The 57,671-nt window shown below is 48.7% G+C and carries 43 protein-coding genes and 1 tRNA gene (1 of these 44 running past the window's edge); 18 read left to right on the top strand and 26 right to left on the bottom strand.

Annotated elements, in window-relative coordinates:
• Both TW77_RS11035 and TW77_RS11030 read left to right on the top strand, forming a co-directional pair.
• Positions 1–2,364: the 3' portion of an amino acid adenylation domain-containing protein gene (locus TW77_RS11035; protein ID WP_046005033.1), read on the top strand. It extends 1,200 nt beyond the left edge of the window; 2,364 of the gene's 3,564 nt are visible here — the last part of the coding sequence; its start codon lies off the left edge, out of view; the stop codon is at positions 2,362–2,364.
• Between the two features lie 65 nt (positions 2,365–2,429).
• Complete coding sequence (locus TW77_RS11030) at positions 2,430–2,921, top strand: hypothetical protein (protein ID WP_046005032.1); 492 nt, start codon at positions 2,430–2,432, stop codon at positions 2,919–2,921.
• Positions 2,922–3,154: 233 nt separating this feature from the next.
• On the opposite strand, the gene TW77_RS11025 is transcribed toward TW77_RS11030, so the two are convergent.
• The 3 genes from TW77_RS11025 to TW77_RS11015 all read right to left on the bottom strand — a co-directional run bounded on the left by TW77_RS11025 (position 3,155) and on the right by TW77_RS11015 (position 7,041).
• Positions 3,155–4,579 (bottom strand): hypothetical protein, encoded by a 1,425-nt coding sequence (locus tag TW77_RS11025; protein ID WP_046005031.1) that lies wholly within the window; start codon positions 4,577–4,579, stop codon positions 3,155–3,157.
• A gap of 220 nt (positions 4,580–4,799) precedes the next feature.
• Complete coding sequence (gene folE2, locus TW77_RS11020) at positions 4,800–5,693, bottom strand: GTP cyclohydrolase FolE2 (protein WP_046005030.1); 894 nt, start codon at positions 5,691–5,693, stop codon at positions 4,800–4,802.
• A 16-nt stretch (positions 5,694–5,709) separates the two neighbouring features.
• Positions 5,710–7,041, bottom strand: a complete 1,332-nt coding sequence (locus tag TW77_RS11015) for a dihydroorotase (RefSeq protein ID WP_046005029.1) — start codon at positions 7,039–7,041, stop codon at positions 5,710–5,712.
• Between the two features lie 199 nt (positions 7,042–7,240).
• Here TW77_RS11015 and TW77_RS11010 point away from each other — a divergent pair, with 199 nt between their 5' ends.
• The 3 genes from TW77_RS11010 to TW77_RS11000 all read left to right on the top strand — a co-directional run bounded on the left by TW77_RS11010 (position 7,241) and on the right by TW77_RS11000 (position 11,192).
• Complete coding sequence (locus TW77_RS11010; protein ID WP_046005028.1) at positions 7,241–9,394, top strand: M3 family metallopeptidase; 2,154 nt, start codon at positions 7,241–7,243, stop codon at positions 9,392–9,394.
• A 120-nt stretch (positions 9,395–9,514) separates the two neighbouring features.
• Positions 9,515–10,189: a DUF1826 domain-containing protein gene (locus TW77_RS11005; protein WP_046005027.1), complete on the top strand. Its 675-nt coding sequence runs from the start codon at positions 9,515–9,517 to the stop codon at positions 10,187–10,189.
• Positions 10,190–10,289: 100 nt separating this feature from the next.
• Positions 10,290–11,192, top strand: a complete 903-nt coding sequence (locus TW77_RS11000) for a GTP-binding protein (protein ID WP_046005026.1) — start codon at positions 10,290–10,292, stop codon at positions 11,190–11,192.
• Between the two features lie 27 nt (positions 11,193–11,219).
• Here the strand turns inward: TW77_RS11000 and TW77_RS10995 are convergent, their stop codons facing one another.
• The 5 genes from TW77_RS10995 to TW77_RS10975 all read right to left on the bottom strand — a co-directional run bounded on the left by TW77_RS10995 (position 11,220) and on the right by TW77_RS10975 (position 16,303).
• Positions 11,220–11,609 carry a MerC domain-containing protein gene (locus TW77_RS10995; protein WP_046005025.1) on the bottom strand — a complete coding sequence of 130 codons (390 nt, stop codon included), beginning with the start codon at positions 11,607–11,609 and terminating at the stop codon, positions 11,220–11,222.
• A 201-nt stretch (positions 11,610–11,810) separates the two neighbouring features.
• Positions 11,811–12,545, bottom strand: a complete 735-nt coding sequence (locus tag TW77_RS10990) for a hypothetical protein (protein ID WP_046005024.1) — start codon at positions 12,543–12,545, stop codon at positions 11,811–11,813.
• 33 nt (positions 12,546–12,578) lie between these two features.
• Complete coding sequence (locus TW77_RS10985) at positions 12,579–14,174, bottom strand: motility associated factor glycosyltransferase family protein (protein ID WP_342626730.1); 1,596 nt, start codon at positions 14,172–14,174, stop codon at positions 12,579–12,581.
• A 130-nt stretch (positions 14,175–14,304) separates the two neighbouring features.
• Complete coding sequence (locus tag TW77_RS10980) at positions 14,305–14,679, bottom strand: hypothetical protein (RefSeq protein WP_046005022.1); 375 nt, start codon at positions 14,677–14,679, stop codon at positions 14,305–14,307.
• A 124-nt stretch (positions 14,680–14,803) separates the two neighbouring features.
• Positions 14,804–16,303 (bottom strand): calcium-binding protein, encoded by a 1,500-nt coding sequence (locus TW77_RS10975; RefSeq protein ID WP_046005021.1) that lies wholly within the window; start codon positions 16,301–16,303, stop codon positions 14,804–14,806.
• A 212-nt stretch (positions 16,304–16,515) separates the two neighbouring features.
• Between TW77_RS10975 and TW77_RS10970 the strand changes: the two genes are divergently transcribed.
• Together TW77_RS10970 and TW77_RS10965 are read left to right on the top strand one after the other, a co-directional pair.
• Positions 16,516–17,805, top strand: a complete 1,290-nt coding sequence (locus tag TW77_RS10970; RefSeq protein WP_052713148.1) for an FG-GAP repeat protein — start codon at positions 16,516–16,518, stop codon at positions 17,803–17,805.
• Positions 17,806–18,017: 212 nt separating this feature from the next.
• Positions 18,018–18,482: a DUF4760 domain-containing protein gene (locus tag TW77_RS10965; protein WP_046005019.1), complete on the top strand. Its 465-nt coding sequence runs from the start codon at positions 18,018–18,020 to the stop codon at positions 18,480–18,482.
• Between the two features lie 194 nt (positions 18,483–18,676).
• Here the strand turns inward: TW77_RS10965 and TW77_RS10960 are convergent, their stop codons facing one another.
• The 11 genes from TW77_RS10960 to TW77_RS25160 all read right to left on the bottom strand — a co-directional run bounded on the left by TW77_RS10960 (position 18,677) and on the right by TW77_RS25160 (position 31,131).
• On the bottom strand, positions 18,677–21,733 hold the full coding sequence (locus TW77_RS10960) for an efflux RND transporter permease subunit (RefSeq protein ID WP_082078906.1): 3,057 nt from the start codon (positions 21,731–21,733) through the stop codon (positions 18,677–18,679).
• 68 nt (positions 21,734–21,801) lie between these two features.
• Positions 21,802–22,425 (bottom strand): HlyD family secretion protein, encoded by a 624-nt coding sequence (locus TW77_RS10955; RefSeq protein WP_046005017.1) that lies wholly within the window; start codon positions 22,423–22,425, stop codon positions 21,802–21,804.
• Positions 22,426–22,445: 20 nt separating this feature from the next.
• Positions 22,446–23,105, bottom strand: coding sequence for a fumarylacetoacetate hydrolase family protein (locus TW77_RS10950; protein WP_046005016.1), 660 nt, complete (start codon positions 23,103–23,105; stop codon positions 22,446–22,448).
• Positions 23,106–23,150: 45 nt separating this feature from the next.
• Positions 23,151–24,134, bottom strand: coding sequence for a C-terminal binding protein (locus TW77_RS10945; protein WP_052713147.1), 984 nt, complete (start codon positions 24,132–24,134; stop codon positions 23,151–23,153).
• Positions 24,135–24,155: 21 nt separating this feature from the next.
• Positions 24,156–24,944, bottom strand: coding sequence for a 2OG-Fe dioxygenase family protein (locus TW77_RS10940; protein WP_046005015.1), 789 nt, complete (start codon positions 24,942–24,944; stop codon positions 24,156–24,158).
• A 28-nt stretch (positions 24,945–24,972) separates the two neighbouring features.
• Positions 24,973–26,196 carry an ATP-grasp domain-containing protein gene (locus tag TW77_RS10935; RefSeq protein ID WP_156158650.1) on the bottom strand — a complete coding sequence of 408 codons (1,224 nt, stop codon included), beginning with the start codon at positions 26,194–26,196 and terminating at the stop codon, positions 24,973–24,975.
• A 52-nt stretch (positions 26,197–26,248) separates the two neighbouring features.
• Complete coding sequence (locus TW77_RS10930) at positions 26,249–27,457, bottom strand: MFS transporter (RefSeq protein WP_046005013.1); 1,209 nt, start codon at positions 27,455–27,457, stop codon at positions 26,249–26,251.
• Positions 27,454–28,692, bottom strand: coding sequence for an ATP-grasp domain-containing protein (locus tag TW77_RS24250; RefSeq protein ID WP_082078905.1), 1,239 nt, complete (start codon positions 28,690–28,692; stop codon positions 27,454–27,456). Before TW77_RS24250 ends, TW77_RS10930 begins: the two co-directional genes overlap by 4 nt.
• An 82-nt stretch (positions 28,693–28,774) precedes the next feature.
• Positions 28,775–29,953, bottom strand: a complete 1,179-nt coding sequence (locus TW77_RS10920; protein WP_046005012.1) for an ATP-grasp domain-containing protein — start codon at positions 29,951–29,953, stop codon at positions 28,775–28,777.
• A 148-nt stretch (positions 29,954–30,101) separates the two neighbouring features.
• A complete protein-coding gene (locus TW77_RS10915; RefSeq protein ID WP_046005011.1) occupies positions 30,102–30,923 on the bottom strand; it encodes a hypothetical protein in 822 nt (273 codons plus the stop codon).
• A 46-nt stretch (positions 30,924–30,969) separates the two neighbouring features.
• On the bottom strand, positions 30,970–31,131 hold the full coding sequence (locus TW77_RS25160; RefSeq protein WP_156158649.1) for a hypothetical protein: 162 nt from the start codon (positions 31,129–31,131) through the stop codon (positions 30,970–30,972).
• Between the two features lie 203 nt (positions 31,132–31,334).
• On the opposite strand from TW77_RS25160, the gene TW77_RS10910 reads away from it, so the two are divergent.
• Positions 31,335–33,341, top strand: coding sequence for a winged helix-turn-helix domain-containing protein (locus tag TW77_RS10910; protein WP_046005010.1), 2,007 nt, complete (start codon positions 31,335–31,337; stop codon positions 33,339–33,341).
• Positions 33,342–33,649: 308 nt separating this feature from the next.
• On the opposite strand, the gene gorA is transcribed toward TW77_RS10910, so the two are convergent.
• Positions 33,650–35,008, bottom strand: coding sequence for a glutathione-disulfide reductase (gene gorA, locus TW77_RS10905; RefSeq protein WP_046005009.1), 1,359 nt, complete (start codon positions 35,006–35,008; stop codon positions 33,650–33,652).
• A gap of 253 nt (positions 35,009–35,261) precedes the next feature.
• On the opposite strand from gorA, the gene prlC reads away from it, so the two are divergent.
• The 6 genes from prlC (at position 35,262) to TW77_RS10875 (ending at position 44,292) form a co-directional block, all read left to right on the top strand.
• Positions 35,262–37,307 carry an oligopeptidase A gene (gene prlC / locus TW77_RS10900; RefSeq protein ID WP_046005008.1) on the top strand — a complete coding sequence of 682 codons (2,046 nt, stop codon included), beginning with the start codon at positions 35,262–35,264 and terminating at the stop codon, positions 37,305–37,307.
• A gap of 158 nt (positions 37,308–37,465) precedes the next feature.
• On the top strand, positions 37,466–38,605 hold the full coding sequence (locus tag TW77_RS10895; protein ID WP_046005007.1) for a response regulator transcription factor: 1,140 nt from the start codon (positions 37,466–37,468) through the stop codon (positions 38,603–38,605).
• Between the two features lie 86 nt (positions 38,606–38,691).
• Complete coding sequence (locus TW77_RS10890) at positions 38,692–39,447, top strand: class I SAM-dependent methyltransferase (protein WP_046005006.1); 756 nt, start codon at positions 38,692–38,694, stop codon at positions 39,445–39,447.
• 144 nt (positions 39,448–39,591) lie between these two features.
• A complete protein-coding gene (locus TW77_RS10885; RefSeq protein ID WP_046005005.1) occupies positions 39,592–41,517 on the top strand; it encodes a methyl-accepting chemotaxis protein in 1,926 nt (641 codons plus the stop codon).
• A gap of 123 nt (positions 41,518–41,640) precedes the next feature.
• Positions 41,641–42,639 (top strand): DUF4350 domain-containing protein, encoded by a 999-nt coding sequence (locus TW77_RS10880; RefSeq protein WP_046005004.1) that lies wholly within the window; start codon positions 41,641–41,643, stop codon positions 42,637–42,639.
• A gap of 90 nt (positions 42,640–42,729) precedes the next feature.
• Positions 42,730–44,292: a bifunctional GNAT family N-acetyltransferase/carbon-nitrogen hydrolase family protein gene (locus TW77_RS10875; protein ID WP_046005003.1), complete on the top strand. Its 1,563-nt coding sequence runs from the start codon at positions 42,730–42,732 to the stop codon at positions 44,290–44,292.
• Positions 44,293–44,333: 41 nt separating this feature from the next.
• Here the strand turns inward: TW77_RS10875 and TW77_RS10870 are convergent, their stop codons facing one another.
• Positions 44,334–44,759, bottom strand: coding sequence for a hypothetical protein (locus TW77_RS10870; RefSeq protein WP_046005002.1), 426 nt, complete (start codon positions 44,757–44,759; stop codon positions 44,334–44,336).
• Positions 44,760–44,770: 11 nt separating this feature from the next.
• A complete protein-coding gene (locus tag TW77_RS10865) occupies positions 44,771–46,579 on the bottom strand; it encodes a S8 family peptidase (protein WP_046005001.1) in 1,809 nt (602 codons plus the stop codon).
• Between the two features lie 277 nt (positions 46,580–46,856).
• Here TW77_RS10865 and TW77_RS10860 point away from each other — a divergent pair, with 277 nt between their 5' ends.
• Positions 46,857–49,271: a PAS domain-containing hybrid sensor histidine kinase/response regulator gene (locus TW77_RS10860; RefSeq protein WP_082078904.1), complete on the top strand. Its 2,415-nt coding sequence runs from the start codon at positions 46,857–46,859 to the stop codon at positions 49,269–49,271.
• A 103-nt stretch (positions 49,272–49,374) separates the two neighbouring features.
• Here the strand turns inward: TW77_RS10860 and TW77_RS10855 are convergent, their stop codons facing one another.
• The 3 genes from TW77_RS10855 to pepA all read right to left on the bottom strand — a co-directional run bounded on the left by TW77_RS10855 (position 49,375) and on the right by pepA (position 54,350).
• Entirely contained in the window at positions 49,375–52,221 is a 2,847-nt protein-coding gene (locus tag TW77_RS10855; protein ID WP_046005000.1) for a valine--tRNA ligase, read from the bottom strand.
• A gap of 23 nt (positions 52,222–52,244) precedes the next feature.
• The gene (locus TW77_RS10850) at positions 52,245–52,691 is read right to left on the bottom strand and encodes a DNA polymerase III subunit chi (RefSeq protein ID WP_046004999.1); all 447 of its coding nucleotides are present in this window, start codon (positions 52,689–52,691) and stop codon (positions 52,245–52,247) included.
• A gap of 147 nt (positions 52,692–52,838) precedes the next feature.
• On the bottom strand, positions 52,839–54,350 hold the full coding sequence (gene pepA / locus TW77_RS10845; RefSeq protein ID WP_046004998.1) for a leucyl aminopeptidase: 1,512 nt from the start codon (positions 54,348–54,350) through the stop codon (positions 52,839–52,841).
• A 231-nt stretch (positions 54,351–54,581) separates the two neighbouring features.
• Between pepA and lptF the strand changes: the two genes are divergently transcribed.
• Positions 54,582–55,694, top strand: a complete 1,113-nt coding sequence (gene lptF, locus TW77_RS10840; RefSeq protein WP_046004997.1) for an LPS export ABC transporter permease LptF — start codon at positions 54,582–54,584, stop codon at positions 55,692–55,694.
• Positions 55,691–56,761, top strand: a complete 1,071-nt coding sequence (lptG, locus tag TW77_RS10835) for an LPS export ABC transporter permease LptG (protein ID WP_046004996.1) — start codon at positions 55,691–55,693, stop codon at positions 56,759–56,761. The genes lptF and lptG overlap by 4 nt, the downstream gene beginning before the upstream one ends.
• Positions 56,762–56,829: 68 nt before the next feature.
• Here the strand turns inward: lptG and TW77_RS10830 are convergent, their stop codons facing one another.
• Positions 56,830–57,327: an RDD family protein gene (locus TW77_RS10830; RefSeq protein ID WP_046004995.1), complete on the bottom strand. Its 498-nt coding sequence runs from the start codon at positions 57,325–57,327 to the stop codon at positions 56,830–56,832.
• A 250-nt stretch (positions 57,328–57,577) separates the two neighbouring features.
• Here TW77_RS10830 and TW77_RS10825 point away from each other — a divergent pair.
• Positions 57,578–57,662: transfer RNA gene (locus tag TW77_RS10825), tRNA-Leu, on the top strand.
• Positions 57,663–57,671: the final 9 nt, after the last annotated feature.

Genomic DNA, 57,671 nt, shown 5'->3' with positions numbered 1-57,671 from the left:
GATGTGTGTCAGTGGACCAAACATGGCGAATTGCGCTTTATATCCCGGGTGGATCAGCAGGTTAAAATCCGTGGCTTTCGCATTGAGCTGGAAGAAATCGAAACGGTGCTGTGTACTATGCCGGGGATCGCAGCGGCCGCTGTGAAGGTGTTGGAGGGAGAAAGCCGGCAGGCCAGATTACATGCTTGTGTTGTCTTTCAGCAGGGGGAAGTGCTCAGCCCGGATGTGATTTTATCCTTTGTGGCCCGTCATCTGCCAAATCATATGGTTCCAAGTAATGTTTGCTTTGTTGATGCATTACCTTATCTGCCCAATGGCAAGCTGGATCGCAGTCGTTTACCTGATATATCGCAGGTTCGAGAACCACGGGAGTCATGCAACACTGGCGATTCTGAACAGGCAGCAATAGAGATGATCTGTGATGAGCTAAGTACTTTGCTTGGCTATGACGCTGATGCTGTGTTGTCGCAAACCTTTGAGCAGGCAGGGCTGGACTCATTAACGACGCTGGAGTTGAGTAATCGTCTGAGCAATGTACTGAATGTGGCTTGCTCCGTGCAGGCTATTTATGAGTTTAATACGCCTCAGTGTCTGGCTCAGCATCTGCTGAGTTTAAACGCTGGTGGCTCATTAACGGCCCAGCAGAGCCCGCTTCGCGATACGCTTGAAGAGCTGCAATTTCAATTGCGCGCCAGTCATCCCCCTTTTGCTTTGGCCAAGGCCGCGTCGTGGTCAACCGCGGATAAAAGCAAGCTAGTTCAGGCCGCCACTCAGATGGTGAGTAAGCGTCGCGCTAATCCTTATAGTAAGGTGCTGCGTACTGGAAGTGGTACGCGCGGTACGGTCGCCGATGCCCGGCACAGCGATACCCGTGAGGCGATTATCTGGACCACCAACTTATACCTGGGACTAAATCGGGATGCTGCGGTCATTGACGCTGCGCGTCAGGCCGTGACTGAGTTTGGCACTGGCATGGGCACTTCTGCGGCGGCGTCTGGGTTAACGGATCTGCATGTGGCGTTTGAACAAGAGTTTGCCAGCCTGGTGGGAAAGCCCGCCGCCTGTTTATTTCCAACGGGCTATACCGCCAATGTCGGTGCGGTAGCGGGATTACTGGGTGAAAACGATGTGGTGGTCATCGATCAGCTATGCCATGCCTCCATCGTTGATGGCGCACGGTTATGCGGTGCTAAAGTACGCACCTTTAAACACAATGACGTTAACGATCTGGCCTCGGTGCTTGAGACTGAGGCCTCTCCCTATCGCACCGTATTGGTGGTTATCGAAGGCGTGTACAGCATGGGAGAGGGCGCCGCGCCTGTGGCCGAGATCGTTCGCACGGCTAAACGTTATCAGGCACTGGTACTGGTTGATGAAGCGCACTCCTTTGGGTTTTATGGTGAGTGTGGCGCCGGGATCTGCGCTGAGCAGGGGGTAAGCGACGAGGTTGACTTTATCATGACCACACTGAGCAAATCGCTCGGTAGTCTGGGTGGTGTGATTGCGACCAGTGCGGAGTATGTTGAGCTGTTAAAGGCCTCGTCCAGGGCCTATATCTTTCAGGCTTCAGTGAGTCCGGCAGACATTGCCGCGGCGCTTGCGGCACTGCAGCGGCTCCGTGAGGATGACTCACTGCGTGAACGGTTGTGGGACACCGCCCGTTATATGCGGACCCAATTCAGTGCTGCCGGGTTTGATTTGGGCAGTGGGGATGGGCCAATAGTGACCCCACATTTTGGCGACAAAGACAGGCTGTATGCAATCGTGCAGCGTTTGTTTGAAAAGGGTATTCAGGCCTCAGCCGTGACTTATCCGATAGTCGAAACCGGCCGCGGGCGGTTGCGTTTTATCTGCTCTGCTGCGCACACCAAAATTGATGTGGATGCGACGCTGGTGGCGCTGCAAGACGCCGTACAAGAGGTAGATGCCGTGTTAAGCAGGCCCTCAACACCTGAATCAAAGCATTCGGTTGAGGCAACTAAACTGGATAACTGGTGGGCTACATTTTTGGCCTATCTGCAACGTTGGCAAAAGGCGCAGCCCGGCAAAGCGCCTGACTTACAATTGGAGATCAGCACACCGGGCAGCAGACATACGCTGGCTTTGTTGCAGGGCACTGTTAGCACGGACAGTAAAATCATGGCGCAGTTACCCATATGCCGCATACATTTCTTGACGTCAGAGGCTGTTGTTGCACTGACAGACACGAATGTTCAGCGGCTGTTGCAGAGTGTATGTGACGGTGAATGCGAGCTAAGTGGTCAGAGCGAAGTATTCAGCTGGCTAATAGGCCGTTTACTGGCATTTGCCGCCGAGCCTAAATCAGTCACTGTGATGTCTGAAAATGTCGAGATTTCGTTATAAATACACTGTTTACTTATACAGCACCACTGCTAGAGTAGTGTGCAATTAAGATAATGAAATAAGGGATGATGATGCTTCAAACCAACGCACCAGGCGCACCCGGCGACTTCGATTTTATGATTGGCCAGTGGTCGGTACAGCACCGCCGCCTGAAGGACATACTCAATGGCGGCGATGAGTGGATAGAGTTCAAAGGGGAGTCATCAACGCTCAACACGCTCGGCGGATTAGGCAATGTGGAAGACAACCACCTGCATTTTCCAGAGGGCTCTGTACGGGCAAAGGCGATTCGTTCATATAACGAGCGTACCGGCCAGTGGTCAATCTGGTGGCTGGACGGGCGCAACCCAGGGGTGATGGATACGCCTGTGGTGGGGGAGTTTCAAGATGGCGTAGGGCGCTTTTATGCCGACGAGGAATATCACGGCGAAGCCATTAAAGTGCGCTTTATCTGGGATGCCACTAATCCGGAACAACCGACCTGGGCACAGGCTTTTTCCAAAGATGGCGGTGAAAGCTGGGAAACCAACTGGGAGATGAGATTTACCCGCCTCTAACCGTTAAATGTACTAGCTCAGACTGACCTGACAGTTACCCGTTTTTCAATCGGTGACTGTCAGCCTGGATTTGACTTTGGTTTTTTCATTGCCATGTAAATGCACTTGCGCACCGTCTGGCAGAGCACTGCATCGTTGTGGCAAAAACTACTCACCGACATCACCGGTCAGCTCAGTGCGCATACAAAAGCGCTCACCTGCTTTATCTACAAACTCATTGTTGCGCACCATGTTCATTTAGCTGGTAGATTGTCGGGAGTGTGCTCTGCAACCGCTTGCTCGTACCGTGAAGGATAGCCACGGCGTTCAATCAGCGCCTGCAATGCTTCTGGTGATGCTGGCTGGTGCTTTTTTGGTGTTTCAATTTCACTGTAGTGAAACACCCTGAACTGGCTGGTGTCGAAGGTGTCAAAATGCGGTTCAAAATTATCCCGGATCTGTGCCCATTGGGCAGCCTGTCGCTCAGCGGTTCTTGTCTTACCTTCCTCAAGTTTGTCGACCAAGTCATCCAGCATACTTGCTTTATTATTGCTCCGTTCCTTATCCCACTCAAGCCACAACGCCGTACGTTCTTGTGCAGGCTGTTGCCGCAACAGGTCAGCCGCCTGATTGAGCTGTTTGGCACCGTGTTGATTGTAAAACGACAACATGCTGCTGAGTAAATTAGTGCGACTGGCTTCGCTGTCAACTTTGGCAGTATAAAAGTAATAGAGTTCGTTGTCGCTGCGCTCATCATGTGAATAAAACTCGGTAAACTGATATAAATCTGACTGCTCACCAAACAATGAAAAAACCGCCTGGGTATCTTCGGCTTGTTGTGTTAGCAATGACATCAGCGACTCGCGCTGATTATCTTCGACCAGCGCCGCCATATCGACCATACCACGTGTTGTGGCATAGTCACTGGTGGCTATTCTCTCCTGCAATACCTTAAGTTCATCTGCCGACAATGTTTGCGCTGCTTTGCCCAGTTGCGTGACCATCTGACCACCCAGGCGTTGGTGATGCAGGTAGGCTTCGTGTGCATTGTAAGACCCCGGTTTCTGACGCCGTGGCTCATCCGCGCTATAACCTGCCTTTGATGCCAATGAATAGCGCCCATCCTGCCATCTTGCCCAGGTTTCCTGAGCACCTTTGTCAATTAACTGGGCATTGATCTCAAGGGTCGTAATGCGTTTTTCTTCCGACAGAGTCGACAAATCATGAAGGTAGTCTGAGACCACACCATAATCGGTCTGGTACTGACCCCTTTGTTGTTCGCTGAGTTCAAAAGCACTGTCTACCAGCATTTCAACATGCGCCGTATCCAGCGACTGTGTCATCGTTAAAAAGGACTCATCTACCGCAATAAAACGCAGTTTTTCCTGATGGTGGGTGGACAATTGGTTAAACACCGCCATAAATTGCTCTACCTGCTCCGGCGAGTTCAATTCACTGTATGCTATCACTTCGCCCTGCTCGTTGAGTTGTGCCTTCTGCAACAAGCTTGTATCTAACAAGACCTGCTGCGGCTTTTGCATTAAAGGGTGTGCATTGCCCGTGATGTTTGCATGCCAGTCATGCGTAGATGAAGGGTCTGAGGGCGTTAATGTATCGGCTTGTGGCTGCACTGGGGTGGGCGACAGCACAGGCTGAGCGCCATAGTTGGTCACTTTCATATCATTCCTTGTTTATGACATTACGCCTATAATAACGGCAGCATGCAGCATTTTATAAGCCCAAAGTGCTATTTTTAATGTTATTAAGTGAGCTGAGCTCGAAACGGGAGCAGATATCTAGTCTGAATAGCGGTACAGGGTTCAGAAGGGGATAGGTGAACACGCTCTGTAGCATTGGAAAAACACCCAGGCAGCCCGCAGCCTGGGTGTGTCGCTTTTCTTAAGATTTTCGGTCGTAAACGACCGCATTGTGGGCATGTAAACTTTCCTGATGCTCCACTTTAAACTGGTAGTCCGCCACCTCTGAAATGGACTCCAGCGTTGCTTTAATACGCCTTGCCGCGTCTTCACAAAACATCAGGTTTTGTGCGTTCAGTGCTGCAAATGCCTGCTCATCTTCGCGTTTCACCGCCGTTTGTACTGGTGTTGCCAGCGTTTCTTCAAACAGTGCAAGCCAGTGCGCCAGATCCGGCAAGTGACCGCCAGCCAGGTCGGCTTCGATATAGGCATAAGAGCGCTGGCTGTGTGGTGTTGCGACAGAGCCGTGCGGTCCTTTCAGCCATTCCAGCAGCTGAGCTTTATCTATGTTGTCATGACCGGCAAATTGCTGTGCCACTGTCTCGCTTAGTAACTGGCGAGACAAAGCCGCTGAGCACGGGCAAGTACTGCTGTAGGTAATGGTACTGATGAGCTTGCAGTGGGTTTTACCTGCAAGGTGCTCACAGTGCAACTCTATCGGATAAGCATTGTAGCCGCTGTAGCTGCTTTTCAGAGCCGGTCTGTTCAATGGCAGCTCAAACTTCAGTACTAACTTGGCAGACTGACTGAGACCCTGTTGAGACGCGACTATCTCTTTGAGTACCTTGTCGAGCTGTGCGAAAGTGAGTTCTGTCCCCACCAATGCTTGGTTGGCAAGCAGGTATAGACGTGACATATGGATACCTTTTGCACCTGTATCCAGGCTGACAAAAACGTCCATAAGCGTGTTGATGTTGACGCTGATCTGATCGCAGCGCACCTGCATGGGTAGGGCAATTTTTTCCATCCCAACCCACTTTAATGGGCTCTGGCTGTCTGGCTCAAAATGGCTCGCAATATCGGGGAGTTGCATCATGGTTTATGACTCTCACTTAACGGTTAAAACGTAATGCCTGTGCGGCATTGTGACGTGTGTTGACCTTGTCACCATCAAATACCAGTTCGCCATTTACAAAGGTGGCGCAGATCTGATGAGAGAAAGTGGTGTTATGAAACGGACTCCACTTACACAGGTAGCGGGTTTGTTCGTGATGTACGTAGGTTGAGCGAGTTGGATCAATTAAAACCAGATCGGCAAAATACCCTTCCTTGAGGAAACCCCGCTTGTTGATGGCAAAGCGGGTTGCAACATTATGTGCGGTTTTCTCGACCACCTGTTCAAGTGTCATTGCGCCGCGTTTAACCTGCTCCAAAAGGGTTAGCAAGGCATGTTCAACCAGTGGCAGGCCTGCCGGGGCTTGCGGGTAGGGCACGTTTTTTTCTTGCCAGGTATGCGGGGCATGATCGGTGGCAATGATATCAATGCGTCCGTCATGCAAAGCTTTTAGCAAAGCAAGCCGGTCGGATTCGGCTTTAATGGCCGGGTTACATTTGATCAGATTGCCAAGCGCTGGATAATCTTGTTCGTTAAACCATAAATGATGAACACAGGCCTCGGCCGTGATGTGCTTTTCTGCCAAAGGGGCGCTGCTGAATAAGCTCAGCTCTTTTGCCGTGGTTAAGTGCAACACATGCAGCTGGGTATGGTATTTTTTAGCAAGCGCCACGGCATAAGAAGACGACTGATAGCAGGCTTCGTCATCGCGGATCATCGGGTGATGGATGATTTGCGGTGTGCCGTATTGTTGCTCAATGCGTGCATTATTTTGCTGGATCACTGAACCTTGCTCACAGTGCGTCGCAATCAGTGTGGGACACTCTCTGAAAATTGCATCCAGGGCTGCGGGGTGCTCCACCAGCAAATCGCCGGTTGAGGCACCCATAAACACTTTAACCCCGCACACGGATTGTGGGTCAACGGCTTTGATCTCATCTAAGTTATCGGGCGTAGCGCCCAGGTAAAAGGCATAGTTTGCGACTGAATCTCGCTGTGCAATGGCTTGTTTGTCTGCGAGGGCCTGGCGGGTCGTTGTGGAAGGGGAGACATTGGGCATTTCCATAAAACTGGTGATCCCGCCGGCAACGGCGGCCGCTGATTCGCTGGCAATGGAGCCTTTATGCGTAAGGCCCGGTTCTCTGAAATGTACCTGATCGTCTATCATGCCGGGCAGTAGCCACATGCCCTGAGCATCAATGACTTCTTCACTGGGTTTGGCGGATAAATCCGGGCCAATTTCAGCAATAACCTGGTTTTCAATTCTGAGATCTGAAATGTAAAGCTTACCTTCATTCACTAAGGTGGCGTGTTTTATTAAGCGTGCCATTGGTATCCTGATTAATTATACAGATAAACAAAAACTTAAGGCTGCTGCGCTGGGCCACGACGCAGGCCCAATTGATATTTCGCGCGCTTTTTATTGCGTACCCAACTCACATATGGGCCTGTTTAGCGCAACAAAGATTGTTGATTGTTTTGTTATATTATAACATATTCGTTCTATTTTACAGATGAGAGAAACAACGATGAAAAAGTTGCTAGCACTGGCGGTGAGTTCCGCCTTACTTGTAACGGCCTGCACGGGCGGGGATCGTACTTCAGGCTTGCAAAAAGGCGCAGCCTCTGCGACGGTAACTGAAGGCAACCCACTACTGGTATCGAGCACATTGCAATATCAATCACCGGATTTTAATACCATCAGCGACGCACACTTCGCGCCGGCATTTGAGCAGGGCATGGCTGAGCAAATGACTGAAGTGAATGCGATTATCAGCCAAACTGATCCTGCCAGTTTTAGTAATACCATTGTTGCGCTGGAGCGAAGTGGTGAATTACTAAAGCGGACCCAGGCGATATTCTTTAACCTGTCAGGCACCGACTCTAATCCAGAGCGCCGGGCACTGCAGTCTGAACTGGCGCCCAAACTGGCCGGTCACTACGACAACATCTACCTGAATAAAGCTTTGTACGAGCGCGTGGCCCAGGTTTACGGGCAGCGTAATGCGCTTAATCTCAGCGCAGAAGAAAAACGCCTGACAGAAGTCTATTACAAGCAATTTGTTAGGGCGGGTGCCAAGCTGACGGACGCGCAACAAACAGAGATCCGTGAGATCAATGCGGCTTTGTCGTCGTTGACCACGCAGTTCTCGCAGCACCTGCTGGCACTGTCTAAGAGCAATGTGGTACTGGTTGAAGACAAAGCTAAACTGGCAGGCCTGACAGATGCACACATCGCGCAGCTGGCACAAGCGGCTGAACAAGCCGGGCATCCGGGACAGTATCTGATCAAAATTACCAATACCACTCGACAGCCTATTCTGGCTAAGCTCGAAGACCGTCAGTTACGTGAGCAAGTATGGCGCGCATCTGCTTATCGTGGTTTAAAAGGTGAAAACAACAATCGTGAAATTGTCGCTCAGCTGGCACAGCTCAGAGCAAAAAAGGCGGCGCTACTAGGCTATGAGAGCTGGGCGCATTATGGCCTGGATGAGCAAATGGCCAAAACACCCACGGCAGTGTATGACATGTTTGCCAGCATGGTGCCTGCGCTGTTGAAAAACGTGGAAGCCGAAGCACAGGCCATCAAAGATAAAATTCGCGCTACGGGCGGCGACTTTGAGCTACAGGCCTGGGACTGGTTGTACTATGCCGACAAGGTTCGTCAGGATAAGTTCGACCTGGATGAGTCTGAGGTTAAAGCCTACTTTGAATTTAATCGCGTACTGGAAGATGGCCTGTTTTTTACCATGGAGCGTTTGTATGGCGTAACCTTCAAGCCACGCAATGACATTCCGGTTTACCACCCGGATGTGAAAGCCTATGAAGTCTTTGATGCCGATGGCACCAGCCTGGCACTGTTTATGGCCGACTACTTTGCTCGCGACGGTAAACGCGGTGGCGCCTGGATGAGCTCGTTTGTACAACAATCCGGTCTGGACAAACAACGCCCGGTTGTTATCAATGTGATGAACATCGAAAAAGCGCCAGAAGGGCAGCCAACATTACTGAGTTACTCCGAAGCGACTACCATGTTCCACGAATTGGGCCATGGTCTGCACGGCATGCTGTCTCAGGTAACTTACCGCAGCTTAGCGGGGACGTCTGTATCCCGGGATTTTGTGGAGTTCCCGTCAACGTTTGAAGAAGACTGGGCAATTCACCCGGAAGTCATTCAGAACTATGCCAAACATTATCAAACCGGAGAAGCGATCCCACAGGCCCTGCTGAGCAAAGTCATTGCCAGCCGCAGTTTCAATATGGGCTTTGATACACTGGAATATGTAGCGGCAGCGCTGCTGGATATGGAGTGGCACGCACTGGCGGCGGACGCGCCTTTGCAGGATCTGGTAGAGTTCGAACAAGCTGCACTGAGCAAGCATGGCGTGAACATCGATTATGTACCACCCAGATATAAGTCTGCGTACTTTGCGCACTCAATGGGAGGCGGCTACTCCGCGGGTTACTATGCCTACATGTGGAGTGAGATCCTGGCGGCCGATGCCTTTGCCTATGTGCAGTCACAGGGTGGACTCAATCGCAAGATTGGTACGCACTATCGTAAGAATATTCTTGAAGTGGGTAACTCCCGCGACCTGATGGAATCTTACAAAGCCTTCCGTGGCGCAGAGCCAACCACCGAAGCGCTGCTTAAGCGCCGCGGACTGAACGTCGCGCCTTAACTCCAACGCCTAAAGGACTACCACCAGGTAGTCCTTGTCCAGCTTACAATCTTTAGATATGTTATACTGTAACCTTTGTTGTGAGTAGCGACCAATCAGGCGCAGATGTAGGAGAAGACCATGACTAATGCTTTAGCCGCCAATGACAATCCAGCAATCCCGGCCAATCGGTTTGCAGCCATATCCTCTGAGCCGAACATACTGACGGATATCTATCGCGAAGAAATCAACCTGAGCGTCTGGCAATGTACGCTGAGCCAAGCACTTAATTCAGAAGTGGCGGATCTATTGAATACTGCCAGCGAGTTGCAGCTGTCGATTGCCCTGACGCCCGAGCAAACAATAGACGAGCTGCGCGGCGCATCAGCTTTGTTCGCCGATAAGCCAGCGCTGAGCGCTCACCTGGCAATGCTGGTGGATATGTTCTGTACGTTGTTTGAGCTCAAGCGCGCCGGGCTCAGGCTCACTCTGCTCAATAAAGCCATGTGTCCTAAATTCCATGTTGATCACATCCCTTGTCGGCTGGTGAGTACGCTCGGTGGCGTGGCCTCTCAGTGGCTACCCCACGACAAAGTGGATCGCAGCAAACTGGGGTTGGGAAGCAAAGGCAAAAAGGACCACGAATCGGGTATTTACAGCTGTGGTTCGGACATTCAGCAACTCAATACCGGCGATGTTGCCCTGTTAAAAGGCTCCGGCTGGCTTGGCAATGAACAAGGCGCACTGGTACACCGTTCTCCGGCACCCGCAGCGGGTGAAACACGCCTGTTGCTTACCCTGGACTTTATTGACTGAAGAGCTAATCAGGGGGTGTGACAGTTTTAACGTACTGGATTATAGTCGAGCGTATGTCAGGCAATGACTGCCTTGTAGGTGGCTGGAGAGTAAAATAAGTATGGAACCTGTCCTTGTATTGGTGGGATTTTTGGGCGCAGGCAAAACCACGTTGTTAAAACGCCTGCTACTTGAGGCTCAGCAAGCCGACTGGGACCCCTATGTGATCCTCAATGATTATGAGCATGCCGAACTGGATGCAAGGCAGCTGGCCGGACAGTTGAGTGAGGGGGCGCTAAAACCGCTTGATGGCAGCTGCATTTGTTGCAGCGGTATCACGGCATTGCGCGACAGTATTAATCGCATTCCACAGCGCAAACAGGGGATCACCCTGATTGAAGCGAATGGCACATCCGATGCCTGCCGTTTAATGGGGTTTTTGGGTGTGGGGCTGGATACTCGTTTTAAACCACCGGTACAAATTGCGGTGGTCGATGCCAAAAACTGGCAACGTCGAGGTGAACATAATTTACTGGAAGCCAACCAGGTTCAGGTTTCTTCGCTTATTGTGCTCACACATACCAAAGACTTATCGGAAGCGCGCATACAGACTGTTAAGGATGAACTGCACCAGGTGAATCCGCACGCAACAATTCTGCGCGTCAATGAACTTGCACTTTGGCAGCTGCCAGAGCTGTCGCCGGTATCGGGCAGTTTTGATGCATTTGAGCATCAAAAATCTCACTGGTCGTCTTGCTCTGTGGCGTTACCTGCTTTGCCAGACGAGGCCAGTATTAAGGCTTTGTGTGAGCGCATTCCCAAGACCATTCTGCGCGTTAAAGGCTGCACACAAATTGGTACAAGTTCTGATTACACCTACTTTGAGCGGTGTCCGGATGGTGCCGTGTCGATAAGGCCCTTTAAAGGGGAGCCGGTTACGGGAAGTAAATTGCTGGTCGTTGGCCCGGGGAGTGATCCTGGCAAATTGAATGAGATTGTTACTCAGGTTTTGGCCGCACAATGAGTGCACTGTGCGGCTATGCAGACGGTGTTAGTGGCACCGCCCAGTTTGGCACAAGTTAAAGTTTTTATAGTGGCTTATCACCAGCAACACGCTGCCCAAAATGGTCAACAGCTTTTCCCCTTCCTCAGCCATTAAGTCATGGGCAAAAAATGCAGCGAAGAATAACACGCCGATACCTGCGGTGCCGTAGCCTAGAATGCGCCACTGATTGTGCTTTTTACACCCCAAAAATAACGCGCTACTGCTGGTCACCAGCACACCGACAAGTAGCCAGCGATGAAATGCCTCATCCGACAGGAAGGTCGCACCAAATGCCGGAAGCAGAGCAACCAACAGAGGTACAAACAAGCAATGCATAACACACATTGCAGATAAGCCAATGGCATATTTGTCCAGCCTTTCAGACAGGTTTCGCATGGTTTCTTTACCTTGATTATTGACGCAAGTGCTTGCGCTGAGTGAGCAAACAATCAGTCTCGCATTTGGTTTGTTATATTATATCATTTTAAAGGGGTTGAATAGTTTAACCGGGATGAAAACATGACAGGACGAATGGCTTGAAGGTGATAACAAGCCTGGGCAGGGTTGCCCAGGCTGAGATAAGGTCGACAGAGCTATTTAGTAGTCGTAACCTAAGGAGTCTGCACAGTACTCACTGTAGTAGGCGCTGTCTCCTTTATAGTAGGCGCGGATCTCACCCTGATATTGTTTTCTAAGTGAGGTTGTACCGTAAAACTCGTACTCTCCTGCACTGGCATCTGTTTTTAACAGTCTGATCCGCTCTTGTTTATTGCTCTGATAATCATTCAGGTTCAGCCTTAACGCCTGGAACTTTTCACCATGCGTGTCTTTGCCGTAGTGACCTTTCATAATGTATCTGCGCGAATATTGGTTTGAATCGAATGCTGAGTTAGCACCGATGATCATGTGTCTGCTTGATTTGACACACACTCGCAGGTACTCCTCGAAGTCGCCCAATGGATCGCGTTTGATCTCCATGTAGAGTACACCCAGGTGGATAAAGTCACCACTCATAGGGTTTGTGTCGTTGGTTGGGAATGGCGTAAAGTCATCAGGGCGAGTGCCTGCACCAGATGAATCACCCGCACCAACTGAATCGCTGCCGCCGAAAGAATCATTTGCGCCAAATGAGTCGTTTGCACCAAAAGAGTCGTTGGCGGCGAATGAATCATTCGCCATCAGCGTGTCATCAAATGCTTGCTGCTCAAACCCTGTTTCGTGATAAGGGGCCTGCTGACCATCAATAATCGCATCTACCGTATTTGCGATAGATTTGCCTGCGGTGGTGGCAGCAAGTGCAACAGGTAGCACAGTCATAATATTGAATTTCATTTTCTATCCTTATGGTTACTTTGGAGGTTATTGTCACAGAGACAATTTTGTTAAAACGCTTGTACAAAATGCATCCAGGCAGGATTGCAATTCAGTGTAATAGGCCTGGTTTTTTTCTGCTGGTAAGTGGTTGATGTGGCTTGCTACTTGGCAATTCAGGTACTTGATTGAGCCACTGAGTACAACATGGCTTACCGCCAGCTCAGGGTGACTGCTTAATTGCTGAAGCACTGCTGTCAGGGCACTTTGTATCTCAGGTATTGAACGAGAATGCTTGAGTGTGTGTTGCAGGTGTTTGAGCAGCGCAGCGCCGGCTTTTAACATAGTCGTCGCGTCGACAGAGCCTGGCTTGTGAGCACTGGCATAGGCATGCAGCGTATCCCTGAGGGCGTCCAAATTTTGTTGAGTGAGGGGGATGTCTCGCAATGCGATACTCTGCGCCCCCTGAATATAGGCGCCATGACTGGCGTTATCTACACGCAGCTGCGGCTGAGTGCGAATAAGCGCTTCCTGGGCTAATCTGGACTCATTGTAAATTCTTGAGGTGTAGACCGAATCACAGAAATTGCCGCGAACACTAAACTCAGCAGCAAAACTGGCCAGAGACAGCGCGCTGTCGGGGTTAAAGTAACCTGAGTGCTGGCTGTGATGTTGTTGCGGTGTTTCATAGCCATAATCACAGCCGAGCAAGATCAAATGATGAAAACCGAGTCGACACAAGGCGGATGTGGCCATATTGGTTACTGTGGGGTTGCAATGAAATAAAGGCTGCAACGCCGGATCCCTGGTAGCAAGCACAGAGGCACCCAGATCGTTACCTTTGGCAAACAGCAGACGATAGGCAAACTGATCAACAAAGGTTGGGTAGAGGGTGTTTAAACCGACCAAGACAACATTGTTAAGCCTTGGATCGGTCAGTTGCGCCTGCTTGAGGTAAAACGTGGCTGGCGTGCGCTCCATCTCGATTTGCAGATCAGGTACTATCTCGTTGTGCAGTAATGCGTTTAAGGCCGTACCGCAGGATGCGATCAGCACTCGCTCACGCACTGATTTCAAATAGTCTATGTCTTTATCGAGTGACGGACCGTTACCAACCACCACAACCGGGACGTCTTTATAGGCTGCCAGCACATTACTATGACTATCAATACTGTGTTTCTGGCTATTGCTTTGGGTATGCGTCAGACCCATCAATTCGTCTTCTACATAACCCCACATACTCAGAGCACTGTTTCGCCAGGCTTTAAACTCAGACAGGATCTGATCAAATAACGGATGTGAATAGTGCCTAAATACACTGACATCAGCCACTATTTGTGGACCGTGTTGTTTTATCAGTTGCTGGAAAGCCTGTTCAAAGTGTGCAAATTCATTGCAATTTAGTACAGAGAAAGTGCCATTACGTTGTTGGCAGAGGTGCTCTATTTCATACAAGTTACTGTGCATGCAGGTCATCGCCCATTGCTCAGCATGCGGTTCGATCACTATCACATCGCTATAATGAATGTGCTGCAGCAACTCACTAATGTGATAGCCTGCGCCACTTCCCAATACGATTAACGTGCCGCGCTGTGGTTTGGAGTTTGGCCGCCACCCCAGTTTAGTCGCATGTTCATTGAGCCTGTTTATGGCTTGTTGTCATTGTTTATTCAGACTGTTGACTAATCCTATAGTATTGGAAGGTGATTCTGTACGTTTTAGGCAGTTGTACGTGTACTATATGTAGAGCACCATCAAGAGGTGCTTTTTATGGCACGGATTAACGAATTGCGGTCATTACCAGCAGCCCACTCACCACAGCAAACAATAACCACGACCAGTGCTTTCCTCTTGATAAAATCAGCGCCAGTAAAGCGTGTAACGCGAATGTCGCCGCAATGATTTGCAACAGCATAGCGGGTGTGAATTCGGGTGATGCCAGTGCCAGCAAAAGTGCAGCAAACCCCAGCCAGGCAATGGAAGTCAGGTGCCAGGCAAAACGCAGCGTGCGAATGGTAAAATCGCTGCTGCCAAACAGCTGTGGCAGGTTATCGCGCTTAAACAGCCGGATGAGGATAAAGCGCTCACCCAGATAGGAATGAACCAGTGAGACCAAAATGAGTAGTGCAGCGGCGAGGTAAAGCAGGAAAGTCATAACACGTCCCGGTGTTGGCAAGTCAGAGTATGACTCTATTTGTACCCTAAATGTCTGGTGATCACCAGTGACTGAGCGCTGCGTTGTTTATGCCCAACCTCCCTGTCAGGCTGAGTATATGAAGTTAACTACAGCTAATGGAGTCACCACTGCTGTTATAGCAGGTCTCAGTTTGCTGAATAATGTGGCGGCACATATAGGCCACATTGTTTTCCATACAGTTAAAGTAAGTGCCATAAATGCCTGAGCTTCCGACATTATAATCAACCCGCCACTCATAGTAAGAGTATGGCAGCGTAGACTGATCGCTCAGCCAGCGGCCAAAGACAGCACTGGATACAATGTCATATAACGGCGTTGGGCGTACACCCAGACTACGCCAGCCATTGTTGTAGCCCGAATATTCACCAGACATTTCAACTACGGCATTGGCGGCGTCATAATAGGGGTTATTGAAGTTGCTTCTTTTATCTACCTTAGACAGCAAGCCCTGATAGTCTTTCACCCAGGTGGTGCCTTCACAGCTGTTCAGGAACACCATGCCCTTATCTTTGCCTTTACCACAGGTGCCCTGAGGCGCAGCGTCGGCACTCCAGATGTAATCGGCACTTTTTCCGCCGTGAATTTTGGCCTCAAAGCCACTAGAAGAAGTGATGATCACATCATTGTCTTTACCGCCTTCCTGATTGGAGTTTTCGCTATTGGTAAAGAGGATGTCATCGCCATTGTTCCCCCAGGCTTTGTGCCAGCGCAGGCCGTTGGGGTTGCTTTCACCATTTTCGAACAAGGCATCATTACCATTGCCCCCGTGCAGGCGATCTTCACGGCCACCATTGCCGGTCAGATAGTCGTTGCCATCCTCGCCATACAAAGTGTCGTTGCCTTTGTCGCCACTGAGCACATCATGGCCTGCGCCGCCGTAGAGTTTATCGCTGCCATCACGATTGCTGTTACAGCTACTTTGCTCATAAATATAGCCATTGTTGGCATTGGCCAGGCGACAGCCGCCACCCAGGTAGTCATTGTCGTTGCCACCGTAAAGCACATCCGAACCCTGACCACCCATCAGCAAGTCGCCACCATCATCGCCCCACAGGGTGTCGTTGTTGTAATCGCCAAACAGTTTGTCATGGTGATTGCCGCCCTTGAGCTGGTCGTTACCCCAGCCGCCGTAGAGCGTGTCGCTGCCGTCTTCACCAAACAATTGGTCGTTACCACTGTTGCCCTTAAGCGTATCGTTACCCCGACCACCGTAGAGACGATCGTTCTGATTGCCTGAGATCAGGGTGTCGTTGCCATATTGTCCGTACAAGGTTTGCGACACCGAAATACTGCTGGCATTGAACGAATCGGCGCCATTGCCCAGGCGTGCTTCAAGCGCACTGATCTGGCTCATAAAAAAGGTTTCACAGCTACTGCTGCTGCCCACTTTGCGGGTCACAGTCAGGGTATCGCCCGATTTACTGAGCGTGAACTGTTCGCTGTGGCGTGAACCTGCAACTTTCAGTGTCTCGCCGTCCAGATAAGCCGAGGCACCACCGGCAAGGCCGCTACAGGCCGCCATCGCCTGGCCCGAAGCCGCCAGGATAACCGCCAGACAGAGCGCATTTAACTTGGTATTCATTGTGAAATCCTTAGATTTTATAGTTTTGGGTTGTTCCTGCCTTAGGGTAGCGGACAAATTTGCACGCAATATGGAGCTGGTGGCTCAGTATAAGGGGATGGATCTGCATGTCGGCGTTTGGAAAAGCCTCAGGGAGCCATGTACAGACTATTGAAAAATAATCAAAAATCAGACAAGTTATGCAAGAATAAATCATAAGAAAAGGAAGGAACGTGACATTAAGACTAATGATAAGGCTGAGCGCCTGCGCCATACTGACGGCACTTGCAGGCCACTGCTTTGCCCAAGACAGGTTGCTGGCCAATGATGGCAGGGCGCAAGATTATTTTGGCTACGGCGCGGCAATTGATGGTAATACCGTGCTGGTGGGCGCACATCAGGCCGATGTAAATGACATCAAAGACGGCGGTGTCGGGTATGTGTATGTGCTCGGTGATAAAGGCTGGCAGCAACAAGCTAAGCTGGTTGCAAAGCCACTGTCTGCCGATGACACGCTCGGTGGCAAGGTGGTCCTGAATAACAATATTGCCATGCTCGGTGGTATGAGGCGCGATGACAAAGGTAAAGACGCCGGCGCGGTGGTGGCCTTTGAGCGCAATGCTGGTGCATGGACACAGGCTCAGATAGTGACCGCGCCCGATGCCAAACCCGGTGATGCCTTTGGCCAGAGCCTGGCATTGACAGACACGACACTGGTCATTGGCGCACCACGCAACGATACAAAAGCGAATGACGCAGGCGCGGCCTATATTTTTCAGCGCACCGGGGATAGCTGGCGCTACCACAGCAAAATCATGGCCAGCGATGGCGCTGCGGGCGACTTATTTGGTATCGACGTCGCGATAGATGGTAACACCATTGCAGTTGGCGCTGACTTACATGATAAAACCGCAGAAAACGCCGGTGCCGTGTACGTGTATGTGCTCGAGGAGAATCAATGGCAGCAGCAAGCCAAGCTGATGGCCGCCGATGGTGGAGACACCGATATCTTTGGCGTCAGGGTCGCAATTTCCGGAGACACGGCACTCATCTCTGCGAGGCGGGATGATGTAGAGGGCCTGGGCGTGGATGCAGGCTCTGCTTATATTTTTGAGCGAACAGGCACGCGCTGGACGCAGTCTCAAAAGCTCACATCACCGGATGGCGCAGCCGATGACCGCTTTGGCCGCGGTGTGGCACTGAGCGGCGATACCGCGATCATCAGCGCCATGAATCATGATGCACAAGGCAAAGACACCGGTGCGTTATATGTCTATAAAAAACATGCCAATGGTTGGCACTACTCATCCAAAGTGGCCGCGAAAAATGCGCAGGCAGGCGACCAGTTCGGCTGGAATGTCGGCCTCTCCGGCGGCAAGGCCGTGATAGCCACCCCGCATCATGACGCCAACGGCAAAGAGTCCGGTGCGGTCTATGTGCAAGATCTAAATCAGTACGGTGCGTTTCATATTGAAAACCGTATTTCTTTTGCGGAGAAAGGGAAAATGAAGTCTTCGCGGTAGTGCCATTTGTAAGCTCCTTTAGATAAAGGAGCTGAATTCATTAAATAGTTATGAGGATCAAGCTATCCAAGTTTAAAAATAAATCAGCTGAAAAAATAACTGTCACAAGTTAGTGTTTAACTTTAGCGATGAAAATACGCACTTTCATCACCACCTCAGAAAAGCGTAGTTTTCGTTGGTAGTTTGAATTTGCATAATATCGTGGGGGTAAGATGGAAGACGTTGTCACTTATAGCAAAGTAGCGTCCTCAGTAATTACTGCTTTGTCTTTTATGTTCGGCGCTTACGTTTATTTTTCCAATACTAGGCGAGAGCGTATTAAGAATACTTTAAGTTATTACGAGTCATTCTCAGATAGTGTATTCCCCGACATATTGAAGTTGAGTAAAAGCTATCCAGGTGTTTTATCAGAAGAAACTGTCAGTGAGATTTTTGTTGATGCTGAAAGATTGCAAGAGGTTGTTTTGATTTTGAACCGCTTCGAACGGCTTTCGTTAGGAATTAATCTGACAGCCTATGATTTTAAGACAATAAGTAAAGTAGGTGGTAAAACAATCATATCAAGCTTTGATAAATTTCACTTGTTCATACAAAAGCGTAGGGAGTCAAACGAGTCAGCATGGTGTGAATCTGAAGCTCTGTATAAAAAGTTGAAAAAGTATCGTAGTGTGAATTAGCTTGTAATTGACTACTCTCAGGTCATACTTTGCTTATCAAAAACGCGCAGGCAAAACTAACTCGCTTTTTTAGTTTTTTGATTACGCAGAAATTTATCTTATCGTAACAATCTCCTAAGGCCGAGTCGGTCATATAGCCAAAACCAAAGCGCCTTCAATCAGTCTAAGCCAATTGAAGGCGCTTAGAAGCCATACTAAGCCGGCTTACTGGATGGCAGGTCGACCGTTAGCTCTTCTTGTTTATCCCAGCTTTTTAAGCTAATCAGTGCCGGGACAACTAACAAGGTCAGCAATGTCGCAATGGCTAAGCCCAGGACGACACTAATGCCCAAAGGCTTTAAGATATCTTGTCCTGCTCCAAAGCCAATTGCTAACGGTACCATTGCAACAACGGTCGTAAGGTTGGTGACAATAAGCGAGCGCATACGGCGTTTCAGGGCCTCACATAGTGCATCCATTACCGTTTTACCTGCCAGTTTTTCCCGTAAAAAGAAGTCTAACAGCAGTATTGAATTGTTCACGGTCAACCCCACCAAAATCAACATCCCCAACATTGAATTCAAAGAAAGTGTGCTGTTGAAAATGTATAAGGCATGAAAGGCACCACTTAACCCCAGCACGATAACGCTGCAGATAATCAAGGCATTAGTGAGCGTTCTGAATTGGTACAGGGCAACTAAGAACACAATGGCAACCGACAGGAACAGGGCGTTTTTAATCGATGCCACACCCTGACGCACTTCTTGCTGCATGTCTTTAACGACGATAGGCAGGCTCTCTTCAGAATACGCCTTTAGTAAATGTGCTTTTAAATCAGCCATTAAATCGGCATTTATTTGTTGGTCATTGACTGCCATCCAAACCTGCAACCTAAACAAAGGTTTCGAGTTTCGAGAATAAAACTCTCGCCAGCTCGCTACTTCCTCAAACTTGATGAGATCTTGTAAGAACAGGTTATGCCCGGCAAAATGCAGAGGCGTTTGCTCAATGTCTTGGGTGCTGTATTTATGGTTGGAGATCTTGAGCTCCAGCGGAAAATAACCCTCATCGGTTTTGACCTGAAAAACTTCCTGAGGCGAGGCGGTGTAATTGACAAATCTGGTCAAGCTATCAACGCTCTGGCTGTAATCATGTTCAACCAACAACTGATTCAAAAAATCTTCTCTGACGATAAGCTCTTGATTCGAGATTTTGGAAGCCTTTGGCGCGGCCTTACTTTTATACACTCGTTCATCTGTTTTTATAAACTGGTAAGCAGACGCGAGTAATTGGCGGTTTACCTCTTCATTTTCGTGAGTGAAAAGAATACTGAAGCTTGGATGATCTTTAATTTTTAATGCTGAGGTAATCCAGGGTGAGTAGCTGGTTTCTTCTTTTACATCAGCCAGTGACTTTGGCAGAGCGGAAAAGACTTGGTCAAAATCCTTGTATGACTTTAAATGAACAGACAAATACGCGCTGTTGGCCCGAATATCACTGTATACGTATTTGACTGAGTCCTTAAAGTCATCCTGAATTTTCTGCCTGATTGGGGCAAGAATTTTTACCTTTTCGTCACTGCCAAGGCCTTGCTTAGCGAAAGAGACGCCAACGTCGATAATTTCAGCTTTGGGCTGAGCAATGATCTCAGCTTTGAGCTTTGGGGGTAATTCTACCAGTACAAAGCCTACATATAGCGCAACAGCAGCAATAATAGAGACGCGTTTCCAGTTATTAGAAAACAGCCAGCGCACCAGGCTGTCAAATCCAGACGCCTTTTCGATGTTTTTGGGTTGCGCCGCTGATTTGGCATGAATGACCTTGCCACCGAACACCAGTAAGTACAAGGAGGGTAAAAAGTAAGCACTGATAAAGAAGGACGAAATTAACACCGCAACTATCACCAGCGCCAAGTCATTGAGGATTGCCGCCGTCATCGGCGACGTAAACGCCAGTGGAAAAAACACAAAGACACTGGTCAATGTAGATGTTATCAGGGAGCTTCTGACATCGCGCACTGCACCAAAGACGAGACGATGGGTCACAGTTCGATTTTGGCATTTAACCTGGATGCTATCCAATACAACAACCGCGCCATCAACGACCATGCCAATACTGATGCTCATTGCCCCGAGCGACAAAATATTAATGCCAACCCCGGCAACGGACATAGATATAATGGATGTCGCTAAGGCGATAGGCATGCTGATGCTGATTAGCATTACCGTCGAGAATTTACGATAAACCATCAAGACAACGATGGCCGCCGACAACATGCCGACCAAAAGCGCGATGAGTATATTGACAATGGCGTCATCAATAAATTTTTTCGGATCATTCAGGACGAAGACGTGTCCTAAGGAGTGTGTTTCCTTGGCAACAAGTCGCTGAAACTCAGTCGCAACTTTGTATTGATTGGCATCGGGGTCTGGCCAAATAGCAATGACCACAACGTCGTCTTCATTGTACTGGAAAAAACGCGCATTCTCCTTTTGATTGATGCTGACATCAGCCAAGTCAGCAAGGCGGAGCGTCACACCGGGTTTGGCGTGAACGCGAAGGTTGCGCAGTCGCTCCAGATTAGTCACACCCGAGCGAAAGTGAATGCTCATATCACCTTCGTGTCGTGTTTCAAGTGTCCCAATGCGCTTATCAAATTCATTTCGATGCAGCGTATTCATAATGTCATCGAGGTCCACGTTATGCTCTAACATCGCGTAGGGGTCCAACTTGACGCTGACAACTTTCTCATACTTTTGCGAAATTAACGTGCGACTGACGCTTTCAATCTCTTTTAACTGTGGCTCCAGTGTTCTGGCCAGTAGCTCGCTGAGTTCACCTGCGCCGTAAATGTCTGACTTGATAGCCACATAGTTCTCGGAGCCCGGGTCATAAAAGCCCAGTTTTAACGGTGGTAAGTTTTTCGGCAATTGTGCCTGGTATGAAGCCCCTATGGCTGCAACATCTCGCTTCGCTTGTTCAGGAGAAATATTCCAGTCAAAAGAAACAATGAATTTTGTACTGCCTTGTTGATACTTACCCTCAACTTCATCGACGCCTTCAATCGCCTTGAGCGAGTCTTCTATTTTTACCCCCCAATTGCGATAGAAGCTCTGAACCTCTTGGTGATAATAGAACGTCAGCTGAATACTTGGTTTGTTTACCGACGGATAGAGTGATACCGGCAGTTTGAAAATTAACATCGATCCTATGATGACCAATGCAACGGTCAAGCAAATGTATAGCTTGGAATGGTTATTATTATTTCTCATAACTTGCGCTGCGTGTGTAACATAAAAAGACCTCTTAGCCCTGTATTCAGGGCTAAGAAAATAAAGGGTTAACCTTGTATGATGACTTTGCTCAACATTCTTGGCTTAAGGTAGCGGCGGCAACTGACCTGAGATTCACAAGACCCTAAGTCTAAGCGGATCTCCACTTTTGCGTGCGAGCTGTCTTTTGCCAAGTGATGTATGCCCGAGACCTGACCATCTATGGTCAGCGCCGCATTATCGGGGTCGAATACCACTTTTGCACTTTGACCAATGCTGACATTGCTTGCTTGCGGATAAAAAGCAGGAGCAACAACATGTAAATGTTCAGTATCAGCCAGACGCATGATTGGCTGAAATTTTTCCACTTTGTCGCCTTCTTGCAGGTAGATTTCAGCCACCCTCAACGCGCTTTCCCCGTTGAAAAATTGCTGCTCTTTGACGCCATATTCCAAGCTGGTGACATTGGCGAGCAATTGCTGCTTATCCACGTCTTGTCCCCCACGAATATGAAGTCGACTCAATACGCCTTCAACATTCGACACGACAAGTTGATAGCGTTCATATTCGAGTTCACCAATGAGCAGAAGTGGAGACGCTTTTAACTCGGTAGCCGCAGCCGCTTGAAATGCGCCTTGCAACAGCAATAAAGAGCTGACCACCAATAATCTGGCAAATAATAGCGGTTTCATATCATTCAGCTCCCAATTCCTTATACAACCTGGGTACTCGTGGAGATGACGTCATCTAGTGATGCAACCAGCGCATCTCCAGATTTCAATACGCCGACTCCTGCAGGGGTTCCGGTTAGCAAAATATCGCCAGGGACCAAAGAGAAATGCGTGCTGGCATATTGCAGCAAAGAAACGATATCGACGATCATTTCCGACGCGCTCGCTGACTGCCTCACCTCGCCATTAATTTCCAGTTTTAAAGCAAGGCTATCCAGATCGATATTTGGGTTGATGACAAATTCACTGGTTGGACAGCTGTCATCAAATGCTTTCGCTTTTTCCCAGGGGTGCCCCTTTTCCTTGAGCTTGCTTTGTACACAACGATAGGTCAGATCGAGTGCCAGACCGACACCGCCGACGGCGGCCTTAGCCTCCTCTGCGGTAGCGTTCTTGAGCGTGTCCTTGATCAGGATCGCAATCTCTAACTCATAGTGAAGCGGATAAGGCGCGCCTTGCGCATCTATGGGGGTCGAGAAAGGTACTAACGTTGTGGCTGGCTTAATGAAAAGAATAGGCTCACTGGGTACCGGGTTATTAAGCTCCCTGGCGTGCTCTACGTAATTACGGCCAACACAAACCACTTTTCCCAGTGGTAAATCCAGCTGCTGTCCGTTTATGTTTCTGTGATGATAGTTCATAGTGTGCTCCAAAATTTTTATAAAAGTAGTGAAGGGCACGTCAAACTACGTGCCGTATCGTGGAAAATAGCCATCAATTAACTCTTGGTTAACGACGTGCTGTGCCTTTCCACCACCAATAACCCCCAACGCGTTCAACGCTGCTTTTGTTCGCATTTCAATGCCAGCAGCCTGAGAGTAGTAAGACGAATGAGGGTTAATAAATAGTCGTTCTGAGACGCCAATTTCGTTCGCTTTCCATTTCTCGATCAAGGGGTGTGCTGTCGGCGGCTCTTCAGGAAGAACATCAAGGAAAACATTAGCTAACTTATTATTCTCAAGGCCGTATTCAATGGCGTCATAGCTTTCTAATACAGCGCCTCTTGCGGTATTAACAAGGACGCTTGCGTCTTTCATTGATTCAATAAACGTCTTGTTGATCATGCCCCGGGTTTCGTCTGTCAAAGGGACATGTACAGAGATAACATCACAACTTGCCAGCAGCTGCTGCAGAGAGTCACAACGCGTTGCATTAAGTACTTTTTCGTAACCTGCCGTTGCATATGGGTCGTAGAAGCTGGTTTTGAATCCGAGCGCTTTTGCTTTGAGCAATACGTTACTGCCGATGCGCCCGGCACCGACAATACCGACCGTTAAATTCGAGTCACGTTCGATGGTTTTGATGACATTCTCTTGCCAACCTTGTGGATAGTCTTTTGCCTCGTAGTTATATTGTGAAATTCGACGAGTGCCATTTAAGATCATGCCTACTGCTGTATTACTCACTTCTTCCGTGCAGTAATCTGGACTATTACTGACGGTGATGCCTTTTGAGGCAGCATAATCGATATCAACTTTATCAAAGCCCACACCATAGCGAATAATCGCTTTGAGATTCTTGAATTGATCGATATATGCTTTATCAACGATCTGATGCCAAACCAGTAATACCTCAGCATTCAAATCTTTTTCTAAGGTCACTTGGTTGCCCAGAATTTCAGTCTCAACGGTGAGCGCTTTAATGCGGTCCGTAATAAATACCTTTGCCATTTTTGTTATCCTTATGTTTTGTTAGGCGTGGTTATAATCAATGACTAACATGTCTCTATACCCGGTATAGCGGTCGTCTGCACAGTACACTTCTGATACGTCGTGCATTACTTTTTCGTCGTTCACCACAATGCTGTCTAACGGTGCCATTAAAGTGGTCTTAAATAACGATTTCTTTTCAGGTGTGTAGATCCCCGATATGCCACCAGACACATTCTCTCGGTGGATCAAGTGCTGGCCCACGTATAAATGGCCATCCCGATGAATGCCTTCTGGTGTAGCCTGACCGACTTCATCAGGCCTGGAAAGCACCCGGAATAAGTGAAATGAAACATTAACGCGTTTCAGGCCAACATCACTTATTACTCTCAAATTACCCAGCAATAACTTCTGAAATGCCGGTTCATGATAAAAAGCACTTGGTACCGTATCGAAAAAACGCTTTATCCCCCCGTTCGCGGAATTAATCGACTTTGATTGGTAGAACATTTGATTATCGGATACTGAAAATCGATTGTTCTCTAGATCAATATGAACATGGCCAATCTTTCTCCTTCTATAACGCCCCTGGTCATGAAGGTAGTCATCCATAGGTAAATCATTCCAATACTTGGCCAGGCTAGCTAATTCTGCTTCTGATATATCAAAAGCTTCACTGATAGTATCGCTCGCTATATTGGCGTACCCTTCTTTAGCTATCAGGTCAGTCGCTTTTTCCAAAGCGTGTTGAATTTGGCAAAAAGGGTTATTTTCTGGTTTAAGATATTTCGCGTAATTGAATATCTCACGCGGTTTATTTTTTACAGTCACAGTGAAAGCATCTCTTTAATGTGCGTCGTTAGGCGCAGTTAACGGCATGAAAATCGATGAGTTTGCGAAAGTCTTCACGCAGCGTATCGAAGCATTGATTCGTCGCCTGAATTGAGCCTGCGATATCTCTTAAACTGTCCGCTGAGTCAAATTTCTGCCCTTGCTTGATATTCCAGTTCATGTCGAAACCTGACTGCAACTGTGGTTCTACAAGCTCAATGGCTGTTCCGGGCTGTACAGGGAAAATCCCAGAGAAACAATACACTTTTGCAGATTTTGAGAGTTCAGGCACTAGGCCAAGCTCCATCTCAAGGTTGGTATTTAGAAAATTAAACCCGAACTGACGCTCGTACATAGGAACAACCACCGCCCCTGGCGCTCGGCAAGCGACTTCAAGAAAAACAAGTTCGTCACCTTTTTTGAATACTTCTAAATGATTAGCTCCCTGCTCCATGCCTAATTCGTTAAGCACGGCTTTATTGAATGCGAGAATTTCCTGGGAGATAGCCAAATCGTCTGGCAGAGGCATGCTGATAACCGATTTCCCTTTCTGAAAATGCATATTTTCATTGGTGTATTCGCACGCAGAAGAAAAAATAACTTCACCGTTACTGACGATGCTATCGCAATGATAAAGTTTGCCGGAAATGAACTCTTCGTAGCCATATTCTATATTGGGTTGAGCGTCATCCAGATACTCAACAAAGGCGTCAAAGCTTTCTATTTTCGATACGCCATTAGAGCAAGCCATCATGGTTGGCTTAATAATGAAAGGTAAGCCGACTTCTGCAACAATCTCCTCAAAGTAAGCCTTGTGTTCTGATTTTGATAGGTCTAACTTTCCGAAGTAAGGAACGCGGATGTTCGCTTTTTGCAGGATTTTCTTCATCTCGCCTTTATTGCGAAAGCGATACGTTTGCTCGAAGTTCATCCCTGTTAAGTTGAATGCCTCGCGTAACTTTGCCGCCACTAATAAAAGATCTTCAGCCATAGTCACAATATAAAAGGACTCGCCTTCTTTTTGAGTCATGAGCTCAGAGATATAAGACTTGGATTGCTGGAAAAACTCTTCCTCAGAAGTGCCCTGGATACCGAATACATTGGGAAACGTCGCCCCGAAGTCGCGTTCTACCGCAAGTCGTTCTGACTCTCGCACAATAACAAAGAAGTTAACACCTTGCATTTGCGCAAGTTGCTCATGATTGTAATGCGATAACTTTGTATATGTTGATGTAATAACTACGTTTTTCAATTTTTTTACCTGTCTAAAGTAGAGAGTTAATATAATGTTTTGATATTGCGAATTATGAATTTGAGCTATTGTTTTTGATTGTTGTCTCTCGGGCCTGCCAGGTGCAGTAAACACAAGCTAAAAACAGCAAAAGTGTTGTTACTACAGACAGAGCTGCCGCATGACTAAATCCGCTATCGTAGAATGCTGAAACCAGAATCACTGCCACAACGGCAAGGGTTGAGTTAAACATCAACCTAAGTGAAGAGAGCTTTCCTCGAATGTCTGGCGGAGATAGCTTTTGTAGCGTAGAGCTCCAGGACACAGCGGAAACTGTGGTCATAAAGCCCACAGAAAAAATAGCGAATAAGGTGATATAGCTTGGCAATGCCAGCCAGTAGCTGATGAAAACAATGGTTGCGCACAGACAAGATAACGCGGTGTAGATAAGTCGGTTATCACTGTTTAAGTTTGCTTTTGCGACGATTGCTCCAGCGCAGATAGCACCGATAGCAAATGCTAAATCAAGGAATAGCAACCAACGTGCGGCGCCGTCATAATTGTAGTTAACGACCGGTGCCAGCAGCAGGTTGAAAAGCGCGACGATAATAAAATCAAACGTTGTAAAAATCAGCACAACTAAGACCTGAGGAGCCTCTTGCAGCAGCTTGAAAGTTGCAAGCCAACCCGTTGTTGAAACACTGGCTTCCTGGTGTGTTGATTCCTTCACTGTGCTGATTGAAAACATCATAGTCAACGCGCACGATGCGATTAGAAAGCAACAGGTAACGGTAGGTAAAATGAGGTATTCCAGTGAAAACTCGAGTAGCAGGCCGCCAATAGCCAGACCGATGATCTGCCCTGACTGTACAGCCGCGGCAAGTATGCCATTGAGCTTCTCAATGTCTGCGCCAGCAACCACTTTTGGCACTAGCGTGAATACACCATTACGGATGAACGGCTTTGAAGCAGTCAGTGCCGCCGAGACGCAAAAGAGTATGGTTAAGTTTAAAGGGAGAAAGTACTCGGTAATCGACAGTGCCAAAAGGGCAGCAGACATCAGCCCCATACTGATCAAGAGTACACGCTTTGAGCCCAACTGATCGGTTATGCTGCCAGCGACTCCTTGTAACAGTAGCGAAAGCAAAAACTCGAGAACAAACACGCCAGCAAACGCCCACAACTGGCCCGTCATATCATAAAGCAGTTTACCTATGGCTAAGGTAAAGATACCACGAGCTATGTTGATGCTTAATTCACTGGTGGCAAACAGCTGTTTCATGATGCTTCCACCTCTTTTGGCGACCAACAAGTATGAAACTCTAGCTGTTCCAGGCCTGTTGCAGCATTTGCCAAAGCATCGCTCAAAGACTCACCTTTACTAATGACAGAAGCAGCCCGGTCGAAGCTATGCAATAGAGGTCCTATTTCGGCCCCGATGTTCTTCAGAATATTGACATCAACGACACCGGTTTTGCTCCGTGCCTCGGCAACACCCTCGACCCGGGTTAATTTCGCGCCGTGCCCAAAAGAGGGGGCTGCATAGCGAATAGCAGCAAAGCTCTGCTTAGGTAAGTCATGTGGGATTTCGTTGAGAATACGCTCACCAAGCATCTGGCGAACAGACAAATTCATCAGATCTACGCCGGTCGCAATTTTCATCAAGTCCCAGATATTGTCACCGCCCGGTCGCGTATGTGTTTCAATAAGCCTTGGGCCATTGGCAGTAAAGATCACCTCGCTATGTGACGGGCCATCTGTGACCCCGACAGAATCCAGAACCTCTTTGACATAGCCAACGATTAACTGTTCTTCGACGCCAGATAAGTCGGCAGGAATGGCGTGCCCCAGTTCAATGAAGGTCGTTGGGTCTTTAAGTTTATGGGTGATAGCGATAATTCGATGCTCACCATTTTCTGACAGAGCTTCAACACTAAATTCAGGACCTTCCAGATATTCTTCGATGATCGCAGGAAATACATCTTCAACTTTCAGACCCAGACTTAAAATCTTCGACAATGCGTTATCGCCGGATTCCAGCTTTACAATGCCTTTGCTGCCGGTGCCATTTACGGGTTTTAGAATATGGGCGGTGCTTGCCTGCTCACAGAAGTCATGTACTGCATCAATATTGCTTACTAAAGCAAATCGGGTGTCATCAGTACCTGAAGCCGTTAATTGGTTACGTGTTCTATCTTTTGAAATCGTCAACTCCAAAGAGTCAAGAGAAATGGGAAAGCTTAGCCCTAGCGCCTGGCTTACTGTAATCGCTTGTTTCTGGCAATTATCATTTAGGCAAGATACGGCATCAAAAGGCTGATTAGCGTGTAGTACCGTCGCTAAATCGGCATAGTCTTGTTCTGTCGCGAACTCTTCAAACATATGGACTTGTTTGTATGGGAAATCCAAGTCAGCAGGTAAAACAGCCTTTTTATTGATAAAAAGAACGACGTCATGACCTAATTCAACAAGCGCGCGATGGGCAGCACGAACTGTCCCTATGATTAATACTCTCATAATGTGTTACTTCGCTATCGTAGTTTTTGTATTGCAGCCCTGTCTGACTTAAAACAGTGATCAAGACGGCAACTGGGATTCGTTAACTAATGGCTATTGCCCCTAGGGCATTCTCGGCGGTGGCTATCGCATGACTGGCCGTGTCACCTGTTGTGACGACAAATCCTGCTCTATCAAATGACGAGGTGACGGGTTTTACATATTCCCCTTCAGTTAAATTGATATGAAGGTTCGCGACACCTGGCAACTGTGCTACTGAATCAATGTTTTCGATCCGACTGACTTTCTCCACAGAGGTGGTAAGGTAACGTACAGCGGCTGCTTTGGCCTTGGCTTCTCTCACTGGGGCATCTAGCTTTAAGAGGCTGGCGACGGTCTCTTTAAAAATATCAACACCCTTCGTCAGCATATTCATATGCCAGATGTTGTCTCCTCCTTGACGTGTTTGTGTTTCAATCACAAATACGTTGCCATCTTCAACTTTTACCTCAGTGTGTGCAGGTCCAGTCAGATGCTTAATTGCGTCAAGTAAGCGAAGCACTTTGTCATGTATTATTGTCTCAATGTCTGCATCCAGACGGGCAGGTTGCGAGTGCCCCAGCTCCACGAAGTAGGGCGCACCTGTTGTCAGTTTCTCCGTGATAGCAAGGACTTCGTGCTTGCCATTTTTTGACAGGCTTTCGATACTGTATTCTGTTCCACCTACGTAGCTTTCTGCGATGATTTCGCCCATATTGCTTTGCTTAGCGTGTAACAGCGCCCGTTCAGCTTCTTCAAGGGACTCGACTAAGAAAACCCCTGAGCTTCCGGCACCTTGGCTCGGTTTAATAATTGCTTTGCCCGTCGTATTGTTAAAAAAGTGCCTGATGTCTTCGACACTGTTCACTTTTGCATAGGCTAGATTATCGAGATGCTCTTCTTTTAGTCGTTCGCGCATAGCGAATTTATCGCGTGTTACTTCAATCGTTTCTAAATTGCAGTTGGTTGGAATATTCAGCGCTTTGGCAATCAATGCGGCTGTTTCCATACCAAACTCTGCAAATGAAATGACGGCAGCAAATGATTTGTCACTATGTAATGACTCAGCAAGCGCGAGCGCTTCAGCACTGTTTGTATAATCCATTTCTACCAACTGAGAAGCGTTCGCTTGTTGGAATTCCGTTACGCCATTTGCTTTTTGGATCATGGTGTAATCTATGGCCAGGTCTGAAAGGCAGCGAATCGAAAAATCCATGCCTCCGATAACGAGAATATGCGACATCGGTTTGTTCCTTCGTATTACTTCAGCTCTAAAGGGCTGATTTCGACAACAAGTGTCCGTTGAATTAATCGGGCACTAAAATTAAGTTGATGTGATGGCCTCAGCTATTTTGAAATCGCAAGCGGTAACAGAGAGGCCAAAAGCGTGCTTATGTCTCTAACGTGAAGAAACCATTTTCAAGACTTGCGCTCATGCCAACCATGGTTCTTTGGTAAGGCGTGATTTCGCGTGTTGAAACCCCATGAAGTGCCAGCGGGTTGATTGGATACATTACAAGCACATTCTGGTCGTATTTAACGGTATCGACTTTTTCGACGTACTTGTCTTCAATGTCGTAGCGAATGCCTCTCAGTTCAGGATGGTTTTCGGCAAAGTGAAACTTGTGATCACTTCCTTTATATTTGTAGATATCCAGGTCTCCACCTTTTGAGCGGTCTTCTGGATCTCGCATGTAAAGCAGGCCACCAAAGATAAAGTGCGGTTTATCAATGTGCGGGCCTCTGAATGAGGAGGGCTTGCCAAATACAGGAGAATAGATATTCAAGCTGCAGTCTAATAAGATGTCTTTTGCATCGAAACTGTCGAGGCGATGGCGACCAATATTAGCGTCGCGCAAGCTATCTACCTTGTCACGGATCCCGGGCGTGATGTCGAGGATATATTCTTCAAATAAATCTAAAAATTCATAAAAGAATTCAGGTGAGCTGTGATAACTGACAAACTCACGCCAAAGGTTATCAACCTCTTCATCTTGCTTAAAATCTTGAGGCGAATAAATGTATCGCTCATTAGATTCAAGCTCCTGCCCTTTGCTCACTTTTGTTAGTGACGGCATGGTTGAATATAGCTTTTCAAAGAGTTCTTTTGGTAAAGCATCTTTAATCACGATATGTGGAAAAGGCTCTAACCTCACATCCGCTTTAGTTACGTTTTGCAGTACGCTCAAGTTGCTTTGGGTATTTTGTGTCATCTTTTGACCTTTGTATTTGTATTTATATTATCTAGCCGGTGACTTTCTATGTACGGTCTTTGCAGTAGGGGAAAGGTGAGCAAAGAATAACGACAACACCTGTCTCTTCAGCTTTATTCTTTTCACCTAAGTTTTGTGTATTTGCTTGTGATGTAGTTGCAAAGAAACACAGCGTAATCAATAAACTTAAAATCTTTTTATTTAACATTTTGGTTACTCTCTCAAAAAATCTGAGAGCATCTTAAGTTGAGAAAATGACAATTTCATCACTAAATTAATCAAAGTAAATCAAATGTTTACATCTTCTGAAAATCAAGAATCAAAAAAAATCAAATCATTGATTTATATAAATTATTTTTCGTGTAGAATGAGTTTTCAAACAGAGTCAGAGTAGTAGTAAAGCCATTTGTAATGTTTTATTGTTTTAAAGAATGGAAGCTTGACGCTAAAAATCATGAACTCATTCATGATAAGAGTGGAACCAGAAAGTTAAGAGAGCAGACAGTAAGGCTTTTTGTTTATTTATTAGACAAAAATCATGAGGTATGTACCTACGATGAGCTGCTGGAAAACTTGTGGGAAGGTAAAATTGTAAAAAAAGAAAGCGTAATTAATGAAATATACGAGTTACGCAAAATCCTCGGTGCTGATAAACACCTCGTAAAAACGCATCGACTAAAAGGTTTTTCGTTCTCTGCTGTGGATTTGGAGATAACCGAACACCAAATAGACCCTCCGTTAAGTAACTTTGAAAAAATAAAGAAGACAAAAGTCTATCTCTACGCCTTTACTGTGCTGACGATATTTGTCGCAGCATCACTATTAGGTATTCACGATGGAGTAAAGCCGTATCCTCTGGACTCAGATGTAGTCAATATCACTTACCATAAGGGAGAAGAGCTTTATCCAACCACTAATCCCTCAGAAGAGCTCATGGCGTATGTCAGTTATATAGATAACACTTTTACCGTAACAATACGGGATATCAAAACCAGTCGCTCGGTCTCATTGCCTGGCAACACTAGCTCACCTTATTGGCACCCAGACAAAAACAGGCTGTTTTTTCAGTCTTTTGAAAACGGTCAGTGTTTCTTAAAATATATCGATATAAATCAAGAGTTAATGCTATCAAATATGTCCGAGATAGTTTCTTGTGGCAGTGAGCTGAGCCTTAGCCCGATCGCACTGGCCCCCGAAGGAAAGTGGCTATACTTTTCCTTTAAAGAAGATAAGCAAGTGCCTTATAAAATTAACAGCGTGCACTTAGACACCAAGATAGTCAAAACACTCACCACACCGACAGAGAATACTTATGGTGACTACAGTTTAAGCCTAAGCCCTGACGGACAAAGGTTAGCGATTTTAAGCAGCGATCAACACAAAAAAGTAAACCTCAGGATTTTAGACGTTCAAAAAAAGGACTACTTTTCTGTACAGACATTTCCGTTCTACATCTACAATGTGGCCTGGCATGAAAGTGGTGACAAGCTCTTCTATATTGACGACAGAAGGCAAATTAACGAACTTGATTTAGAGTCGGGGCAAACCAGTCTCGTTTACGCTTCTGAAGAAGATCTCAGAACGCTCTACTACAAAAAGGATTATGGGTTTTTAACGTCAAAAGGCAATTATCAGCAAAGTGACTTAAGTGTGTTAACTATCGAGAATAAAAACATTAATGTCCTGCAAGGAAGTGATGCGAACGAAGTGCAATATACAGCACGGCAATCACATCAAGATTATTTCTTTGTCTCTGACAGAACGGGTTTTCCTCAGGTCTGGCAACAGGCCCCCGATAGTCTCAAACAAGTAACAAACTACGGCGAATATAAAGATATTCAATATTTAGATACGCAAATAAGTTCTGGTAAATTGCTCCTGTCAATCGACCAAAAAGCGAGTTTGAAGATGGGCGATGCTGTCACTAGCATTGACTGGTTAAGTGAGAAACTCGTCAGGAACCTAAAGTGGTCCTGTTGGGATCAAAACGAAGTCTTTGCAACTACGCTGTCTAATCAAATATGGTCACTGGTTAAATTTAACCTCAAAGAGCAAACCGAAACCCCACTGTTGGGCGCGGTCAGCAGCTTTAAGTTAGACTGTGAGAATCAACAATTGTACTTTACAAAACTAGACGAAAAAGGGGTCTTTAAAGCGCCTCTTCACAACCTCGCTCTAGCCTCAGTCATCGCCAAGGACCTTTATTTCGAAGATAATAATGAGTGGTTATTGCGCGACAATACCCTTTACTTTACTGAACAAGGCAAATTACACGCATTCGATACAAGTACATCTGAACTTAATTTTATCGAAATCGATGGGCCTGTTTGGGCGGTGTATGACGGTAGTGATAAAAGCCAGTTGATATACGAATCCAGGACCTCTCACGGAATAAATATTGCCCGTATCCCTCTGTAACATCTTACTGTGAAGCTTGATCAGTGAGCACTTAGCTGAGCAAGCTTCCTAAATGCTGCGAACTACTGTATGACAGGGTATTTGACCTGGCCTGTTTTTCGACAATACGCCGATAAGCCCATTAATGGGTGGCGGTCTATTAAAAGTAAATTATTCAACTGGTTGGGTATACTAATTCGGGTGGTAATCGCTGAGATTAATAAACTTAAAAGGCAAGTCGTAATAATAAGTGGGTGCTTATACGCGCCAAACTAAAACGCGAGCTGTGTTAACAAGCTCGCGCATGTATCGGATTAAATGAGTGAGATTTACCTCATGGTCACAAACTCTTCAGATCCCGTCGGGTGGATAGCCACAACCGAGTCAAAGTCGGCTTTGGTGGCGCCCATCTTCATAGCCACGGCAAAGCCCTGGATCATTTCATCAACCGCAAAGCCGATGCCGTGCAGGCCAACGATTTTTTCGTCTTCACCGGCACAAACCAGCTTCATTTTACAGGGCTGACGGTGCTGGGTTACTGCTGTGTACATGGCCGCAAAGGAGGACGTGTAGACTTTGATGTTGTCTTCACCGTACTGCTCGATGGCTTCTGGTTCGGTCAGGCCGATGGTGCCGATGGGCGGGTGGCTGAAGACCACGGTTGGGACCAGGTTATAGTCCATTTTGGCGTTGGGCATCTCCGGGTTAAACAGGCGCTCTGCCAGCATACGGCCAGCTTTAACTGCCACTGGTGTCAGCTCAATGCCGCCATCCATAATGTCGCCCAAAGCATAAATGCCAGACACTGAGGTGTTCTGATATTCGTCTACTTTGACGTAGCCGCCGTCTGTGATGGCGACATCGGTGGCAGAGAGGTTGATTTTATCTGTCACTGGCTCACGACCAATCGCCCAGATCACTTGCTCGACCGTGTGTGACTTGCCGTTTTCCAGGTGCAAAGTGACACTGCCGTCGTCGTTTTTGCTCAGTGATTTAGGTACGCTGTGAGTGTGTAGTGTTGGCCCTTCTTTATCCATGACTTCGGTCAGGGTGTCGACCAGGATAGGGTCAAAGTTACGCAGCGGTGCATGTTTACGTACAAACAGGTGCGTTTCTGTGCCCAGGCTATGTAGTACGCCCGCCAGCTCAACGGCAATGTAGCCCGCGCCAATCACAGCCACGCTCTTAGGTTGCGCCTTGAGCTCAAAGAAGTCATTAGAGTCAATACCCAGCTCAGCGCCCGGGATATTAGGAATCGACGGGCGACCACCCACGGCAATACAGATATGGTCGGCAGTGTAGTGCTCGCCGTTGACTTCTACCGTGTTGTTATCAACAAATTTAGCAAAGCCGTTGATCACGGTTACGCCATTGCTTGCCAGGTACTTGTTGTAGCCCTGGTGGATACGACCAATGTAGGCTTCGCGGCTTTCAACCAGTTTGCCCCAGTCGAAGTCTTTTACTTCAACATCAAAGCCATAATCCGGTGCGTAAAGCTTAATGGCTTCGGCAACCTGTGCGCCGTGCCACATTACCTTTTTAGGCACGCAGCCCACGTTTACACAGGTGCCGCCCATATGTTTGGCTTCGATAAGGGCGACTTTAGCGCCACGCATTGCCGCGCGGTTAGCCGAGGCAATACCGCCGCTGCCGCCACCAATGGCGATATAATCAAAATGTTGTGCCATGCTTTAATCTCTATAAATGCTGATAAATGGCCCTAGCTTAACACTATATCTGCCGGGGCAAAGTCTGGCGGGATGAATTTTTCCGATAGCGGTCATCGCTTTTTTCGATGAACGGGTGGGGCTGCGAGTGAACTGCGCATGTATCGCCATACGGCGGCCCTGATTAATTCACCCGGATTGGCCGGGCGGCCTTGTTTTTTGACAGAAAACCCCCCAAATACATGAGATAAACAAAGATCAACAGAGAGACGCTATGACTAACCCGTTAATTGGCATGGAAGGCTTGCCACCGTTTTCAAAAATCAAACCAGAACACGTTGTAGAGGCACTTAAACAGGCCATCGAGCAATGCCGTAACACCATAGATGAAGTATTAAAAAACGATTCATACAGCTGGGAAAACCTGGTCCTTCCGCTTGAAGAAGCCGATGACAAGCTGTCTCGCATGTGGTCGCCGGTGTCGCATATGCATTCGGTCGTCAATAGCGACGCACTGCGCCAGGCCTATGATGCGTGCCTGCCTTTGATCTCAGAATATAGTACCTATGTTGGTCAGCATCAGGGTCTGTACGAGGCCTATAAATCGCTCAAAGAGTCCGATGCTTTTGCGGCGCTCAACACGGCGCAGCAAAAATCCATTAATAATGCACTGCGAGATTTCCAGTTGTCGGGCATTGCACTGGCACCAGAACAACAGAAGCGCTACGGCGAGATCAGCGCGCGTTTGTCTGAGCTGGCTGCCAAATTTGGCAATAACGTGATGGATGCGACACAGGCCTGGACTAAGCATATCACCGACGAAGCTCAGTTATCTGGATTACCTGAGTCCGCACTGGCGCTGGCAGCGCATACGGCGCAAAGTAAAGAATTAGAAGGCTGGGTGTTTACTTTAGACATTCCGTCTTATCTGCCGGTGATGACCTATGCGGATAACCGAGAACTGCGCGAAGAAATGTACCGCGCCTTTGTAACGCGTGCATCAGATCAGGGGCCTAACGCCAACGAATTTGATAACTCAGCACTGATGAGCGAGGAGCTGGCACTGCGTCACGAACTGGCACAATTGCTGGGCTTTGACAGCTACGCAGATAAATCGCTGGCGACCAAAATGGCGCAGTCGCCGGAGCAGGTGTTTACTTTCTTAAATGACCTGGCCTTGCATGCTAAGCCACAGGCCGAAAAAGAGGTGGCTGAGATCAAAGCATTTGCGGAAAAAGAACATGGCGCGACTGAGCTGGCAGCATGGGACTACGGTTACTATGGCGAAAAGCTTAAGCAGGCGAAATACGCAATCTCCGATGAGCTACTGCGTCCTTATTTCCCGGCCGATACTGTGCTGAAGGGGTTATTTGAAACCGTACATCGCCTGTTTGGTATCAAAGTCACTGAAATTAAAGACTTCGATAGTTATCACCCGGATGTGCGTTTCTTTGCTATTCATGATGCGCAGGGTACCTTGCGTGGTCACTTCTATCTGGACCTGTATGCCCGCGAGCACAAACGTGGCGGCGCCTGGATGGACGACTGCATGGGCCGTAAAGTACGTGCCAGTGGCGAGCTACAAACGCCGGTGGCATACCTGGTATGTAACTTCAATAAAGCAGTTGGCGATAAGCCTGCGCTGTTTACCCATAACGAAGTAACCACCTTATTCCACGAGTTTGGCCATGGTATTCACCATATGCTGACTCAGGTTGATGCCGCACCGGTTGCGGGGATCAATGGCGTTGCCTGGGATGCCGTGGAGCTGCCCAGCCAGTTCCTGGAGAACTGGTGCTACGAAGAAGAAGCACTGGCCTTTATCTCTGGTCATTATGAAACGGGTGAGCCTTTACCAAAAGAGCTACTCGACAAACTGCTGGCGGCGAAAAACTTCCAGTCGGCGATGCAGATGCTCCGCCAGCTGGAGTTTTCCTTGTTTGATTTCCATATTCATGCCGATTACGATCCGGCCAAACCGTGCCAGATCCAGCAAACACTGAATGCCGTACGAGAACAAACCGCCGTGGTCAAAGCGCCTGAGTTCAATCGCTTCCAGCACAGCTTTAGCCATATTTTTGCCGGTGGCTACAGCGCGGGTTATTACTCGTACAAGTGGGCCGAAGTATTGTCTGCGGATGCCTTTTCACGGTTTGAAGAAGAGGGGATTTTCAATCGCCAGACGGGGGCTGATTTTATGCAGCATATCCTGGAGAAGGGCGGTTCAGAAGAGCCTATGGCTCTGTTTACCCGCTTCCGTGGTCGCGAGCCAAGTGTAGATGCATTGCTGCGCCACAGTGGTATCGAAAAAGCAGCGTAAGCGCTGCATTTTGGTGGCGTTTTGAACATCTGTTCCCCGCATGCCACCAGAGCCGACTTAAAAACACCACATAAGCACTTTGTGTGGTGTTTTCCATTCGCAAATTAGACAGTTCACGCTATGCTGTTTTAAAGAACCAACCTTGTAGGGACCGCTGCATGAGCAATTTAGTACTGGCCATTGATGACGATAAACTGGTACACCACATTGTTGAACAATCCTTATTGCACAGTTGCAAAGTCATTCACGCTTACAGTGGCGAAGAAGGGCTAAAAATGGCGGCGCAGCAGCGTCCGGATATCATCCTGCTCGATATTGAAATGCCTGGCCCTTCCGGCTTTGAGGTGTGTGAGCGGTTGAAAGCCAATCCGCAGTTGTGTGATATTCCGGTGATGTTTTTGTCGTCTAAAAGCGCCATCTCAGAGCGGATGCGTGGTTACAACGCCGGTGGGGCCGACTATATTGTTAAACCGTTCGACAGCGATGAAATGCTGGCACGGATCAAAGTGCTGGACGAGTATCGCCGCCAGTCACTCAAATTAAAGCAGGATGTGCAAAAAGCCCAGATCACGGCTGAAATTGCCATGTCGGATTCGGGCGATATGGGTCGTATTATGCGCTATGTCGGCCAGTCGTATCATGCCCATGATTTGAATACGCTGTCGGAGTACTTTTTTGAGTTTTTCGTGCCCTTGCAGCTTCAGGTGGCGGTGGCATTTTGGTATCACGACAGCGAAGTGTTTTACTCGCAGGAAGGCGCAATTCAGCCGCTGGAGCAAGAGCTGCTGGAAAAACACCGCAATGGCGACCGTTTTGTCGATTTTGGTCGCCGCACTATCATTAACTACCCCAAAGTGTCTTTGCTGATTAAAAACATGCCAACGGATGATGCGGGGTTATACGGGCGCTATAAAGATCTGCTGCCGCACATTCTGGAAGCCACCAACGCCAAAATCAAAGATATGGAAGTCAGTGAAGTGGCACTGACAAAAGTGGAGCAAATCGGCCTGGCTTTTGAGGAGCTGAGCGACCAGCTGGGAGAGGTAGCAAGCGCATACAACGACAAACTGGCGCAGTTTTCAGCGTATGTCAGCAGCGATCAGGCCAATGGCAAGCAGGCAGAGGCAAAGCAGCTATTTGAGCACTTTTCGCTGATCAACGATGATTTTTCGATAATCCGCTACAAGCTGGGCGAGATCACCGAAGTACGCCATGAGCTGATCCAGAGCTTAAATCAGATGGCCAAGCCCTGGGGTGAAGAAGACGTACCGGCACAGACCGACATAGAGCTGTTTTAAACGGGCATAACGCCTAGCACTACAAAGTTTTCATAACTGTGATGATCCAGATATAATCTCCGTGTTTAAACTTGCGGAGCCTGCTGTTGATCATCCATACCCCTTTTGCTGAAAACCGACCTTATCTTGAGCGTATAGAGAAACAGTTTGCACTGCAAAGCTGGCAGCAGGCCAATCCTAACTTTCGGTTGACCTATGATGAGGCCGGTTTGCAGTTATTAAAACTGGATGAACCTAAATTAGGCGGTATCCGGGTCGATTTTGTGACCGGCGCCAGTGCCCATCGTCGTAAGTTTGGTGGCGGCAAAGGGCAGGCCATTGCCAAGGCTGTGGGGTTGAATAAAGGCGCCACTCCCGTGGTGTTGGATGCCACAGCAGGACTTGGACGCGATGCCTTTGTGCTGGCCGCGTTGGGCTGCGAAGTGATCTTACATGAGCGTCACCCGGTGGTGGCTGCACTGCTGTTTGATGGCCTGGAGCGTGCGTATCAGGACAGTGAAATAGGCAGCTGGATGCAGCAAAATATGCGCATGATCTTCGGCTCCAGTCATGAACTGCTCGCTCAGAGTGAATTAAATCCGGACGTGGTTTATCTGGATCCTATGTTTCCGCATCGTGAAAAATCTGCCCAGGTTAAAAAAGAAATGCGGGTATTCCAGTCGCTGGTTGGCGGGGATGCCGATGCCGATGCCTTGCTACCGTTTGCCTATGAGCTGGCCACCAAACGTGTGGTGGTGAAACGTCCCGATTATGCGCCTTTCCTGAACGAGCAAAAACCCAGTATGCAGATAGAGACCAAAAAGAACCGCTTTGATGTGTATGTAAAAGCCGCGATGAAGTAAAGTTCCTGTAAAAGGTAGAGAGTTCACCTACGCCAAAAGTATGTTTTTAAAAACGTCTGCTCGTTTTCTGAGCATTTTACATTAAATTGTCATAAAACATTAATAGTCTACGCCCGAATTTGAATCAATATGGCTGTAGTATCTATGCGTGTTTCTACCTTTACCCGGCTGCTTGCCGTGTTACTGGCGCTTGCCAGTATCGTGCTGGCTGCCACTTTGTTTTGGGCCAGTCAGGTCTTTAGTGAATTAGACAAACAAAACAACGCTTATGTTACGCTGAAAAACACCATACTGATCGATTTAGCCGGTACGATCGAAGATTACCTGAGCACCGGCGATAGCCAGGAGCTTAGCAAAGCCAGCGAACAAATAAGCACCCTTAAACAGCAACAATTGACAGCGTTGCCTTCATCACTTGCCGGGGATATGACCAACAGGCTGGATGCACTGGATGGCGACATAAACGGTAAATATCGTGCACTGGGCAAGCTGTCTGGCAATGAAATGGCGTTGCTCGACAACGCCATCAGGCAGATGTCGGGCTCGGCATCGTCGTTAATGAGTTACACCGCTAAAGCGTCTGAGCATCCACTGGCGCCGCGCTACTATGCGCTGGCATCGGATTATTATGGTGAAGTAACCAACCTCAGTATTTATACCTATCAGCTGGTGATCCACTTTGAACAGCAAACCCGGCAAAACCTGATGAGCAGTGTGCGTCGCCTTCAGGAGCTGGCGCAACAGATAGAACGTCTGGATAACCTGGGCGTGATGAGCGAAATTGATGAAGACGAGCTATTCCTTGGTGCCGAAGCTGAAGATTTGGCGCTGGAGATCAAGGCTGAGCTAGGTAGCTGGCCTAAACGTTTCAGCCGTGACCTGGAAAATACTTTGGCGCAGGCCGAGCAACGTCAGCAGGGGATGGCGCAATTACGGGGCGATATTAAGGCCATTTCGGCGCTGGTATTGAGCGCTGAGGAGGCGTTGCAAGAGGAGCAAAACACACTCAAGCAAAACGTCTTTACTATCTTTGGTGTGGCCATTGGCTTGCTGGTGTTACTGGCCATTGCCGTGTATATCGTGCAGTTTAGCCAGGTACTGACGCCACTGCGTCAGCTTCGTAATGGCTTTGCCTTCCTGATTGAAAGCAATGAACTTAAAAACATCGACAGCCAGAATGCCAATACTGAGATTGGTGAGATTGCCAGTTATTTCAATCAGCTGATTGAGCGTCAACGTGGCGAAGCCGAAGAGCGCGAGCAAATGCTGGCAGTGATCAACGACTTTATGCAGGATATGAACACCAACCTGGCCAGCATCAGTGCGCTGGCTGAGACCACCTCAACCCAGGTAGAGCAAAACCAGCAACAACTCGATGAGATCAAAGCGCTGGGTGTTGAAGCCAGCGACATTAACCAGCAGGTGGCGGATAACGCCGGTGAAACCTTCTCTGCTATGAAGCAAAGCGTTGGCTATGCCGAGTCAATGCTGAGTGCCAGCTCCAGCACTCAGCAGCGCGTGGAGCAGGGCCTGTCTAGCCTCAATGAGCTGCTTAATGGCGTTGCGGATGTCGGTAAGGTCATTGAAATGATCCGCACCATTGCAGAGCAAACCAATCTACTGGCGCTGAATGCCGCTATCGAATCGGCGCGGGCCGGAGAGCACGGCCGCGGGTTTGCCGTGGTTGCCGATGAAGTCCGTAAGCTGGCGCAGCAAACCCAGGATTCGCTGTCCGACATTAATGAGCAGCTGACGATTCTCAGCGATAACTCAAGCAAAGTATCTTCGCAGATCAGCGCGCTGGCCGATGAAGCACAGCAGCAGACCGAGCATGCCCAGGAGCTCAAGAGCAACTCAGAGGGCGTTGCCGAGCGGGCACAGAGTGCCAACCAGGTGGCAGAGCATGCAATGGAGCTGGCTCAGCAGCAAAGCTCCCTGGTGGATAACTTCAGCAGTGCCATGGCAACGATGAAGCAACAGGTGAATGGTTCAAATCAGCAGGTACGCGATATTCAACACAGCCTGCAAGAGCAAATGGCCAAAATTCGGCAGAGCATTGGCATTCGCTAACGGGTTTTAACCAGACACGCTTGCTCTGGTAAGAGAGCGTGTAAATGACTGTCCTTTGCTGGCAAGTCGCGTGGTTCTTTGCTAATACTTGGCCATGTGCGACTGATAAATAAGGACAGTACAATGAACTGGTTAGCCAAAACGTTGACAACGGGCGTGTTTGCACTGGGGCTGAGCGCCTGCAGCGATAGCAATCAGCAGGCCGACCCGGATTTTACCCCGCAAAATACCGAACGCCGTTTCTCATCGGATAACAGCCCACTCGTCTTATTCGATGAAGCACACCATAACTTTCTCACTATGAATGGCCGTTATCGGGCATTTACTGACGTTTTACAAAGTGATGGCTATACCGTGCAAGCCAGCACGCAGCCGTTTACCGAGGCACACCTTAACCAGGCCGATATACTGGTAATTGCCAACGCGCTGGACCGACAGCGCAGCGACTTTAACCCGCCATTTGGTAGCGCGTTCACTGCACCAGAGGTTGCCGCGCTGTTGCGCTGGATAGAGCAGGGCGGCGCGTTGTTTCTGGTTGCCGATCACACCCCGTTTCCCAGAGTGATAGACAATCTCACCACAGCGCTGGGTATTGAGTTCAGCCATGGCCATGTTAGCGACGCACAATTTAGCATCACAGATAAAACCCTGGTACCCCATGCAATCACGCTGGCCGTGGTGCCGGCACTGAGAAAGCTGCCGGGGGCAACGTCTATGACCGGGTTTGGGGTAACCGGTGCCGTGGGTGGGGCAGCCTCCGCTGCGGTGGCAGAGCCGCCATCCGGTCAAATTGAACAGGTGCGTTCATTTGGCGGATCGGCTTTTAAAGTGCCGGATGGCGCGACTTCATTACTAACTTTGGGCCCTGGCGCGACGTCTGTGACCCCCAAGATCCCCTTTCAGGTCACCGCCGATACGCCGCGCATTGCTGTGGATGGCTGGAGTCAGGGGGCAGTGCTGGAGCTTGGCAAAGGCCGGGTTGCAGTCTTTGCTGAAGGCATGATGTTCTCGTCTCAGCGCGATGCCAGCAGCGGTAAAATATACGGCATGAACAGCGCCGGGGCCGAGCACAATGAGGGGTTTTTGCTTAATGTTATGGCCTGGCTGGCGCGTGCTGAGTAGGGAGGCGCTTATTGGCTGCAGGCACTTGAATACGCAAATGCAGCGCCAATATCCTATTATAAAGTACAAGTAAAATGAGCAGGAGACACAATGAGCGACAGTAATTTAACTGAAAACTTTGAACATAAACTCAATCTGCGCAGCCTGGAGGCGGATGATTATGACGATCTCAAAGAGGTGATGGAAATTGTCTATCCTAACCTCGGCGGCGCGCCTTCACAGAGACAGTTCAGGGCTCAGCTCTCCAGCTTTCCACAAGGCCAGATCTGCATAGAAGACCACGGTAAAGTGGTGGCCGCGGCATTTTCATTGATTGTGGATTACGACAAATTTGGCGATCACCACACCTACGATGAGATAACCGGTGATGCCTACCTGACAACGCACGATCCGCTCGGCGATGTACTCTATGGGGCTGAGGTGTTTGTTCACCCAGATTATCAGGGCATGCGCCTTGGGCGGCGTCTATATGAGGCCAGAAAGGAGCTGTGCCAGAACCTCAATCTTAAGTCGATTGTCGCAGGCGGGCGTATTCCCAACTATCAGCACTACGCCAGCGAAATGTCGCCACAAAAATACATTGAGCTGGTTAAAAAGAAAGAAATTTACGATCCCATTTTGAGTTTTCAGCTGTCTAACGACTTTGAGGTGAAGCGCGTCCTTAATAAATACATGCCCGAAGACAAGGAATCGAAAGGCTATGCCACCTTGCTGGAATGGACCAATCTCTATTATGAGCGCAATGAGTCACCTCTGTTTGGCGCGGTTAAAAAGTCTGCCCGGGTGGGCTGCGTGCAGTGGCAAATGCGGCCACTTAATTCTGTCGAAGAGCTGACCCAGCATGTGGAGTTCTTTATCGATGCGTTGGCGGATTATCAATGCGATCTGGCTCTGCTGCCTGAGCTATTTAACGCCCCGTTAATGGGCATTGAGGCCCATGATAATTCGCTCGATTCCATCAAAGCACTGGCTGAATTTTCTAATGAAGTGGTCGAGGCCATTTCGCATCTGGCGGTCAGTTACAATATCAACATTATTGCGGGCTCAATCCCGGTGATTGAAGACAAAGAGCTCTACAATGTGTCGTATTTTTGTCGTCGCGACGGCACCATAGAGTCGCAAACCAAAATTCATCCAACCCCTTACGAAAAAAGCGCTTGGATCATGCAAGGCGGCGACAGCCTGAATGTCTTTGACACCGACTTTGGTAAAATCGGGATCCTGATCTGCTACGATGTGGAGTTTCCGGAGCTGGCGCGATTGCTCTCAGAGCAGGGCATGCAAATTCTCTTTGTGCCATTTTGGACAGACACCAAAAACGCCTATCTGCGGGTACGCTGTTGTGCACAGGCCCGGGCCATCGAAAACGAGTGTTATGTGGTGACAGCGGGCAGTGTGGGCAACCTGCCCAAAGTGGACGGGGCGGATATTCAGTATGCGCAGTCTGCGGTATTTTCCCCTTCAGATTTCGCCTTTCCCCATGATGCGACCATGGCAGAAACCACCCCTAATACGGAAATGACCTTGATAGTTGACCTGGATTTAGAAAAACTGCATGAGCTGCGCCACGAAGGCTCGGTCAGAAACTATCTCGACAGACGACGCGACTTGTATCGGATAAACTGGCTGGGTGGGCAAAAAATCAAAAAATAACAACAACCCAGCACCAGGTGGTGCTGGGTTTTCACCAGAGGTTATTCTGCCTCCAGGCCTTCGATATCAATACCGAACTGAGTACTGAGCACGCCACTTAAAGCCGCAATACGGGCTTTAAATTCGCGCAAGTCTGCACCTGTATTCGCGGTGAAAATAGCGCGACTGCCTCGCACATACACCAAATTCAGGTCATGAGCTTTGGCAAATTCACTGGCGTTGATCACCGGTTCTAGCTCGGCGACCACTTCTCCGGTCAGGGTGTAGGCGGCACCAGATTTTGCATCAATCAGAGATGCGCCTGCCTGTAAATTAGCGCTGGCCGTTTGATACGTTTTACCATTCAGACTGATCGTTTGCATGGTGCTCGCGCTGAGCGGTTTTGCCTCATACACTTCGTTGGTGGACGCACTGGCAACTGAAATGCCGCAGGCAAATATTGCGGTGGTGATTAAGCGTTTTTTCATGTCGGTGCTCCTTATTTACGACCAATAAAGCGAATGTCCCATGACTTCAGCAAGCCATTTTCGAGGTTGTTTTTGTGCACCATATTGACGTTGGGCACACCCGCAGCACTGGGGTCAAACTGGTAGTATTCATCTTCGGCTGCGGTATCAATCACGCGTAGCGTCCATTCGCCTTGGGCCGGCTCACCATAGAAATGGTGGGTCAGCATCTGGGAGTTTTCCATGCCATTTTTACCCAGGATAGTTCCGGTACGTGGGGTCATGATCACGCTGCGAGTACCCGATGGAGAAATTAGCTCGATTGCCAGGTCTCGGGTGCTGGTGTGGTCGATATTCACGCGCACCTGAACGGCATCAACCGTCATTTCTTCTGCTGAAAGATAGGTGCTCTGCACACCATTCACATCACCATCTGGTATCTCTGCGTTTGCATTCACCGCAAAGCGCTCAGTCTGAGTAAATTGTCCCAGATCCTGGTTGTAGAATCGCGCCATATTGACCGCTGCGTCAACGTCTACGGCACCAAAGCCATAGTAATTGTGGAACGCATAGCCGGCAGCATTGGTTTGCCACACATCAATGGCCTGGTAACTGACGGTTTCGCCCTGGGCATTGTTAAATGGCAGCGAAACACCCGGATGTTCAACATCTATCTTGCGTGCCGTGGAGGCCAGGATATGGCGAACATCTTGCCATGTCAGCGCCGGGTTTGCCGACATGATCAGGGCGATGGCACCGGCAGCACTGGGTGCGGCAGACGAAGTACCGTTAAAGCGCGCACCATAATCGCAGGTGGGATCCAGTGGATGACCTCCGTGCAGCGCGTTACGGCCATATGCCGGGTTGTAACCCGCCTCACAGCCACTCAGGTCTGTGGTGATCATCGCTGGTGAATAGACCCCGTACTGGCCACCTGTGGCCGATACAAACACGGCCGAGCCCACGGTGGAGTAGGAGGAAAGCTGGCCATCGGCGTTATAGGCCGAAACCACCAGGTTCCAGAACGAGGTGTCCATGCGCTCCAGGTTGACGTTCTGTAGTGGCAAGCCGTGGTTTTTGTTATCAAAGCGCAAATAACCAGAGCCAAAACGCGGATCGGTATATCTCTGGCTGGTGTAGCCATTACCGGCAGACTTTACGAACAAAGCGCCGCGGCCACCATGGGTGGTGCGGGTGATCTCTTCCTGCGCATCTTCATAGGTTTTAAGCCAAGGATCTTCGTCGTAGTCGAAGCCGACTGGTGCAGATAAAGTTCGGCCATAGCTTTGGTTAAATATACGCGGAAAATCAAACGAGTGTTTATTGTAACCATCGGAATACATGCCGTGAGACTGAAGCCAGTTAGCGGTGTTGTAGTTGCCTGATGAGATCAGGTTAAAGCCCACTATACCAGCACGTGGTGCGATGCCGCGTCCGCCAATGCCATTGAAAGCGCTGGCGGCGATAATGCCTGCAACTGAGGTGCCGTGACGATCAGTGGGGCCTCCGGGCACCAGATCTGGCGTGTTGGTGGTAAAGTTCCATGAACCCGGACGCACATTATCGCGCAAGTCTGGGTGGGTCAGCTCGACCGCGCCGTCAATGACCGCTGCGGTAACACCGGTGCCCATAATACCCAGTGCATGGGTTAGCGACAGGTTCATATCTTCGCCAGCCTGACCGCCGCGCTCTGAAAACGCAGCCTGACCAGTATTTTGCAGGTGCCACTGGTGAGATACCAGCGGATCGCCCGGCATCAGTGGATAATCGGCAGCCGAAACGGCCACACTGTGTGAGGCCGCGATAAACGTGGCCAGCATGGTGAGTTTGGTTTTTATCATGAATTTGGATTCTTCTTGTTGATGATTTGTCCCTGTTTCTGTCCGTACCCTATATTGTCACATTTGAAAATGCAAGGTTGCCATGTTTAACTTATGGTTAATGTCTTTTGGTGTTGTAAGGAAGTAAGGTCTAAACAATGCAGCTATTTGGCTGATTTATGAAAGGCTTTTACCTGAACGGCTATGTATGTGTTCTAACTCATGCTCAAAAATGCAAACTTTCTAATTCGCTCAATTTCGCCTACATTTTTAACATAAATTATTTCTTGATTTCAGTATGACCAACTTATCGGATATAAATGACGTTGATGGAACGACATATAGTGAATCAGACTTAACAGCGTTTCCTGCGTCGATGAATGAGGCCGAGCTGCTCAGCTTTCTTAAAGTGTCTATAGAATACGCCGCTGATGAAGTGTTTTGGGTGACGTCTGACTCTAGAATTCTCTATGTGAATAAGGCCGCATGTAAAAAGTTGGGCTATAGCAGAGAAGAGCTGATAGGGATGAGGCTGTGGCACTGGGACCCTTGTTTTTCCCGGCAGCGATGGCCTGCTTTTTGGCAACAGCTCCAGAAAAACAAGCACATTGATTTTGAAACCCAGCATCAGCATAAATCAGGGGCATACTTTCCTGTCAGAGTGCGTGGTCACTTGATTGAACAAGGCGATAACGCATTTTTACTGGCATTTACCTCTGATATTTCTGACATAAAAGCGCGAGAGCATGCGCTTCAAGATAGCAGTGACAAGGTGAAGGTGCTGCTGGAACAAGAAAGGCAGAAGTTTGCTGAGTTTGTAAATCTCGCACCGATTGGTATCGCTATCAACTATCTGGAAGGTGGGCGGTTCGATTATATCAACGCAGAATTTAGTCGTTTTACGGGTTACAGCATTGATGAATTGAATCAGATGGATTACTGGCAACTGACCCCCAAAAAATATGCCGAACGGGAAGCGAAACAAATCGCTGATATGGCTGAAAAGGGGAGATATGGCCCCTATAAAAAGGAATATATTCATAAACTTGGGCATACCTATCCTGTGTTGTTATCGGGTGTTCTGATCACTGATGCGAGTGGTCAGGACTTTATCTGGTCCATTGTGCAGGACATCTCAAAACAAAAAGAAGTTGAAGAGCAGTTACGTGCAGCCAAAGAGAAAGCGGACGTCAGTGCATTCAGAATGCAGTTAGCGAATGACTCGGCCGGGATAGGTGTTTGGGAATGGGACTTGCTGAGCAATGCTTTGGTATGGGATGACTGGATGTATAAGTTGTACGGCATATCAGAAGAGGCATTTTCAGGCGCTTATGAAGCCTGGGAGAATAGTGTTCATCCTGATGATATTACGTCAGCTAAAACCTTGCTTGAGTCGGCAATCGCAGGAGCCGGTTACTATGATACTGAGTTTAGAGTGGTCCATCCAGATGGGCAGATAAGAACCATGAAAGCGACAGCTGAGGTGATCCGAAATGAGCAACATCAAGCTGTTAAAGTTATAGGCGTTAATTACGATATCACTGAAAAAGTGAACGCCATGAAAACTATGGCAAAAGCCAAACAAGCAGCGGAGAATGCTGTTAAGGCTAAGAGTGATTTTCTTGCCAATATGAGCCATGAGATCCGCACGCCGATGAACGCCATACTGGGTGGGCTGCAGCTTCTTCATCAAGCCAAACTGGAACCTGATTTAAAAGTTATTCTGGATAACGCCGCTTTTTCGGCTCAGAGCTTGTTGACCATTATTAATGATATTTTGGATTACTCTAAGATCGAATCGAACCAGTTAACACTGGAGCAGGTGCCTTTTTCTTTGCTTGATGTGCTGGATTCAGTGAAGTATGACCTGGATAGTTTAGTAAGTAAAAAAGGTATTGAGTTGATTGTAGCTATTGAGCCGACATTTACAGACGGCTGGCTGGGAGATCTCGTCAGGGTTAAACAAATATTGCTTAATCTAATCTCTAATGCGGTGAAGTTTACGGATCAGGGTTGCGTTAAAGTGGTTGTGGGCTGTATAGATTATAATAACCGGCAGGCGCTTTGTATCGATGTTATTGATTCGGGGATAGGGATGAGTGTTGAGGCTCAGCAGCGGATTTTTGAACGTTTCTCTCAGGCGGATAGCTCAACTACACGAAAATATGGTGGAACGGGTTTAGGTATGTCCATTACTCTGAGCCTCGTGAAGTTGATGAATGGCGCGTTGGAGCTAACCAGCCAAGTGGGGAAGGGTACCCAAATCAAAGTTGTATTACCATTGGCACAAACGGCTCTCAAATCAAACGCGCAACAAAGCGAATCACTGTCGCCACCAGATATGAAAGGTCGCCACATTCTAGTTGCAGAGGACAACAAGATTAATCAAATGCTGATCAAGGCATTTTTAAAAGGTACACAGGCAACACTCACGATTGTTGAAAATGGCAAGCTGGCGGTTGAGGCGGCAATGTGCACCGAGTTTGATTTAATACTAATGGATATTCATATGCCTGAAATGGATGGCAATGAAGCTCAGCGACAGATATACGCTCGTAATCCAGGTATTCCGGTCATTGCACTGACGGCGAATGTGATGACGGAAGATGTGAAAGGCTACCTGGCACAAGGCTTCGTCGCGCATGTTGGCAAGCCTATAGATATGAACAGCTTATATCAGGTACTGGCAAATTTCTCAGTACCTACTGGCTAGTCGATAGTGTTATCGCCAGTACAGAGAGTTAAAAAAGAAGCCGCTTAGCGGCTTCTTTTTTCATACTTAATCCTGAGCCAGCGAACTGACTTGGGTAAACCCATTACAGGCTTTCGATTTTCGCTTTTTGCTCAAGCAATTTAGCTTTGGCATCGCTGTACTCGGCCTGTTTGGCTTTTTCTTTGTCGAGTACCGCCGCAGGAGCGTTGTTGACGAACTTTTCGTTTGCCAGCTTTTTCTCAACCTGTGCCAGACCTTTTTCTGCTTTTTCAAGCTGCTTGGCGATACGGGCCATTTCGGCTTCGACGTCGATCAGGCCCGCCATTGGGATCATGATCTCCAAATCGCCAATAAAGGCCGTTGCCGATGCAGGCGCATCGTCTTTGCTTGCCAGTACCTTGATGTCTTCCAGTTTCGCCAGTGAGCTCAGGAAGGCCTGGTTGTCATCAAGACGACGCTGATCCTGCTCAGAGACATTGGCCAGTAATACACCAAGCGGTTTGCTTGGGCTGATGTCCATCTCACCACGGATGTTACGAATAGCCAGGATGAACTGCTTAACCCACTCCAGATCTTCCATCGCTTGTGTGTCTACCTGCGACGCATCAAACTGCGGGAAGCTCTGTAGCATAATGGTGTTGGCTTCGATCCCAGCCAGCGGTGCAACACGCTGCCAGATGGTTTCTGTGATGTAAGGCATTAGCGGGTGCATCACACGCAGCAGGCCTTCCAGAACCGTGATCAGGGTATGACGTGTACCGCGTTGTTGCGCTTCGTTGCCCTTGAACAGAATTGGCTTAGTCAGCTCCAGGTACCAGTCACAGAACTGGTTCCAGGTGAACTCATAAATGGTGTTCGCGGCTAGGTCAAAGCGGTAGTTGTCCAGGTGCTCACTGAAGGTTTTCACTGTGTTTTGGAACTGGCCCAAAATCCAGCGATCGGCCAGAGACACCTGCATTTCGCCACCGTTGAAGCCACAATCCTGCTCTTCGGTGTTCATCAGCACGTAACGGCTGGCGTTCCACAGCTTGTTACAGAAGTTACGATATCCTTCCAGACGGTTCATATCCCAGTTGATATCACGACCGGTTGAGGCCATGGCCGCCAGGGTAAAGCGCAGCGCGTCGGTGCCGTGCGCTTCAATACCATCGGCAAAGGTCTTGCGGGTGTTCTTTTCAATCTTAGCGGCCAGTTGTGGCTGCATCATGTTACCGGTACGTTTTTGAACCAGGCTTTCCAGATCGATACCATCGATCATGTCCAGTGGATCCAGTACGTTACCTTTCGACTTTGACATCTTGTCGCCATTTTCGTCGCGGATCAGACCGGTCACGTAAACGGTTTTAAACGGTACCTGAGGCTTACCTTGATCGTCTTTCACAAAGTGCAGTGTCATCATGATCATACGGGCAACCCAGAAGAAAATGATGTCAAAACCAGTCACCAGCGTGTCTGACGGGTGGAACATTTTCAAATCGTCAGTATTTTCTGGCCAGCCTTGGGTTGAGAAGGTCCACAGCGCAGAGGAGAACCAGGTATCCAGTACGTCATCGTCCTGGCTCAGAACCACGTCGTCTGCCAGGTTGTTGTCGCGGCGTACTTCGGCTTCGTCGCGGCCAACGTATACATTGCCTTCGTTGTCGTACCAGGCCGGAATACGGTGTCCCCACCACAGCTGACGAGAAATACACCAGTCCTGAATATCACGCATCCAGGAGAAGTACATGTTTTCGTACTGTTTAGGCACAAACTGAATGTCGCCGTCTTCAACGGCTTTGATTGCCGGCTCAGCCAGTGGCGCAACGCGTACATACCATTGATCAGTCAGCAGCGGCTCAATGACGACACCAGAGCGGTCGCCGTATGGCACGGTCAGGCTGTGATCGTCGATCTTTTCCAGCAGGCCGGCTTGCTCAAACTCGTCAATAATTTGCTTACGGGCATCGAAACGGTCCAGGCCATGGAAGCGCTCTGGTAATGGCGCATCCAGCTCCAGTGGTTTGCCATCAAAGGTAAAGGTTTCGCCTTCGCTTAGGATTGCCGCATCTTTGTTGAATACGTTGATCATAGGCAGCTGGTGACGCTTACCGACTTCGTTATCGTTAAAGTCGTGAGCCGGCGTGATTTTTACACAGCCGGTGCCTTTTTCCATATCAGCGTGCTCATCGGCAACGATTGGAATACGGCGGTTGACGATTGGCAATAAGATCTCTTTGCCGATCAGGTCCTGATAACGCTCATCATCCGGGTTTACGGCTACACCGGTGTCGCCCAGCATGGTTTCCGGACGCGTTGTTGCAACGACTATGTAGTCTTTGCCATCTTTGGTTTTTACGCCATCGGCCAGCGGGTAGCGCAGGTTCCACATGTGGCCCTGCTTGTCTTTGTTTTCTACTTCCAGATCAGAGATCGCAGTGTGCAGTTTTGGATCCCAGTTCACCAGGCGCTTGCCACGGTAGATAAGGTCGTCTTTATACAGACGCACAAACACTTCTTTAACCGCTTCAGACAGGCCGTCGTCCATAGTAAAGCGCTCACGGTCCCAGTCTACTGATGCGCCAAGGCGACGTAGCTGTTTAGTGATGGTGCCACCTGACTCGTTTTTCCACTGCCAGATGCGGTCGATGAATTCGTCGCGGCCCAGGTCGTGGCGGGTTTTGCCTTCTTCGGCTGCCAGCTTGCGCTCAACAACCATTTGGGTTGCGATACCAGCGTGGTCCGTTCCCACCTGCCATAAAGTATTTTTGCCCTGCATACGCTGGTAGCGGATCAGGGTGTCCATGATGGTGTCCTGGAAAGCGTGGCCCATGTGCAGGCTACCCGTGACATTCGGTGGCGGGATCATGATCGAATAGGCATCGCCCTGACCTGATGGCTTAAAGTAGCCATTCTCTTCCCAGCCTTGGTACAAAGACTGTTCGATATCTTGCGGATTATAGGTTTTATCCATTACACAGAACCTTAAAAAATACTTTAGTTGTCAATTTCTTTGGTTGAAATTTCAGCGCCGAGCTGACGCAGTTGCATGAACCGCTGGCGTGCCGCGTGTTTGGCATTGCTTTCAACCGGCACAAAATCATAGATCTTGTCGAATCGGCGCACAAAATCTGGCAGCTGTTGCGCCAGATTAATTAAAATGGTGCGTCTGCCAACCGGTGGCATTTGGCCGATCTCGACCGGTGCGCCCCCTTTGGGGCCTTCGCCTTGCAGGTTATGAGGTACAAAACTGTCGGCCTCAAAACACCACAAGTGCTCGTCAACCGCATGGGCATCTTCAACGCTGTCTACGTAAATAAAGACACGTTGTCCGGCGCGATACAGCTTAGCGGCGCTGCGTGCGGCGAGATCAAAATGAGCCGGCACTGGTTTGCCCGGCTCATTATCTTGCTTTAATACAAAAAAGCGTGCGTTGATGGTCATGACATGTGGTTTTCTAGCTAGCGAAACGCCCTGTCATAGCGGGTAAATCAGCATCTGACACAGCGTTCAAAATAAAGCCGCATTCTGACACAGAATGCGGCTTTCATCAATCAACGTGGTGCGCGACATCCTGCGCCGCGTCGGGAATTAATCCTGCGGCTGCTCGGTTACATCAGCACGGTTAAGCAGGTATTGCATTAACATAGGCACCGGACGACCGGTTGCACCTTTATTGGCACCACTGCGCCAGGCTGTACCTGCGATATCCAGGTGCGCCCAGTTGTACTTCTTAGTGAACTTAGACAAGAAGCAAGCGGCAGTGATAGTACCTGCTGCGCGTCCACCCAGGTTGGTGAAATCGGCAAACGGGCTCTTCAGCTGTTCCTGATAATCATCCCACAAAGGCAGCTGCCATGCGCGGTCACCACTTTGCTCAGACGCTTTTAACAGGTCATGGGCCAGCGGGTTGTGGTTCGACAACAAACCCGTTGCGTGATGACCCAACGCGATAATGCAGGCACCGGTCAGGGTTGCCACATCCACCACTACTTCCGGCTCAAACGCTTCTACGTAGGTCAGTGCATCACACAATACCAGGCGGCCTTCCGCATCGGTATTGAGTACTTCAACCGTCTGACCAGACATAGTGGTCAGGATGTCACCCGGACGATAAGCGTTGCTGCTTGGCATGTTTTCACAGCCAGCCAGCACGCCAATCACGTTCAGCGGCAGTTGCATTTGCACCACGGCACGCATCAGGCCCAACACGCCTGCGGCACCACCCATGTCGTATTTCATCTCGTCCATGCCTTCGCCTGGCTTGATTGAAATACCGCCTGAATCAAATGTCAGACCTTTACCGACGAACACGATAGGGGCTTGCTTTTGCGGTGCGCCGTTATAGTGGATCACCGACATCACGGACTCGTTGGCGCTGCCACGGCCAACCGCCAGGTAAGAATGCATACCCAGCTCTTCCATTTCTTTTTCGCCAACCAGGTTAACCGTAACGTTGTCGAACTCATCAGCCAGTGCCTGCGCCTGCTCACCTAAGTAGCGCGGGTTACAGATATTGGGTGGCATGTTGGCAACATCTTTACACAAGGTTGCGCCTGCAGCGATGGCCAGGCCATGCTCGATGGCGCTTTCGCCAATGGGCAGCTCGCGACGAGTAGGGACGTTAAAGACGATTTTACGCAGCGGACGACGCGCTTCGCTCTTTTTACTCTTTAGCTGGTTAAAGGTGTAGAGGCTGTCCTGGGTGGTTTCAACAGCCTGGCGCACTTTCCAGTAAGTATCGCGCCCTTTAACATGTTGCTCAGTTAAAAAGCACACGGCTTCCATTGAGCCAGTATCATTTAGGGTGCTGATGGTTTTGTCGATGATCTGTTTGTATTGTTTATCGTCGAGCTCGCGCTCTTTACCACAGCCAACAAGTAGCACACGTTCACTCAACACGTTTGGTACATGATGCAGTAAAAGCACCTGGCCGGGTTTACCTTCGAGGTCACCGCGGCGCAGCAGGTTAGAAATATACCCTTCGCTGATTTTATCCAGCTGTTCCCCGACGGGTGAAAGGCGGCGTGGTTCGTATACGCCAACAACAATACACGCACTGCGTTGTTTTTCTGGGCTACCACTTTTTACGCTGAATTCCATTGCGACTCCTGAGTCAATGTGCTGTCTTTTTTGAACTTTTTATGCCTCAGCTACTCCATTGATGGGTGCTGAACTAAAAAACGGCCAGCTGATGTGCGCATTTGGCGCTTTAGCCGGTTGCTTTAGTAGGATATTTGGATCCGATGGCATATAATAAAGTGATTAAAATAACCAGTTTACTCAAAATTTCCCACTATTCCAGTGAAATGAGACGTTTTATAGGGGCGGACATTGCTTATTTTTCGATACCTGACTGCTGAGATCTTAAAATCTCAGGTCGCCGTTTTTATGACCCTTATGACCATATTCATCTCGCAGAAGTTTGTCCGGATCCTGGCAGAAGCCTCAGGTGGCGGTATTCCCGGTAAACTTGTTATGTCTTTCCTCGCGCTGAACTTGCCTAAACTGGCGGTCTATATCCTGCCATTGAGCTTGTTTTTGGGGATCATTCTTGCCTACAGTCGGGTCTATGCCGACAGCGAAATGACGGTGCTGAAAGCCTGCGGCGTCAGTGAGTGGTATGTGGTGCGGGTCACCTTAGTGTCTAGCTTTGTGATTTCACTGATGGCGGCGGCGCTGAGCTTGTATGTGGCGCCCTGGGCCGGTGAAAAAGAAAACCAGTTGCGTGAGCAGGCCAATGCTGAGTCCGGGCTTAGTCAAATTCGGGCTGGGCGCTTCCAGCAAACCGGTAACGAAAAAGCCGTAGTCTTTGTTCACAACACCAGTGATCAGGGTAAAGAGCTGAACCGGGTGTTTGTCGCCCAGCTGCCGGACCGAGAGTCAAACCAGGCAGCGCGCATCGTCTTTGCTCAGAAGGGCCGGGTGGTTGAAGAAGGCACCGGCGAGCAACAATTGGTGCTCAGCGATGGTAAGCGGTTTGAAACAGACGGCTTTAGCCAGGCCCTGAATAAGACCGAATTTAGCAGCTATCAGGTGCAGATCCGCGAGCAGGAAATAGAACAGAGGCGTCGTAAGCTCGAAGACTTACCGTCATCCAGCTTACTGCAAATGGGTACGCCAGAAGCCATTGCCCAGTTCCAGCTACGTTTATCTGTGCCAATTTCTATTATTTTGCTGACTTTACTGGCAGTTCCGCTGAGTGTGGTGAATCCCAGACAGGGTAAGTTTGCCAAACTGGTTCCGGCGATTTGTATCTATCTGGGTTACTTTATCATGCTCAATGCGGGTAAATATCTGGTTGCCGAAGGTAAGGTACCAACCTCGGTTGGCTTATGGTGGATCCACTTGTGTGTGTTATTTATTGGTGCTTACCTGATAGCCAAAGGCCGGCCTTTTGGTGTCTGGGTGCGCGCTATGCTGTTAAAACGGGAGCCACAGCAATGATGAAAACCCTGGATTGGTATCTCGGGCGCAGCATTTTACAAACCACGGGCTTTGCCTTGTTGGTGTTTGTGGGCATCAATACCTTAATCAAATTTATCGAGCAGTTACGCTCTGTGGGTCGCGGCACCTATGATGTTATGGATGCGTTGTTGTTCACGCTGTACAGCATGCCCAGTGATATTGTGGTGTTCTTTCCAATGGCGGCGCTGATTGGTGGCCTGACCGGGCTCGGAGCTTTGGCTTCGAGCAGCGAACTGGTGGTGATGCAGGCTGCGGGGATGTCGCGATTACAGATCATCGGGTCGGTGATGAAATCGGCAATTGTGCTGGCACTATGCATGATGGCATTGGGCGAGTGGGGCGCGCCACAGGCAGAACAAACGGCTAAACAACTGCGTAATCAGGCGATTAATGGTGGTGAGGTGTTTGAGGCGCAGCAGGGCGTGTGGGCCAAAGATGGCAGTAATTTTATTAATATTGCCAACATCGAAAAGTCCGGCAATCTGCAAAATATCAATATTTATCACTTTGATGATGATCTCAATCTGCTGAAAATCACCCGTGCTAAGTCGGGCGCAGCAACGGACGAGGGCTGGCAGTTACGGGCCATTGAAGAAGTCATTATTGAACAAGAGCAGATCCGCACAGAGTATGCGCAAACGCTTGTTTATGCTTCTCAGCTTACACTGGACAGGCTGGATGTTGCATCCGTTGAGCCTGATGCATTGTCGTTTTCTGGTCTGTGGTCGTATTTACAGTATCTCGAGCAAAATGAGCAGGATACCAGTAACTATGAACTGGCGCTGTGGCGCAAAGTTATGCAGCCGCTGACCATTGCCGTAATGCTGCTGGTTGCCCTGTCATTTATTTTTGGACCGCTGCGTTCGGTCAGCATGGGGGCACGGATTATTATGGGCGTGATCACGGGGCTTATTTTCCACCTGAGCAATGAGATTTTTGGCCCTATTGTGATGGTTTACGAGATCCCGCCTGTGGTGGGCGCGGTAATGCCCAGCGTGCTATTTACCGCGACGGCGTTTTACCTGCTTAACCGCCAGCGTGGTTAGCAAAGATAACGCATACAAAAAAGCCTGACTCAGTCAGGCTTTTTTGTTGCTGTTCTAAGCTTTGCAAGCTAGTCCAGGCTATCGTAAATGCGCTTGTTTTCTTCTTTGCTTAATACCACGACTTCGGTGCCACAGATCATATCTTGCAGCGCACGTTTGTGTTTAAAGTCGATCAGTACCAGCAGGTTACCCAGTCCCAGCAGCGCACATAATGCCCGTGCACTGGCTCTTGGCCAGCTGAGCAGCTCGCCATCTGGCGTTTGCACTTTCAGTCGCCAGGCGCGCATGCCTATGGTCTGGCCGCTCTTAGTCCAGAAATAAGCAAAAAACAGCACTGAGACGGCGATCAGCACAAAGCCACGGAAAAAGGACAATAAAGGAGAGGCCTGGATCAGCGCCGAGACGTCTTCATGGTTGCCTTGCGATAGCCAGCCTGCCGAGATAAAGCCCTCAATCACCAACAAAAATACCACCATAGACAGCATTGCGAATGCAATCACGACCAGACCATCATAGATCAGAGATGCAAGACGACGGGTTAAACCCGCACGGGGAAACGAAGCCATTTAGTTCACTCATTAAAGCCGAAATATGACCTATTCTACCTGATTTTTAATCTAACACTAAAAAACCCGGCGAGTTTTCAGCAGCTGTTCATTTACCAAGCACTTGAACGACGTTTTGTAAAAAACGCTTGCTACCCTCCCGCCAATTTGTATAATGCTGGGCATAGAGACGAAGGCATATAAAACAAAGCCTAAGCTCAAAGTGGTTTTTCTTTATTTTCTCTAAGTTAGAAGATAAAAGAAAAATTATGCCAGTGTGATGGAATTGGTAGACATGACGGATTCAAAATCCGTTGCCTTCGGGCGTGGCGGTTCAAGTCCGCCCACTGGTACCACTTTTTATA

The sequence above is a fragment of the Pseudoalteromonas rubra genome, assembly GCF_000967655.1.
GTDB classification, from domain to species: domain Bacteria; phylum Pseudomonadota; class Gammaproteobacteria; order Enterobacterales; family Alteromonadaceae; genus Pseudoalteromonas; species Pseudoalteromonas rubra_A.
Note: the sequence above shows the minus strand (reverse complement) of the source record. Positions and strands in the feature narration are given on the sequence as shown.

Coding starts and splice junctions, on each gene's coding strand:
- TW77_RS11030 (WP_046005032.1), top strand. CDS start 2,430: ATGATGATGCTTCAAACCAACGCACCAGGCGCACCCGGCGACTTCGAT.
- TW77_RS11025 (WP_046005031.1), bottom strand. CDS start 4,579: ATGAAAGTGACCAACTATGGCGCTCAGCCTGTGCTGTCGCCCACCCCA.
- folE2 (WP_046005030.1), bottom strand. CDS start 5,693: ATGATGCAACTCCCCGATATTGCGAGCCATTTTGAGCCAGACAGCCAG.
- TW77_RS11015 (WP_046005029.1), bottom strand. CDS start 7,041: ATGGCACGCTTAATAAAACACGCCACCTTAGTGAATGAAGGTAAGCTT.
- TW77_RS11010 (WP_046005028.1), top strand. CDS start 7,241: ATGAAAAAGTTGCTAGCACTGGCGGTGAGTTCCGCCTTACTTGTAACG.
- TW77_RS11005 (WP_046005027.1), top strand. CDS start 9,515: ATGACTAATGCTTTAGCCGCCAATGACAATCCAGCAATCCCGGCCAAT.
- TW77_RS11000 (WP_046005026.1), top strand. CDS start 10,290: ATGGAACCTGTCCTTGTATTGGTGGGATTTTTGGGCGCAGGCAAAACC.
- TW77_RS10995 (WP_046005025.1), bottom strand. CDS start 11,609: ATGCGAAACCTGTCTGAAAGGCTGGACAAATATGCCATTGGCTTATCT.
- TW77_RS10990 (WP_046005024.1), bottom strand. CDS start 12,545: ATGAAATTCAATATTATGACTGTGCTACCTGTTGCACTTGCTGCCACC.
- TW77_RS10980 (WP_046005022.1), bottom strand. CDS start 14,679: ATGACTTTCCTGCTTTACCTCGCCGCTGCACTACTCATTTTGGTCTCA.
- TW77_RS10975 (WP_046005021.1), bottom strand. CDS start 16,303: ATGAATACCAAGTTAAATGCGCTCTGTCTGGCGGTTATCCTGGCGGCT.
- TW77_RS10965 (WP_046005019.1), top strand. CDS start 18,018: ATGGAAGACGTTGTCACTTATAGCAAAGTAGCGTCCTCAGTAATTACT.
- TW77_RS10960 (WP_082078906.1), bottom strand. CDS start 21,733: ATGAGAAATAATAATAACCATTCCAAGCTATACATTTGCTTGACCGTT.
- TW77_RS10955 (WP_046005017.1), bottom strand. CDS start 22,425: ATGAAACCGCTATTATTTGCCAGATTATTGGTGGTCAGCTCTTTATTG.
- TW77_RS10950 (WP_046005016.1), bottom strand. CDS start 23,105: ATGAACTATCATCACAGAAACATAAACGGACAGCAGCTGGATTTACCA.
- TW77_RS10945 (WP_052713147.1), bottom strand. CDS start 24,134: ATGGCAAAGGTATTTATTACGGACCGCATTAAAGCGCTCACCGTTGAG.
- TW77_RS10930 (WP_046005013.1), bottom strand. CDS start 27,457: ATGAAACAGCTGTTTGCCACCAGTGAATTAAGCATCAACATAGCTCGT.
- TW77_RS24250 (WP_082078905.1), bottom strand. CDS start 28,692: ATGAGAGTATTAATCATAGGGACAGTTCGTGCTGCCCATCGCGCGCTT.
- TW77_RS10920 (WP_046005012.1), bottom strand. CDS start 29,953: ATGTCGCATATTCTCGTTATCGGAGGCATGGATTTTTCGATTCGCTGC.
- TW77_RS10915 (WP_046005011.1), bottom strand. CDS start 30,923: ATGACACAAAATACCCAAAGCAACTTGAGCGTACTGCAAAACGTAACT.
- TW77_RS25160 (WP_156158649.1), bottom strand. CDS start 31,131: ATGTTAAATAAAAAGATTTTAAGTTTATTGATTACGCTGTGTTTCTTT.
- TW77_RS10910 (WP_046005010.1), top strand. CDS start 31,335: ATGTTTTATTGTTTTAAAGAATGGAAGCTTGACGCTAAAAATCATGAA.
- gorA (WP_046005009.1), bottom strand. CDS start 35,008: ATGGCACAACATTTTGATTATATCGCCATTGGTGGCGGCAGCGGCGGT.
- prlC (WP_046005008.1), top strand. CDS start 35,262: ATGACTAACCCGTTAATTGGCATGGAAGGCTTGCCACCGTTTTCAAAA.
- TW77_RS10895 (WP_046005007.1), top strand. CDS start 37,466: ATGAGCAATTTAGTACTGGCCATTGATGACGATAAACTGGTACACCAC.
- TW77_RS10885 (WP_046005005.1), top strand. CDS start 39,592: ATGCGTGTTTCTACCTTTACCCGGCTGCTTGCCGTGTTACTGGCGCTT.
- TW77_RS10880 (WP_046005004.1), top strand. CDS start 41,641: ATGAACTGGTTAGCCAAAACGTTGACAACGGGCGTGTTTGCACTGGGG.
- TW77_RS10875 (WP_046005003.1), top strand. CDS start 42,730: ATGAGCGACAGTAATTTAACTGAAAACTTTGAACATAAACTCAATCTG.
- TW77_RS10870 (WP_046005002.1), bottom strand. CDS start 44,759: ATGAAAAAACGCTTAATCACCACCGCAATATTTGCCTGCGGCATTTCA.
- TW77_RS10865 (WP_046005001.1), bottom strand. CDS start 46,579: ATGATAAAAACCAAACTCACCATGCTGGCCACGTTTATCGCGGCCTCA.
- TW77_RS10860 (WP_082078904.1), top strand. CDS start 46,857: ATGACCAACTTATCGGATATAAATGACGTTGATGGAACGACATATAGT.
- TW77_RS10855 (WP_046005000.1), bottom strand. CDS start 52,221: ATGGATAAAACCTATAATCCGCAAGATATCGAACAGTCTTTGTACCAA.
- TW77_RS10850 (WP_046004999.1), bottom strand. CDS start 52,691: ATGACCATCAACGCACGCTTTTTTGTATTAAAGCAAGATAATGAGCCG.
- pepA (WP_046004998.1), bottom strand. CDS start 54,350: ATGGAATTCAGCGTAAAAAGTGGTAGCCCAGAAAAACAACGCAGTGCG.
- lptG (WP_046004996.1), top strand. CDS start 55,691: ATGATGAAAACCCTGGATTGGTATCTCGGGCGCAGCATTTTACAAACC.
- TW77_RS10830 (WP_046004995.1), bottom strand. CDS start 57,327: ATGGCTTCGTTTCCCCGTGCGGGTTTAACCCGTCGTCTTGCATCTCTG.